At 49.2% G+C, this 57,671-nt stretch carries 51 protein-coding genes (2 of these 51 only partly in view); 17 read left to right on the top strand and 34 right to left on the bottom strand.

Going from position 1 to position 57,671, the window contains the following annotated elements:
• The 10 genes from F608_RS0127790 to F608_RS0127740 form a co-directional block, all read right to left on the bottom strand.
• Positions 1 to 1,253: the 5' portion of an FAD-dependent oxidoreductase gene (locus tag F608_RS0127790; protein ID WP_022669026.1), read on the bottom strand. It extends 163 nt beyond the left edge of the window; 1,253 of the gene's 1,416 nt are visible here — the first part of the coding sequence; it begins with the start codon at positions 1,251 to 1,253; its stop codon lies off the left edge, out of view.
• A gap of 12 nt (positions 1,254 to 1,265) precedes the next feature.
• A complete protein-coding gene (gltB, locus tag F608_RS33665) occupies positions 1,266 to 5,726 on the bottom strand; it encodes a glutamate synthase large subunit (protein WP_022669025.1) in 4,461 nt (1,486 codons plus the stop codon).
• Positions 5,727 to 5,849: 123 nt separating this feature from the next.
• Positions 5,850 to 6,866: a hypothetical protein gene (locus tag F608_RS0127780; protein WP_153307626.1), complete on the bottom strand. Its 1,017-nt coding sequence runs from the start codon at positions 6,864 to 6,866 to the stop codon at positions 5,850 to 5,852.
• Between the two features lie 315 nt (positions 6,867 to 7,181).
• The gene (locus F608_RS0127775; RefSeq protein ID WP_022669023.1) at positions 7,182 to 8,054 is read right to left on the bottom strand and encodes a DMT family transporter; all 873 of its coding nucleotides are present in this window, start codon (positions 8,052 to 8,054) and stop codon (positions 7,182 to 7,184) included.
• Complete coding sequence (gene ettA / locus F608_RS0127770) at positions 8,054 to 9,736, bottom strand: energy-dependent translational throttle protein EttA (RefSeq protein ID WP_022669022.1); 1,683 nt, start codon at positions 9,734 to 9,736, stop codon at positions 8,054 to 8,056. The genes F608_RS0127775 and ettA overlap by 1 nt, the downstream gene beginning before the upstream one ends.
• A gap of 8 nt (positions 9,737 to 9,744) precedes the next feature.
• Positions 9,745 to 10,122 (bottom strand): Rid family detoxifying hydrolase, encoded by a 378-nt coding sequence (locus F608_RS0127765; RefSeq protein WP_022669021.1) that lies wholly within the window; start codon positions 10,120 to 10,122, stop codon positions 9,745 to 9,747.
• A gap of 25 nt (positions 10,123 to 10,147) precedes the next feature.
• On the bottom strand, positions 10,148 to 12,280 hold the full coding sequence (locus F608_RS0127760; RefSeq protein WP_022669020.1) for a DEAD/DEAH box helicase: 2,133 nt from the start codon (positions 12,278 to 12,280) through the stop codon (positions 10,148 to 10,150).
• Between the two features lie 139 nt (positions 12,281 to 12,419).
• On the bottom strand, positions 12,420 to 12,959 hold the full coding sequence (locus tag F608_RS0127750; protein ID WP_022669018.1) for an NUDIX hydrolase: 540 nt from the start codon (positions 12,957 to 12,959) through the stop codon (positions 12,420 to 12,422).
• Positions 12,960 to 13,002: 43 nt separating this feature from the next.
• Positions 13,003 to 13,350, bottom strand: coding sequence for an Mth938-like domain-containing protein (locus F608_RS0127745; RefSeq protein ID WP_027363192.1), 348 nt, complete (start codon positions 13,348 to 13,350; stop codon positions 13,003 to 13,005).
• A 63-nt stretch (positions 13,351 to 13,413) separates the two neighbouring features.
• On the bottom strand, positions 13,414 to 14,124 hold the full coding sequence (locus F608_RS0127740; RefSeq protein WP_022669016.1) for a type 1 glutamine amidotransferase: 711 nt from the start codon (positions 14,122 to 14,124) through the stop codon (positions 13,414 to 13,416).
• Positions 14,125 to 14,516: 392 nt separating this feature from the next.
• Between F608_RS0127740 and F608_RS0127735 the strand changes: the two genes are divergently transcribed.
• Positions 14,517 to 16,829: a type II/IV secretion system protein gene (locus F608_RS0127735; RefSeq protein WP_022669015.1), complete on the top strand. Its 2,313-nt coding sequence runs from the start codon at positions 14,517 to 14,519 to the stop codon at positions 16,827 to 16,829.
• A 9-nt stretch (positions 16,830 to 16,838) separates the two neighbouring features.
• Here the strand turns inward: F608_RS0127735 and F608_RS0127730 are convergent, their stop codons facing one another.
• The 7 genes from F608_RS0127730 to F608_RS0127700 form a co-directional block, all read right to left on the bottom strand.
• Positions 16,839 to 18,215 carry an aldehyde dehydrogenase gene (locus F608_RS0127730; RefSeq protein WP_022669014.1) on the bottom strand — a complete coding sequence of 459 codons (1,377 nt, stop codon included), beginning with the start codon at positions 18,213 to 18,215 and terminating at the stop codon, positions 16,839 to 16,841.
• A gap of 40 nt (positions 18,216 to 18,255) precedes the next feature.
• Entirely contained in the window at positions 18,256 to 18,807 is a 552-nt protein-coding gene (locus F608_RS0127725) for a CD3072 family TudS-related putative desulfidase (RefSeq protein WP_022669013.1), read from the bottom strand.
• A 47-nt stretch (positions 18,808 to 18,854) separates the two neighbouring features.
• On the bottom strand, positions 18,855 to 19,220 hold the full coding sequence (locus F608_RS0127720) for a cupin domain-containing protein (RefSeq protein ID WP_027363191.1): 366 nt from the start codon (positions 19,218 to 19,220) through the stop codon (positions 18,855 to 18,857).
• Between the two features lie 5 nt (positions 19,221 to 19,225).
• A complete protein-coding gene (locus F608_RS37430) occupies positions 19,226 to 19,570 on the bottom strand; it encodes a DUF7670 domain-containing protein (protein ID WP_022669011.1) in 345 nt (114 codons plus the stop codon).
• An 11-nt stretch (positions 19,571 to 19,581) separates the two neighbouring features.
• Positions 19,582 to 20,061: a GNAT family N-acetyltransferase gene (locus tag F608_RS33660; RefSeq protein WP_051148668.1), complete on the bottom strand. Its 480-nt coding sequence runs from the start codon at positions 20,059 to 20,061 to the stop codon at positions 19,582 to 19,584.
• Positions 20,062 to 20,314: 253 nt separating this feature from the next.
• Positions 20,315 to 22,018, bottom strand: coding sequence for an acyl-CoA dehydrogenase family protein (locus F608_RS0127705; RefSeq protein ID WP_022669009.1), 1,704 nt, complete (start codon positions 22,016 to 22,018; stop codon positions 20,315 to 20,317).
• Positions 22,019 to 22,080: 62 nt separating this feature from the next.
• The gene (locus F608_RS0127700; protein ID WP_022669008.1) at positions 22,081 to 22,512 is read right to left on the bottom strand and encodes a MarR family winged helix-turn-helix transcriptional regulator; all 432 of its coding nucleotides are present in this window, start codon (positions 22,510 to 22,512) and stop codon (positions 22,081 to 22,083) included.
• A gap of 250 nt (positions 22,513 to 22,762) precedes the next feature.
• On the opposite strand from F608_RS0127700, the gene F608_RS35420 reads away from it, so the two are divergent.
• Both F608_RS35420 and F608_RS0127690 read left to right on the top strand, forming a co-directional pair.
• Positions 22,763 to 23,818, top strand: coding sequence for an alpha/beta hydrolase (locus F608_RS35420; RefSeq protein ID WP_022669007.1), 1,056 nt, complete (start codon positions 22,763 to 22,765; stop codon positions 23,816 to 23,818).
• A gap of 171 nt (positions 23,819 to 23,989) precedes the next feature.
• On the top strand, positions 23,990 to 24,340 hold the full coding sequence (locus tag F608_RS0127690; protein ID WP_022669006.1) for a zinc ribbon domain-containing protein YjdM: 351 nt from the start codon (positions 23,990 to 23,992) through the stop codon (positions 24,338 to 24,340).
• Positions 24,341 to 24,495: 155 nt separating this feature from the next.
• Here the strand turns inward: F608_RS0127690 and F608_RS33650 are convergent, their stop codons facing one another.
• The 3 genes from F608_RS33650 to F608_RS0127675 form a co-directional block, all read right to left on the bottom strand.
• Complete coding sequence (locus F608_RS33650) at positions 24,496 to 25,062, bottom strand: hypothetical protein (protein WP_022669005.1); 567 nt, start codon at positions 25,060 to 25,062, stop codon at positions 24,496 to 24,498.
• Between the two features lie 66 nt (positions 25,063 to 25,128).
• Positions 25,129 to 25,920 carry an MBL fold metallo-hydrolase gene (locus F608_RS0127680; protein ID WP_161626902.1) on the bottom strand — a complete coding sequence of 264 codons (792 nt, stop codon included), beginning with the start codon at positions 25,918 to 25,920 and terminating at the stop codon, positions 25,129 to 25,131.
• Between the two features lie 100 nt (positions 25,921 to 26,020).
• Positions 26,021 to 26,494 (bottom strand): cache domain-containing protein, encoded by a 474-nt coding sequence (locus F608_RS0127675; protein WP_022669003.1) that lies wholly within the window; start codon positions 26,492 to 26,494, stop codon positions 26,021 to 26,023.
• Between the two features lie 206 nt (positions 26,495 to 26,700).
• On the opposite strand from F608_RS0127675, the gene F608_RS0127670 reads away from it, so the two are divergent.
• Positions 26,701 to 27,276: a TetR/AcrR family transcriptional regulator gene (locus F608_RS0127670; RefSeq protein ID WP_153307624.1), complete on the top strand. Its 576-nt coding sequence runs from the start codon at positions 26,701 to 26,703 to the stop codon at positions 27,274 to 27,276.
• 150 nt (positions 27,277 to 27,426) lie between these two features.
• On the opposite strand, the gene F608_RS0127665 is transcribed toward F608_RS0127670, so the two are convergent.
• Positions 27,427 to 28,032 (bottom strand): LysE family translocator, encoded by a 606-nt coding sequence (locus F608_RS0127665; protein ID WP_022669001.1) that lies wholly within the window; start codon positions 28,030 to 28,032, stop codon positions 27,427 to 27,429.
• Positions 28,033 to 28,132: 100 nt separating this feature from the next.
• Between F608_RS0127665 and F608_RS0127660 the strand changes: the two genes are divergently transcribed.
• Complete coding sequence (locus F608_RS0127660) at positions 28,133 to 28,687, top strand: helix-turn-helix domain-containing protein (protein ID WP_022669000.1); 555 nt, start codon at positions 28,133 to 28,135, stop codon at positions 28,685 to 28,687.
• Positions 28,688 to 29,424: 737 nt separating this feature from the next.
• Here F608_RS0127660 and F608_RS0127655 read toward each other — a convergent pair.
• Positions 29,425 to 30,924 carry a hypothetical protein gene (locus F608_RS0127655; protein WP_022663626.1) on the bottom strand — a complete coding sequence of 500 codons (1,500 nt, stop codon included), beginning with the start codon at positions 30,922 to 30,924 and terminating at the stop codon, positions 29,425 to 29,427.
• A 206-nt stretch (positions 30,925 to 31,130) separates the two neighbouring features.
• Between F608_RS0127655 and F608_RS0127650 the strand changes: the two genes are divergently transcribed.
• Genes F608_RS0127650 through F608_RS33645 form a run of 4 tightly spaced genes read left to right on the top strand, consistent with a single transcriptional unit; the run spans position 31,131 to position 35,569 of the window.
• Positions 31,131 to 32,219, top strand: coding sequence for a CBASS cGAMP-activated phospholipase (locus F608_RS0127650; RefSeq protein WP_022668999.1), 1,089 nt, complete (start codon positions 31,131 to 31,133; stop codon positions 32,217 to 32,219).
• 14 nt (positions 32,220 to 32,233) lie between these two features.
• Positions 32,234 to 33,256 carry a cyclic GMP-AMP synthase DncV-like nucleotidyltransferase gene (locus F608_RS0127645; RefSeq protein ID WP_022668998.1) on the top strand — a complete coding sequence of 341 codons (1,023 nt, stop codon included), beginning with the start codon at positions 32,234 to 32,236 and terminating at the stop codon, positions 33,254 to 33,256.
• Position 33,257: 1 nt separating this feature from the next.
• Complete coding sequence (locus tag F608_RS0127640) at positions 33,258 to 35,072, top strand: ThiF family adenylyltransferase (RefSeq protein ID WP_033399053.1); 1,815 nt, start codon at positions 33,258 to 33,260, stop codon at positions 35,070 to 35,072.
• Positions 35,073 to 35,083: 11 nt separating this feature from the next.
• Positions 35,084 to 35,569: a Mov34/MPN/PAD-1 family protein gene (locus F608_RS33645; protein ID WP_022668996.1), complete on the top strand. Its 486-nt coding sequence runs from the start codon at positions 35,084 to 35,086 to the stop codon at positions 35,567 to 35,569.
• Positions 35,570 to 35,925: 356 nt separating this feature from the next.
• On the opposite strand, the gene F608_RS0127630 is transcribed toward F608_RS33645, so the two are convergent.
• The 3 genes from F608_RS0127630 to F608_RS0127620 form a co-directional block, all read right to left on the bottom strand.
• Complete coding sequence (locus tag F608_RS0127630) at positions 35,926 to 36,957, bottom strand: IS481 family transposase (RefSeq protein WP_022663638.1); 1,032 nt, start codon at positions 36,955 to 36,957, stop codon at positions 35,926 to 35,928.
• Between the two features lie 320 nt (positions 36,958 to 37,277).
• Entirely contained in the window at positions 37,278 to 38,543 is a 1,266-nt protein-coding gene (locus tag F608_RS0127625; RefSeq protein ID WP_022668995.1) for an MFS transporter, read from the bottom strand.
• A 532-nt stretch (positions 38,544 to 39,075) separates the two neighbouring features.
• Positions 39,076 to 39,729 (bottom strand): nitrite/sulfite reductase domain-containing protein, encoded by a 654-nt coding sequence (locus F608_RS0127620; RefSeq protein WP_022668994.1) that lies wholly within the window; start codon positions 39,727 to 39,729, stop codon positions 39,076 to 39,078.
• Between the two features lie 487 nt (positions 39,730 to 40,216).
• Here F608_RS0127620 and F608_RS0127610 point away from each other — a divergent pair, with 487 nt between their 5' ends.
• Positions 40,217 to 40,570, top strand: coding sequence for a DUF3088 family protein (locus F608_RS0127610; RefSeq protein ID WP_022668992.1), 354 nt, complete (start codon positions 40,217 to 40,219; stop codon positions 40,568 to 40,570).
• A 189-nt stretch (positions 40,571 to 40,759) separates the two neighbouring features.
• Here the strand turns inward: F608_RS0127610 and F608_RS0127605 are convergent, their stop codons facing one another.
• Positions 40,760 to 41,512, bottom strand: a complete 753-nt coding sequence (locus F608_RS0127605; RefSeq protein WP_022668991.1) for a DUF2284 domain-containing protein — start codon at positions 41,510 to 41,512, stop codon at positions 40,760 to 40,762.
• A gap of 489 nt (positions 41,513 to 42,001) precedes the next feature.
• On the opposite strand from F608_RS0127605, the gene F608_RS0127600 reads away from it, so the two are divergent.
• From F608_RS0127600 to F608_RS0127590, 3 genes are read left to right on the top strand one after another with little or no spacing between them, the layout of a single operon-like run.
• Positions 42,002 to 43,276: a multiheme c-type cytochrome gene (locus tag F608_RS0127600; protein ID WP_022668990.1), complete on the top strand. Its 1,275-nt coding sequence runs from the start codon at positions 42,002 to 42,004 to the stop codon at positions 43,274 to 43,276.
• 17 nt (positions 43,277 to 43,293) lie between these two features.
• Positions 43,294 to 43,965: a hypothetical protein gene (locus F608_RS0127595; RefSeq protein ID WP_033399143.1), complete on the top strand. Its 672-nt coding sequence runs from the start codon at positions 43,294 to 43,296 to the stop codon at positions 43,963 to 43,965.
• Positions 43,966 to 43,983: 18 nt separating this feature from the next.
• On the top strand, positions 43,984 to 44,811 hold the full coding sequence (locus F608_RS0127590; protein WP_022668988.1) for a formate dehydrogenase subunit gamma: 828 nt from the start codon (positions 43,984 to 43,986) through the stop codon (positions 44,809 to 44,811).
• A gap of 191 nt (positions 44,812 to 45,002) precedes the next feature.
• Here the strand turns inward: F608_RS0127590 and draG are convergent, their stop codons facing one another.
• The 3 genes from draG to F608_RS0127575 form a co-directional block, all read right to left on the bottom strand.
• The gene (gene draG, locus F608_RS0127585) at positions 45,003 to 45,917 is read right to left on the bottom strand and encodes an ADP-ribosyl-[dinitrogen reductase] hydrolase (protein WP_022668987.1); all 915 of its coding nucleotides are present in this window, start codon (positions 45,915 to 45,917) and stop codon (positions 45,003 to 45,005) included.
• A 10-nt stretch (positions 45,918 to 45,927) separates the two neighbouring features.
• The gene (locus tag F608_RS0127580) at positions 45,928 to 46,728 is read right to left on the bottom strand and encodes an NAD(+)--dinitrogen-reductase ADP-D-ribosyltransferase (RefSeq protein WP_022668986.1); all 801 of its coding nucleotides are present in this window, start codon (positions 46,726 to 46,728) and stop codon (positions 45,928 to 45,930) included.
• Between the two features lie 185 nt (positions 46,729 to 46,913).
• Positions 46,914 to 47,780 (bottom strand): DMT family transporter, encoded by an 867-nt coding sequence (locus F608_RS0127575; RefSeq protein ID WP_022668985.1) that lies wholly within the window; start codon positions 47,778 to 47,780, stop codon positions 46,914 to 46,916.
• 211 nt (positions 47,781 to 47,991) lie between these two features.
• Between F608_RS0127575 and F608_RS35415 the strand changes: the two genes are divergently transcribed.
• Positions 47,992 to 49,938: a hybrid sensor histidine kinase/response regulator gene (locus F608_RS35415; protein WP_022668984.1), complete on the top strand. Its 1,947-nt coding sequence runs from the start codon at positions 47,992 to 47,994 to the stop codon at positions 49,936 to 49,938.
• Between the two features lie 24 nt (positions 49,939 to 49,962).
• On the opposite strand, the gene F608_RS0127565 is transcribed toward F608_RS35415, so the two are convergent.
• From F608_RS0127565 to F608_RS0127540, 5 genes are all read right to left on the bottom strand, one after another.
• Positions 49,963 to 51,396, bottom strand: coding sequence for an RtcB family protein (locus F608_RS0127565; RefSeq protein ID WP_022668983.1), 1,434 nt, complete (start codon positions 51,394 to 51,396; stop codon positions 49,963 to 49,965).
• A gap of 5 nt (positions 51,397 to 51,401) precedes the next feature.
• On the bottom strand, positions 51,402 to 51,869 hold the full coding sequence (locus F608_RS0127560) for an HAD family hydrolase (RefSeq protein ID WP_022668982.1): 468 nt from the start codon (positions 51,867 to 51,869) through the stop codon (positions 51,402 to 51,404).
• Positions 51,870 to 51,896: 27 nt separating this feature from the next.
• The gene (locus tag F608_RS0127555; RefSeq protein ID WP_022668981.1) at positions 51,897 to 53,528 is read right to left on the bottom strand and encodes an FAD-binding protein; all 1,632 of its coding nucleotides are present in this window, start codon (positions 53,526 to 53,528) and stop codon (positions 51,897 to 51,899) included.
• 237 nt (positions 53,529 to 53,765) lie between these two features.
• Complete coding sequence (locus tag F608_RS0127545; protein ID WP_022668979.1) at positions 53,766 to 54,395, bottom strand: nitroreductase family protein; 630 nt, start codon at positions 54,393 to 54,395, stop codon at positions 53,766 to 53,768.
• A gap of 34 nt (positions 54,396 to 54,429) precedes the next feature.
• Positions 54,430 to 54,876: a MarR family winged helix-turn-helix transcriptional regulator gene (locus F608_RS0127540; protein ID WP_022668978.1), complete on the bottom strand. Its 447-nt coding sequence runs from the start codon at positions 54,874 to 54,876 to the stop codon at positions 54,430 to 54,432.
• Between the two features lie 552 nt (positions 54,877 to 55,428).
• Between F608_RS0127540 and F608_RS0127530 the strand changes: the two genes are divergently transcribed.
• The 3 genes in view from F608_RS0127530 to F608_RS0127520 are tightly spaced (at most 36 nt apart) and all read left to right on the top strand, a layout consistent with a single transcriptional unit that may run on beyond the window.
• Positions 55,429 to 57,126, top strand: coding sequence for a hypothetical protein (locus tag F608_RS0127530; protein ID WP_022668976.1), 1,698 nt, complete (start codon positions 55,429 to 55,431; stop codon positions 57,124 to 57,126).
• Positions 57,127 to 57,162: 36 nt separating this feature from the next.
• On the top strand, positions 57,163 to 57,555 hold the full coding sequence (locus F608_RS0127525) for a hypothetical protein (protein WP_022668975.1): 393 nt from the start codon (positions 57,163 to 57,165) through the stop codon (positions 57,553 to 57,555).
• Between the two features lie 5 nt (positions 57,556 to 57,560).
• On the top strand, positions 57,561 to 57,671 hold the 5' portion of the coding sequence (locus F608_RS0127520) for a hypothetical protein (RefSeq protein WP_022668974.1). It continues 531 nt past the right edge of the window; the window shows 111 of its 642 coding nt (coding positions 1–111); it begins with the start codon at positions 57,561 to 57,563; its stop codon lies beyond the right edge, outside the window.

The following is a 57,671-nucleotide window of genomic DNA, read 5'->3' as shown; positions in this document are numbered from 1 at the left end:
TTTTCGGTTAATTTAATCCGGTTCTGCTTAAGCCAGGCAGGGGGGTCCGGCCTGAATCCAAAGGCCATGATCACGGCATCCGCATCCAGAAGGGTTTCAGATCCCTCCACAGGCTCGGGCCGCCGGCGGCCCCTGTCATCGGGCCGGCCCAGCCGGGTAGAGATCAATTTAACGCCGGTGACCCGGCCCGTGGAGCCTGTGACCAACCCCAGGGGCTGGGCATTGAATTGAAACCTCACCCCCTCGTCCAGGGCATTGGCCACCTCCCTGGGAGAGCCGGGCATATTGGCCTCGTCCCTGCGGTATGCGCAGACCACCTCGGATGCACCCTGGCGCACGGCAGTCCTCAGGCAGTCCATGGCCGTGTCTCCCCCTCCCAGGACCACCACCTTCTGCCCTTCAAGGTTGATATAAGGATAGTCTGCTCTCCGGATATTCATCAGATGATCCATGTTTGCCGTGAGAAAGGGGAGGGCGTCATAGACCCCGGGGGCATCCCGGTTCTCCAGATCGCCCCGGATATACCCATAGGTTCCGATACCGATAAAGACGGCATCGTACTCCGGGACCAGGGACTGGAAGTCAAGGTCTTTTCCGATGTCCGTGCCCAGCCTGAACTCGATTCCCATATCCTGAAAGACCCTGCGCCGCCGCTCCATAACCCTTTTGTCCAGCTTAAAAGGGGGGATGCCGAAGGTCAGAAGCCCCCCGATCTCCGGGTGGCGGTCAAAGACAACAGGGGAAATTCCGTTCCGGACCAGGACATCGGCGCAGGAAAGCCCGGCGGGTCCGGCCCCGACCACGGCCACTGTAAGACCGGTTTTGACCACTTTGGACAGATCCGGCCGCCACCCCATGTCAAAGGCCGTGTCCACGATATACTTTTCAATGGAACCGATGGTCACGGCCCCGAATCCGGTGGCCAGGGTGCAGGCCCCTTCGCAGAGCCGGTCCTGGGGGCAGACCCGGCCGCAGATTTCAGGCAGGCTGTTGGTCTGGTGGCAGAGTTCAGCCGCTTGAAGGATCTTGCCCTGGTTGGCAAGGTCAAGCCAGTCCGGGATATAGTTGTGTACCGGACATTTCCACTCGCAATAGGGATTGCCGCAGGAAATACACCGGTCAGCCTGCATGGAGACCTGGGATTTTTCAAAAGAATCGTAGATCTCCACAAATTCATGCTTGCGTCTGTGGATCTGTTTCTTTTTGGGATCCACACGCTTGACTTCGATGAACTGGTACAGGTTTCGGTTCATGGCAGGGGTGTCCTAGTAAACCACGGCCAGGGTTTCCTCGGGCTTGTTGCCCCGGTGGCCCAGCAGGGTTGAAATATCGGTTGTCTTTGGTTTCACCAGTTTGAACAGGGTGCCGTAATGCTCAAACCCGGACAGGATCCGTTCGGCCCAGAGGCTGCCGGTTTCTTCAAAATGGGCATGGATGATTCCCCGCAGATGTTCCCGGAGCACGGGCAGGTCATCCATGGAGACCACCTCCACAAGCTCTGTGTTGGTTCTTGGGGCCACCTTTCCCTTTTCATCCATGACATAGGCAAATCCCCCGGTCATGCCCGCCCCGAAGTTGATCCCGATGGGACCCAGGATGGTCACCATGCCCCCGGTCATGTACTCGCAGCCGTTGTCCCCGATCCCCTCCACCACTGCGTTGGCCCCTGAGTTTCTCACGGCAAAGCGTTCCCCGGCCATGCCCGCAGCGTATAGGAATCCGCCTGTGGCACCGTAAAGGCAGGTATTTCCCATGATCACGGCCTGGTGGGACTTATAGGAGACCCCCAGGGGCGGGCGGATGACCAGCTTTCCGCCTGCCATACCCTTGCCCACATAATCGTTGGCATCCCCGGCCAGGGTCATGTGCAGTCCTCCGGCATTCCAGGCCCCGAAGCTCTGGCCGGCGCTGCCCGCAAGATCGACCCGTATGGGAGACTTTTCCATGCCGATGTTTCCGTGTTTTTGGGCGATCATGCCCGAGAGCATGGCTCCCACGGACCGGTCCGGATTTCTGACGGGCAGATGAATCCTGCCGCCGGCCCCGGTCTCAACAGCATCTTTGCATTTCTCACTGAGTTCAAGGTTGAGCCGGCCCGGATCTTTGGGATGGTTTCTTTCCTTAAAATAGAGGGCATTGTCATCCACGGGAACCGGGGATCCTAAGATTCCGGACAGATCGAGTTTCTGCTGCCGGGAGGTGATGCCCTCCAGGGGTTCCAGCAAATCGGTCCGGCCGATGAGGTCGGTGAGGTTTTCAATGCCCAGTTCGGCCATGATCATCCGGGTTTCCTTGACCATGAAGGTAAAATAGCGGATCACCCTTTCGGGCAGTCCCGTGAAATGGTTTCTCCGTAAGGTTTCATCCTGGGTGGCCACGCCTGTGGCGCAGTTATTGAGATGACAGATCCTCAGGAACTTGCAGCCCAGGGAGATCAACGGCCCGGTGCCGAAGCCAAAGCTTTCCGCGCCCAGGATGGCGGCCTTGACAATGTCCAGCCCGGTTTTCAGTCCTCCGTCCACCTGGAGGCGGATCTTGTGGCGGAGTCCGTTTTCCACCAGGGCCTGCTGGGTCTCAGCCAGGCCCAGTTCCCAGGGACTTCCTGCATACTTCACACTGGTCAGGGGGCTGGCCCCGGTGCCCCCGTCGTATCCTGAGATGGTGATGAGATCGGCATAGGCCTTGACCACGCCCGTGGCAATGGTGCCCACCCCGGGTTCGGACACCAGTTTGACACTGATCAGGGCCTTGGGGTTGACCTGCTTGAGATCAAAGATGAGCTGGGCCAGATCTTCAATGGAGTAGATATCATGGTGGGGGGGAGGGGAGATCAGAGTCACCCCGGGGGTGGCATACCGCAGGGCCGCGATCTGGGAGGTAACCTTGTGGCCGGGCAGCTGTCCCCCTTCGCCGGGTTTGGCTCCCTGGGCCATTTTGATCTGGATCACGTCGGCGCTCATGAGATAGGCCGGGGTCACCCCGAAACGGCCCGAGGCCACCTGTTTGATCCTAGATACCTTATCCGTCTGATACCGGGCCGGATCCTCACCCCCTTCCCCGGAATTGGAAAATCCACCCAGCCGGTTCATGGCAATGGCCAGGGCCTCATGGGCCTCCTGGCTCAGGGCGCCGATGGACATGGCTGCCGAATCAAACCGCTTGAAAAAATCAGATTCCGGGGCCACCTGTTCCGGGGGAATGGGGCTGTCGGTTTTTTTCAGCCTGAACAGGTCCCGCAGATGGGCCGGGGGCCGGTTGTTAACAAGGGCGGAATACTCCTGGTAGGCCTTGAAATCGTTGGAGATGACTGCTCTCTGGAGGGTCTGAACCACATCCGGGTTGTAGGCGTGGTACTCCTGGCCGTGGATGTACTTGATCAGGCCTCCTCGGGCCAGGGGCTGATGGGGCTTTTTCCAGGCAGGATCGGAAAGACGGGTCTGGTCTTCCTGAAAATCGGAAAACCCGGCTCCCTGGATCCGGGAGGCAATACCTTTAAAGCAAAGCTCTGTGACATTATCCGAAATCCCCACGGTTTCAAAGAGCTGGGAGCACCGGTAGGAGGCAATGGTGGAAATGCCCATCTTGGACAGGATTTTCAGCAGGCCTTTCTTGATTCCCTCCCTGTAATTGAAAATCGCTTTTTCAAGGGGAAGATCCAGGAAATCATCATCTGACAACCGGGCCAGGGTCTCATAGGCCAGGTATGGAAAAACAGCCGTGGCTCCCACGCCGAAGAGTACGGCAAAATGATGGGGGTCCCGGACGGCAGCCGTTTCCACGATGATATTGGCATCACAGCGAAAATTGTTTTCCACCAGGGCATGGTGGACCGCACCCACGGCCATGGCCGCCGGAATCGGCAGGGTGGTTTCGGAAACAGCCCTGTCGGACAGGATCAAAAGCACGGCCCGGTTCCGGACTTCCTCCAGGGCCTGATTGCAGATGTTTTTTACGGCCTGTTCCAGGCCGGTTTCAGGATCATAGTTGATATCGATGACGGCATGTCTATAATATCGGGGATCCAGCTTCAGGATCTGGTCAAGGTCCGAGTGGGCCAGGACCGGGGACTCGATCACCACCCGCCAGGCATGGCCCAGGGTCTCGTTGAACACATTTCTCTCCCGGCCGATGCAGGTGGCAAGGGACATGACGTGACGTTCCCGCAGGGGATCAATGGGCGGGTTGGTCACCTGGGCGAACATCTGCCTGAAATAATCGAACAGGCTTCTGGGCCGGGAGGACAGAGCCGCCATGGGAGCATCGTCTCCCATGGAGATCACGGGCTCCTTGCCCAGGTTTCCCAGGACTCTCAGAACCATTTCGATCTCTTCATTGGACCAGCCGAATATTTTCTGGTATCGCACCAGGGTATCATCGTCAAACTCTCTTTTGACCACGGGACAGGCGTCGGGTCCGGCATGGGAAAGAAAGCGGCAGCATTCTTCCATCCACTCCCGGTAGGGATGGCGGGACTTGAGTTCCCGGTCGATTTCCCAGGAGGTCCATCTCCTGCCCCCCAGGGTATCGATGACCAGAAGTTCCCCGGGACTGACCCGTCCTTTTTCCACTACTTCATCGGGCTCATAGTCCCAGATCCCTACTTCAGAGGCCAGGGTGATCCAGTTGTTCCGGGTCACCACATACCGGGCCGGTCTGAGCCCGTTCCGGTCCAGGCCGCAGGCGGCGAAGCGTCCGTCGCTCATGACTATGCCGGCAGGTCCGTCCCAGGGCTCCATGTGCATGGAGTTGAAATCGTAAAACGCCCTTAAATCTTCATCCATATCCGGGTGGTTCTGCCAGGCCGGCGGAATCAGGAGCCGGAACGCCCGGAAGAGATCCATGCCCCCGGCCAGGAAAAGCTCCAGCATATTGTCCAGGGCAGACGAGTCTGAGCCGGTTTCATTGACAAAGGGTGCGGCCTCTTCCATGTCCGGAAGAAGGGGGGAGTTGAGTTTATAGCCCCTGGCCCGGGCCCAGTGGCGGTTCCCGGTGATGGTATTGAGTTCCCCGTTGTGAGCCAGGTACCGGAAGGGCTGGGCCAGGCTCCATTTGGGAAGGGTATTGGTTGAAAATCTCTGATGGAAGAGGCAGATGGCCGATTCCATCCTCAGATCTCCCAGGTCCGGGAAAAATTGGGGCAGATCTTTTGGCCGGCACAACCCCTTGTAGACCACAACCAGGTTGGAAAAGCTGGCGATGTAGAAATCCGGATCCCCGGCCATTTTTTTTTCAATCCTGCGCCGGACCATGTAGAGGCGCCGCTCCAGATCCCGGGATCCCCAGCCGAATGGGGCATTGATCACCACCTGACGGATTTGGGGAAGGCTTTTGCGGGCAATCTCTCCCAGGATGTCCGGGTTAACGGGAACCTTTCGCCAGCCGGCTATGGTCAGGGCCTCCCGAATGACTTCCTGTTCAACGATATCTTTTGCCCGGCGGTTTTTTTCAGAATCAGTCCCGAAAAAGAGCATGCCCACCCCGTACCGGCTGCCCATGCGCCAGCCCTTTTCCTTTGCCAGGGCCTTGAAAAAAGAGTCGGGCTTCTGCAGGAGAAGACCGCATCCGTCCCCGGTTTTTCCGTCCGCCCCCACGGCCCCCCGGTGGCTCATCCGGGCCAGGGAGGAAATGGCGGTTCTTACCAGCTTATGGCTTGCCTTTCCCTGGATATGGGCGATGAGTCCGAATCCGCAGCTGTCTTTTTCCTTATGAATATCGTACAGGGCCATGGCATCTCCTTGCCGCTCGAGTCTTGGGGCATCGCATACTATTTAAATATTGCACCTCAAGAAGGCATAGTCAAGGAACAGACCCCTGACGGGTTCGCTTTACATATCAGATGGGGGCAATGGCTATACTCTGCGGCTGAACCGGTTGGGTCTGAACATGGAGAGCCGGTCAATGTTCAGGGTGCCCAGGGTGATCTTCAGGCCCTGTCTCGATTCCGAAGCCAGTTGAAACCAGTTCATCAGTTCGGATTCCAGGTCTTCCTCCCCGACTTTTTTGCTGCCGTTTTCCCCGGAAAGGTTGTGGTCCATATCCCCGGAATTGATAAAGGTCCATTGGTCCGGGGTTTTGGAGATCACTCCGGTATGTCCCTTGTTTTTCATGGAAAAGGAGAGGATCTGTCCTTCGGCCAGAAGATCTTTCATTTCGTCCATGAGGGTGGCGGCCTGGGTTTTGGGATCATTTACCCTGAAAATGGTTTTTTTGAACACCGAAGTGCCGGATTCAGAAACCAGGCCCTCTCCGTTGAGAAAATAATTCTTGGGAAGCCCTTTTTCCAGGGCCTGGTTGATCAGGTGGCGGCCCAGACCGTCTTTACCCCGGTATTGAACGCCCAGTTCCCTGAGTCCGCCCACCAGGAGTTCGTAGCAGTCCATATTGTCATAGTCCTGACCGATGAAATTTTTGACCGCCGTGGAGAGTTCCGCGGTTTTATTTTCTGATTCAAATTCCGGCAGATTTTTGGAGGATTCCCGGTTCCAGACCGTGGTTTCCGGTTTGGGATCGTTTTGGGCCAGGAATTCTTTGAGATCCTTTCCCCAGAGAAGCTCTTTGGAGTCGGGATCATAGACCACCTCAGTGCCGGGCCTGATCCTATGGAAGGGTTTTTTCCCGTTGACCGGATTGTAGATGATATTCCAGCACTCCTCTTTGAGCGGGCTCTTAAAGAGGAGCTGGGAAATGGTCGGGGTGTCCCGGGTAATGGTTCCGAGGACCATGGGCCCGGATTTTTCCCGACTCTCTTTATTGTCTGAGATTTCTCCAAGAAGCATGTGGCTGAATTGGGCGTTCCCGGGCCGGCTGGAAGCCAGGGACTGCAGATTTGCCTGGGGTTTGTTAATGCCTGTTTCCTGAATTTTCACCTTTCCCTCCGGAAAATAAGTCAAAAGTCAAAGGCGGGAACCTCAGAGGTTTCCATGCCGTATCGGTTTGAGTTCATTCGGTTTTTTTCATCAAAGATATTTTGCAGGCTTCGTGCCAGCGGAGTCTTATGGATTTAACTATCTATAAACAAAGAAAAACACCTGATTTATAAAGGAAAGAGAGTTTTCTCGGTATGGGATTGCGTCAAGGCAATGACGGTTTGAGACGGTCCATTGACTGAATTTAGGACTGAAAAGTCCTGACCGGTTTAAACATTCTTCATGACCCGGGAATGGGCAAGAAGAAGAAAGTCTTCAGCCTTTAGACGTTTGGCCTCTATTGCTGAAAAATCCGGCCACCAGGGTGGCGCCGATAATGACCACACCCCCCAGAACGGTTCTGACGGCTGGAATTTCCCGGAGAAGAAAAAAGGCCAGGACAATGCCGTAAACCGGTTCCAGTCCGGCAATGACAGAGGCGGTCTGGGTCCGGATGGTCTGCAGGGAGCCGATGAACAGGGTATGGGCCAGGGCTGTGCAGAAAACCCCCAAAAAGATCAGGCCGGGAAGATCTTGCCAGACCGGAGGGGTCAGGGGCAGGACCGCTGCCGGGAAAATCAGGCAGGCAGAGGCAAAGAGATTCTGGAAAAAGGCCACGGCAATGGGATCGGCCAGGGCTGCGTTTTTCCGGTTGACCAGGCCCAGGACGGCAAAGGTGAATCCGGAAAAGATCCCGAAAAATGCCCCCAGGGTGATCTCATTGGATAGATCCAGGCCGGGCACCACCAGCAGGATTCCTGCAAAAACCGCAAGGGCCGTTGCCACGTCCCTTTTTTCCAGAGGCTCGTTGAACCAGAACGGTTCCATAAAGGTGACGAAAAGGGGAAAGCTGGAAAAGGTGACCAGGCCGACGGCCACGGAGGAGATCTGGATGGAGAGAAAAAAGGTCACCCAGTGAACAGCCAGGAGGACGCCCTGGAGCGCCAGGAAAAACATCCGTTTCCTTCCGGTCCTGCCAAACCGGGAATGGGAGATGATACGACTGTAAATAAAAAGAGAAATGCTCGCAAACAGGGTCCGTCCTAGGACGATAAAGACAGGGCTGCAGGAAAGAAATTTTCCGAACAGCCCTGCCAGTCCGAAGAGGAACACGGCAAAATGAACCTGTAACAGCCCGCTTTTACGCATTACCGGGTCAGCTGCCGGTATTTGATCCGGGTGGGCTGGTCCGCTTTGATGCCCAGCCGTTTTTTGCGGTCCTTTTCATAGTCTGAGTAGGAGCCTTCAAAGAGAAGGGTCTGGCTGTCCCCTTCAAAGGCCAGAATATGGGTGGCGATCCTGTCCAGGAACCAACGGTCATGGCTGATGATTACGGCGCATCCGGCAAAGTTTTCAATGGCCTCTTCCAAAGCCCGCATGGTGTTGACATCCAGGTCATTGGTGGGCTCATCCAGGAGCAGAACATTGGCCTCTTCCTGGAGCAGGGTGGCCATGTGGACCCGGTTTCTCTCCCCCCCTGAAATATCCCTTACCTTTTTCTGCTGGTCCGAACCGGAGAAGTTGAACTTGCCCACATAGGCCCGGGCATTGATCTCCCGTCCGCCGATGAGCAGTTTGTCCTGGCCCCCGGAAATAATCTCGTAAATGGTCTTTTCCGGATCCAGGGAGTCCCGTTCCTGGTCCACATAGGCGAGGTGTACGGACTGGCCCTTTTCAAAGGTTCCCGAATCCGGGGATTCCTTTCCCGTGATCATGTTGAACAGGGTGGTCTTGCCGGCGCCGTTGGGCCCGATGACCCCCACGATGGCGCCGGGGGGAAGGATGAAATTCATGTCTTCCACCAGAAGCTTGTCTCCAAAGCTTTTGGAAACCTTCTCGGCCACGATCACCTTGTCCCCCAGCCGGGGTCCGGGCGGGATAAAGATCTCCATCTCCTGTTCCTGCTCCTGGGCATCCTTTTTGAGCAGGTCTTCATAGGCTTTGATCCGGGCCTTGGACTTGGAACGCCTGCCCTTGGGGGACATTTTGATCCATTCCAGCTCCCTTTCCAGGGTTTTCTGGCGCTTGGATTCGCCCTTGGCCTCATTGGCCAGGCGCCGCTGTTTCTGATCCAGCCAGGAGGAGTAATTTCCCTTCCAGGGAATGCCTTCCCCCCGGTCCAGTTCCAGGATCCATCCGGCCACATTGTCCAGGAAGTACCGGTCATGGGTCACGGCAATGACCGTGCCCTCATACCGGCTCAGGTGTTCCTCCAGCCAGGCCACGGACTCGGCATCCAGATGGTTGGTGGGCTCGTCCAGGAGCAGGATGTCCGGCTTGGTCAGCAGGAGACGGCACAGGGCCACCCGTCTTTTTTCCCCGCCGGAGATCAGGGCTACCTTTGTCTCTTCCGGTGGGCAGCGAAGGGCGTCCATGGCCATCTTGAGACGGGCATCCAGGTCCCAGGCGTCGAGGTGATCCAGTTTTTCCTGGACCTTTCCCTGGCGCTCAATGAGCTTGTCCATTTCATCGTCGGACATGGGGTTGGCAAAATCTTCGGAGATTTTTTCATACTCCTTGAGCAGGTCCACGACCTCCTGGACCCCTTCCTCCACCACTTCCCGCACCGTCTTGTCGGAGTCCACCAGGGGTTCCTGCTCAAGGTATCCAATGGTAAACCCCTTGGTCAGGATGGTCTCGCCGGTGAATTCCCTGTCCACGCCGGCCATGATCTTGAGCAGGGAGCTTTTCCCGGACCCGTTGAGGCCCAGGACCCCGATCTTGGCCCCGTAAAAATAGGACAGGGAGATATCCTTGAGCACCTGGCGCTTGCCGTGGAATTTGCTCACATTGATCATGGAGTAGATGATTTTTTTTGTATCTTCACTCATGGGACCTCCTAGTCAACAGCGGCAATGCATTCGATTTCGACCAGGGCGCCCTTGGGCAGCCTTCCCACTTCAAAGGCGGAGCGGGCCGGCTTGTGACCCTTGAGCGCTTCTTCGTAGACCTGGTTCATCCCTGAAAAATCATCCATGGTATCCAGGAAAATGGTTGCTTTTAGGATCTTGTCCAGAGATGTCCCTGCGGCCTCCAGAACGGCTTTGACATTTTTCATGGCCTGGCCGGTCTGCTCTTGAACCGTGGTTCCGACCATTTCCATGGTTTCGGGGTCCAGGGCGATCTGGCCGGAACAATAGACCGTGTGGTTATGGACAATGGCGTGGCTGTATGGGCCGATAGCTGCAGGAGCTGCCGGGGCTTTGATAATTTCCATGATATGTTCTCCTCTTGGGGTTTAATTAATCAAATACGGTAATTATAGGTTCTTTCAGGATAAGGTCAACCGCCTGCCGGGCCGTATCGGCCAGCCGGGGAAAAGTGTCATCCAGTCTGGCCAGCTGGCGAAGGTTCTCAGCCGTCCGGAGCATGAGCCTGGCAAAATCGCCTTCCGGATAATCGGATTCCTTCATGAGTTCATCCCAGGCTCTGTCATGGGCCCAGGCAAAGGTGAGCAGGGCCGGCTGGATATAGAGGTTGGGCGCGGGAAATCCTTTTTTCAGCATTTTAACGGCAAAGGGTTTGAGTCCTTTTCTCACATCCAGGAACTGTTCCTTGAGCCTCTTGGACAGGGCAGAATGGTAAAGGGGATCATCCCTGAACTCCTTTTCATTGACAAAGGAGGCCATGATGGCGGCCAGCAGGGCCGGGTCCTTGTCCGGCAGAAAATTCTCCCGGATGGATTCGGCCACCAGAAGGGGGGTGTCGATCCTGAGTTTGGATGCCCAGAGTCCGTCATCGGTCAGTTTCCCCTGGTCCGTGACAAAGCCCTCCTGGGCCAGGAAATCCATGTGGGCCAGAAAATCCACCCAGAGGTGTTCCAGGCCGTGGCCGAACTTTTCCCGGGCGGTTCTGGAGGCTTTTTTCCGCCCCGAAGAGATGAGAAAAGAGGCAAAGGATTTTTCCAGCAGGGTCTTGATCTGGTCCGGGGTATGGGAGAGAAGAAGATTGAGAACCATGGAAAAGTTGATCTTGATCTGGGAGTCCACATCCAGGGAAGGGGCATGGACCAGGCGGGCCAGATACTTGATGTCCATGAACTTGCCGGGCAGGGCAATGGCAAACCCGATATTGTCCTTTCCCCGGCGTCCCGCCCGTCCGGCCATCTGCTGGAATTCACTGGGGGAAAGGGGCATGAACTCCACCCCGTTGAACCGGTCGGAATTTAAAATCACCACAGACCTTGCCGGAAAATTCACCCCGGCCGCCACGGTGGATGTGGCAAACATGGCGTTGAGCAGTCCTCTGGCCATGAGGGTCTCCACCACCACCTTCCAGGCGGGCAGATGACCGCTGTGATGGGCCGCGGTTCCGGTCTCTTCCAGATATTGACGCTGAACATGGGTTTTTAAATGGGAACTTTCAGATACCAGGTCTTCCAGGGTCTCCTTCAGGGCCTGTTTTTTTTCCGGGGTCTTGTTGAGCAGTTCCCCGTTGCACATCTTTACGGCCTGGTCGCACTCGGCCCTGGATTTGAGAAAGAAAATGGCAGGCAGAAGATCAAACCGTTCCATGACCTTGAGGATCTCTCCAAAGGGGGGTAGTCTTCCCGGCGGCGCCAGGACCGGGGCCTTTTTTGAGTTTACATATTTAAAAACCTTTTTATGAAGTCCGGGCACGGCCTTGGATTTCTGGGAGGCAGGGCCTGCCAGAAGAGGAAACAAAGTGCCCGAAGGATGGAGAAAAATCGGATGGAGGGGCACGGGCCTTTTCCTGTTTTCCACCACATGGCAGGTCTTTGCCCGGATGGAGGTGAGCCATCCGGCGATCTGGTCCGGATTGCCGATGGTGGCGGAGAGCAGAAGCAAAGGGATCCGAACCGGAAGGTAGATCATGATCTCTTCCCAGACCACACCCCTTTCCTCATCCCCCAGAAAATGGGCCTCGTCCAGAATAATAAGATCGCATTTGAGGTCTTCTCCCTTGTGCATGGCGTCGTAGAGCTGGTTTCTCAAGATCTCGGTGGTGCCGATGATGATGGAGGCATCGGTGTTTTCCTTGACGTCACCGGTAAGAATGCCCACATTTTCCGGTCCGAACAGTTCGGAGAACCGGGCATGGATGGAGTTGGTCAACGCTTTCAAGGGAGTGGCGTACCAGGTCTTGCCCCTGGCCGAAAAATTCTTCCGGGTCACCTCTTCGGCGATCCAGGTCTTGCCCGCTCCGGTGGGGGCGGCGACCAGGCAGTCTGCGGACTCTATGGCCTCAATGGCCTGGATCTGGAAGGGATCGGGTGTAAACGGCCTCTCGGCGGGCACGCCGATCTGTTCAAAGATCCGTTTCAGCCCCTTGTCCGCCTCGGGTCTCAGGCTGGGTGTCTTGTGGTGTCTTCTGCCGGGTTTGGGAGTCCGGGGTCTGTAATATCGTTTTTTCATGGGCTATGATAAACCATAATTCAGGGGATATGGCAACAAAAGTAAAAAAACTTCACCTTCACCGGGCGGCAGGGAAGGCTGATTTTTTGGTTACCAGGCTGCTTCAGGGGGTGCCCTGGTTATTTTTATCTGTCCCGGATCATCCGGATTTGTACAGATGAATCCGGCGCCAGGTCTCCACCACCCGCCTGGGAGATTCCATGCCAAAGGAAGTGGTGTCTAAGGCTGCAGGATCGACAAATTGAAAATCCAGGACATCGTCCCGGGCCCGGATATTCTCCAACCCTGAGGTTTCACAGATAAAGGCCATATCCGTGATGGGATAGATCACCCCTTTAAAGGGATAGGTATTGGAAAAAGAGCACAGATATCTAAGGGAGGTGATCTCAAGGTTGAGCTCTTCCTTAACCTCCCGGATCAGGCTTTGTTCAATGCCTTCCCCGGGTTCTGCAAATCCGCCGGGAAGATCGAGCTGTCCTTTGGCCGGATCGTTTTTCCTCAGAGTGACCAGGAGTTCCTTTTTTTCGTTGAAGATCAGGGCCATGACCGCCGCGGCATTGTTGATGTAGAAAATAAATCCGCAACTCCGGCAGCCAAAGGATTTATGGGATTCAGGTACAAGGCTTTTTTCACCGCAGCAAGGGCAAAAGACAAAAACAGGGCAGTTGGGATTTTTCACCGGGTGAATTCCTTATAATCTCATGAGTGGACCGGCCCCCTGCCTAACAGGTCAGATGAAAACAGGCCCCTGTCTTTGGGTCCCGATGAAAGGTCCGGTTGAACAGGTCCGCGGCTTCCTCCGTGGGCAGGGCCTTGATTTGAATTCCCAAACCTGAGAGGGCCCGGGGCAGTCCGGGGTCAATGTTCATGCGGCCGTAAGCTCCGGTTCCGGCAATGATCAGGTCGGGATTGGCATGGATCAGGGTTTCAATGTCGGATTCCAACAGCAGATGACCGGATTCTCTTCTCCAGTTCTCCCGGATATCCCCGTCGGGCATGATGATCAGGTCGGAACCATAGGTCCTCTTGTTAATGGTCATGCTCCCGAATGTATATGATTCGATTTTCATCATACAACACTGATACCATTGAACTTTGTCTTTATCAAAGTTTTTTTGGGAACCGGCAGGCCGTTAACACAATCCTAACTTATCCCGGGCTCCTGTCAGGAAAATGAGAACCTGTTCCATGATCTGGTTGATGGAATTGTATTGTTCCGCCCCGGCCGACAATATCTTTTCCTCGGCCTGGACAAACTCCGAAGGCAACAGTTCGTCCCGGCAATTGGCCACAAGCCCCTGCAGGGATGTGGGTGTGGTTTCCAGGTGGAACTGGAGCCCGACCACGCTTCTGCCCAGTTGAAAAGCCTGGTTTTTACAGGCTTTGCTTTGGGCCAGGCGAATCGCTCCTTCGGGCAGGTCAAAGGTATCTCCGTGCCAGTGGAATACCTCTGCCCGTGCCGGAAAACCCAAAAGATCCGGATCAGCGGATACTGACCCGTTGATGGGGAACCATCCGATCTCCTTTTGGGGATTCGGATAAACTTTTGCTCCCAGGGCAGAGGCAATGAGCTGGGCTCCCAGGCAGATTCCCAGGACCGGCTTTCCGGTTTTTATATATTCGGCGATGAAATCCTTTTCCCGGTCCAGCCAGGGAAATTCTTCTTCGTCCATTACCCCCATGGGGCCGCCCATGACGATTAACAGGTCGATGGGGCCGGGATCCGGGAGAGCGGCAGACTTGAAAAACCGGGTGGAGGTGATCTCATACCGGTTTGCCGCAAGCCAGGGCTCTATACTGCCCAGGCCTTCAAAGGGGACGTGCTGAAAGTAATGTGCATGCATATGTTTTCCCACGGAAATCCTTACATCTTGATATCGGCACAGTCAATTGGGAAGGATTGGGCCATATTTTTGGCAATATTGCAAATATATTTTTATTTTAATTGACAATTAAGGGAGTTTCAGTCTACCGTTTTTCATATTTGCAAAGAATGCGAGAAATCTCCGAAACAGCGATTGCGAAAGTTTTCCCACGATCGGTACCATACCGCAAAACGTGCCGTCTGCAGGGGATACACCAGGGGTTCCAGTATTGAAGCGGCGATGAACCAAAATCGCACTCCCAGGGGAAAAGAGAATCAGAGTTCAGGCTCCAGGACACTATAAAAAAAATAAGGGTCTCTTTATCCGGGAAAAATAGTCTTTGTTTTTTTGTAACAGGAAAGGGGTGGGTTGTGAATGACTCGAATAACCTGAGCAAACAAAAAGATCTTCCAATCGGGGAACTATTGGTCAGAGAAGGGTTTATCAATGAGGACCAATTGGAAAACGCCCTGGAAATTCAAAAAAGGGAAAGAGAGGCAAAAATTCCCTTTGAAGCTCTATTGGTGAGAAAGGGGCTGTTGACCCAGCCTCAGATGGAGATTTTAAAAGGCCACCCCGATATCCGGAAAAAAATAGGTCAGGTGATTGTAGAGCATGAAATTGTAGAGGCCGGTGTTGTAAAAGAAACCCTAAAAGATAAAGAGGAGCATATCTCCCTGGGTCAATCCCTTCTGGAAAAGGGATTGATCACCAAAGATCTCCTCGACGAGATGCTGGAAATACAGGAAGATTCCCTGGATATCGGCGAACTGGCCGTGAGGCTGCAGATGATCCGAGAGATTGATCTGGTTCGCGCCCTGAGTTACATGAATATCAGGCGAACCATTGGAGAGATCCTGTGCAGCAAAGGGATCATCCGGCCCGAAGACCTTTCCCTGGCTTTAAAAAAACATAATAAAAGAAAAAAAATCGGGGAGATTCTGATCAAGCAGGGGATGATCACCCCGGAACAATTCCGGACCGCTGTAAAAGAACAGACCAATTCCAGGGAAAAAATAGGCGCGTTTCTGGTCAACAGGGGATTTATCACGAATCATCAGCTCTATAACGCTCTTTCCCACCAGTACAACACCCCCTATAAAACATTGGACGGTTTTTATTATGACGAATTGAACAAAATCAAGCTGATTAAATTTGTTTCAGAGAAGTATGCCCGGCGCAATATGATTATTCCCATCTCCCTGGAGGGAAAACAATTGTTTTTGGGAATTACATATCCGGAAGGGTTTGAGGCAATTGAGGAGCTGCTGCTCATCTATCGAAATCTGGCCATGACCGCGGTTTTTATCAGCGAAACGAAATTCGCCTCCCTTTTTACCTCCCTTTACAACACGGATCTGTCTTACGTTGACGATCCGGCAACCGGAATGGAGGGGATGGATGACGAAAGATCCTATACCTTTAAAAAATTAAGTGCAGCCAGAAGCGAACAGCAGCACAGCGTTTATTCCGGGACGGAGACAGAGGTCAAAAAGGTGGTCGATCACATCATCAACTACGGGATCACAAACGGTGCCAGCGATATCCACTTTGAGCAGGACAGGAAGGGCGCCAAGTTGAGGTACCGGGTTGACGGCCTCTGCCGGGAGCCGGATATCCCATGGTTGAAACAACAGATCCAGAGCAAGCCCGAGGCGATCATTTCCAGGATCAAAGTGATGTCCAATCTGGATATCTCCGAACGGAGGATTCCCCAGGACGGGGTGTTCCGGGCCAGTTACAAGGAAAACAATACCACCTTTGATCTGGATTTCCGTGTGGCCATCTGCCCGGCAATCGTCGGTGAAAACATCACCATCAGAATTCTGGACTCCCGCAAAACGGGGCTGGGTATTGATAATCTGAATCACTCCAGGCATGTTCTGGAGCCTTTAAAACAACTATTTAAAAATCCTGCGGGAATGGTCCTGGTATCCGGGCCCACCGGCAGCGGCAAATCCTCCACCCTCTATGCGGCGCTCCAGTACATCAACGGGCCGGAAATTAAGATTATTACGGCGGAAGATCCTATTGAATACAGTTTCCCGGGCATCATGCAGACCCAGATCAACAACAAGATCGATCTGACCTTTGCCCGGCTCCTGCGCTCCTTTTTGCGGCTGGACCCCGATGTGATCCTGGTGGGAGAAATTCGGGACAACGAAACAGCGGTCATCAGTTTTGACGCCGCCCAGACCGGCCATCTTCTCTTGAGCACCATTCATACCAATGATTCGATCAATGCCGTGTCCAGGCTGCTTGACCTGGGCATCGATCATAACCAGATCGCTTCAAGCCTGATCGGGGTTCTGTCCCAGAGACTGGTCCGCAGGAACTGCGCCAAGTGCTCCCGGCCGGTCAAACCGCCCAAAGAGGAGTGGCAGCTCTTTTTCAATGAGTATCCCGGTCACATCAAATTTTACAGGGGTGTCGGCTGTAAAGCATGCGATTTTACCGGATACAACGGCAGAAGCCTGATTTCCGAATTGTTTGAAGTCAAAAGGAAGATCACCCTTGCCATCAGCTGCAAGACCGGTGAAGCCGAACTCAAGAGACTTGCCCTGCGGTCGGGCATGAAAACCATGGCCGATGACGGACTCATGAAAATGAATCAGATCTCCCTGGCTGAACTGATCCGGGTCCTTCCCCTGGAAATGATCACCGAATTCAAGAGCAGGCATTAGGGGAATCCCCTATTTCAGAAGCCGGCGGACAAGATTGAGTTTTCCCCTGTAGGGAGGATAGGCAAGGGGCAGGTCGATCCAGGTTGCGGCCTTCAGGATGCTTTTCTTATGGGAAAAGGTTTCAAACCCGTTAAACCCGTGATAACTCCCGATTCCGCTTTCTCCCACCCCGCCGAAGGGAAGGTTGGGATTGACCAGATGCTGGATACAATGATTCACACACCCCCCGCCGAACCGGATCTTTGAAATCACTTCTTCCTGAACCGCCCTGGTCCGGCTGAAGATATAGCAGGCCAGGGGGTGCTGGGGAAGCTGACCAATGATCTCATAGATTTCATCAAAACCCGAATACTCCAACACCGGCAGGACAGGTCCGAAGATCTCTTCGGTCATGATCTTGTCTTCCAGAGTCACATCCGTCATCACTGTGGGGGCGATATATTTTTTTGATTGGTCGAAGGTCCCGCCCACAACAACCTTATCCGGGTCGATGAGATTGACGATCCGGGCATGATGGTCTTTGTTTATAATCCGCCCGTAATCCGGGGACAAGGAGGCATCCCGGCCGTATAAATCCAATATCCGTTTTTTTATGGCGGTAAGAAAGTCCTGTTTGATCTTTTTATGGACCAGGACATAGTCCGGGGCAATGCAGGACTGGCCGGCATTCATAAATTTTCCGTAGACAATCCGGTTCACGGCAATCTTGAGGTCGGCGTCCGAATGAACGATACAGGGGCTTTTCCCTCCCAGTTCCAGTGTGACAGGGGTCAAATGCCTGGCCGCGGCCTGCATGACAATGGAACCGACCCTGGGGCTGCCGGTAAAGAAGATATGATCAAATTTCTGCTCCAATAATAGGGTGGTCTCGGGCACCTTGCCCGGGATATAGGCGATATATTCAGGATCAAAGGTCTCCTGGATCAGCTCTTCCATCTCGGCACTGCTTTTCGGCGTCAGTTCCGATGTCTTTACAACGGCGGTATTCCCGGCTGCCATGGCAGATGCCAATGGGACAAAGGTCAGGGCCACGGGATAGTTAAAAGGGGCAATGATCAGATTGACCCCCAGGGGGGTGAACCGGATATGGCTGGATGCCGGCTGGCAGAGCAGGGGAGTGCTTATCCGCCTGGGTTTCATCCATTTTTTCAGGCGCTTGATGGTCCGGGTCAGATCATGCAGGATAAATCCGACTTCAGTGGCGTATGCCTCAAACTCGGATTTTCCCAGATCCTCCTTAAGTGCCAGGTTCAATCGGGATTCCGCCTTTTTAATCTTGGTTTTCAGCTTTCTTAGTTGTTCGATCCTGAAATCATAGGAATGGGTAATGGACGAGCGAAAGAAGCGATGCTGTCTGCCGACGATATCAACTATTTCATCCTTCATGTGTCTACTCCATTTGGGGTTAGAGGGGGGCATCTCAAATTCATGGATTGTTCAGCAGAGAATTTACGGCCCGGACCGCCTCCGGGATTTCAGAGAATTTGATCCCCATGACCCGGATGGCAATCTGATTATTTTTCAGGGCAGCGGTCAGGGCCTCCATGAAAACACCCTTTCCCTTAATTTCCATGTTATTCTCCGATGTGGTGTCCACGCCGCAGGACGGGGACCGGTTAACGCCGATAATCCCCATGGGCTGGAACCCGTATTTTTTATACTCTAGTATCTGGTAGACCAGATCCTGAACCATCTGTTGGATCCTCAATTTCACAGCATCCCTGCCCAGGCAGGCCCGGATTCTTGTATTTTCTTCAACAACCGGAAAAGAACCGCCCCGGGGATTTCCCCGGTCCAGTCCCAGACACATGAGTTCAGGGCAGGGCATCTGGACGACTCCCACACGGGAAGCCGTCAATACGTCCATCACTTCCCTGCAGGCTCCCGGGAAAACCGCAGTTCCATCGGAAATTGAATTCTGATTTAAAATACAATGTGCTGCAAATAGAATCTGTTTGCTTCTGCCATCATCAAACATGGTTATGCCATCCTGATTCCTTTCTGGTGAAAGCCCCGGTGGGGATATCAGATCCAGACATCGTTCCGAGCGGTCAATTCACTCTCCACATCCCCGGTGTTGACGACTCCTTTGGGTTCAATCACCAGGATTCTGCATTCTTTTTCTGCATGGGGTTTATGCTCTTTTCCCCTGGGTACAATGAACATCTCATTGGCGGAAAGATCGACCCTGCCGTCCCGGAAATCAATGGACATCTCTCCTTCAAGAACGATGAAGACCTCGTCGGTGTCCCTGTGGTCATGCCATGTGAAATGGCCCTGGATTTTCACGAGTTTAAGCTGGTAATCGTTCATCTCCCCGATGATTTTGGGAGACCAGTGTTCCTCGAATTTTGAGAGTTTTTCGAAAAAATTAATGGGCTTAAATTTCATTTTTTTCATTTTTCCGTTTGTCTTAAATATTTCCAATTCAGCAGGAAAAGTACACCAATTAGTAATAGGGGGCCTGAAATGAACCATGCTTCGCCTCTGCTGGTCAGTAAAAGAAACAGGGCAAGAAAGATGAAGATACAGGCTCCGATGAATTCCCAGCGCCATGCCACACACAATGCCACGACCAAACAAAGGGTGGGGATCAAATGCATCATCAGTGCAAAAAAAATTTCTGAAATCCCAACCCCCTCATTAAACACATCCAGGGCAAACATGCTTAAAAACAGGATCAATAAGACGGACAATCCCCTGGGGCTCCAGTAAAGAATTTTTTCTGCCCGGGTCTTCATCGGTTTCTCCTTTATCCTGCGTTTCTTGCGGAACCAAAGTTCCGGCCAAGGGCTTTTTCCATACAGATACTGTTTTCAAGGTCTTTATAGGGACCATAATTATCAATGACCCGGTATCCGTTTTTTTGATAAAGGCCCAATGCCTCGGGCTGGCCTTTGCCGGTTTCAAGAACCGCCCGGGTATGCCCGAGATCCCGGCTCCAAGCCTCCAGGGCTTTTAAAATTGAGGTGGAGAGTCCTTTTCTTCTTAAATTCCGGGTCACGTACATTCGCTTGATTTCCACGGTGCAGGGATCAAGAACTTTAAAACACCCGCATGCTGCCGGGATTCCCTCGACATACCCGATGACCGCCGTATCAATGGGATCGATTCTGTTGTGCTCGTCATACTCTGACTGCCCGTCCCCGTACCGGGCCGTCAGTTCGGCATCCAGACGCCGGATCAATCCGGTAAAATCTTCATGGGTGTTGGGGGTTTTTACTATTTTCATGTTCAATCCTTTAGATGTCTTGTCCGAAATCTTTGGATCTTTTCCCTGAAAAGTTCATGGATACAAGTATTAAAATGGGGAAAAAGGGTCAATGAAAATTTATATTTTTACGGAGCGGCAGGGTCTGTTCAAGCCGGATTGAAGTGGGTTGGCAAATGGATCTTCCCTATTGTGGCGGCAACCCGGGATACGCTCTCTCAACATCAAAAAAAGGATGTCCCCGCCCCGGAATCTGCAGGAACATCCTTTGGGTCTAGGGATTCATCTCATAGCTGTCTTTCAGGGAAATCACCTGTTTTTCCCAGATCCTGTCGAACCGGTCCTTATCCATCACCGGTTTTTTGATCATGTCCATGCAGAAACCCATCTGGACCTCTGAGGTATCAGGCTTGGAATAGAGAGTCAGGGCGAATTTGGAGAAATCCCGGATCATGAAGTCAAAGATCTGCTCCAGGAGATCGGCCTCCAATTTTTCCATGTTGAATTTTTCAATGATGAGCTGGCCATAGGCCACCAGGGTGAAAAGCTCCCCGAGGTTGAGCAGGAAATCCATGTTTTTGGCCTGTTCCTTGTCCGGGGTGGCTGAAATCAGCATCTCCTTGAGGACCTTGATCTGTTCCTTGAAGATATTTATATTGGGCAGGTCAACGCTGTCATAGGCCAGGGCCGGATCATGGAATTGTATCTTGCCGAGGCCCCTGGTCTCTCCCTGGTCAAAGAGGAACTCGTCACAGGCGGCATCGTCCCTTTTCCCGATTTCCGGGAATTGGCCCGGGTTGAAGAAGTAATTGGCCATGAACTTGATGATCAGGGCCATGTTGACATGGACCGTTCCCTCCAGCTTGGGCAGAGCTCGAATATCCACGGCGGCCATTTCAAAATAGACGTCCTTTTCAAATCCCCGGGCCGCGATCACGTCCCAGATCAGGTTGATCACCTCTTCGCCCTGGGTGGGCACCTTCATCTTGACCATGGGGTTGTAAAGCAGGTAGCGGCGGTCCTCCCGGGAGGCGCTCCTGAAGTAGTCGGCGGCCCGCTGGGAAAAGAGCTTCATGGCGGTGAGGCGGGTATAGGCATCCACAAACATCTGCCGGATATGGGGAAAATCCGTGACCCATTTTCCGTAAAGGTTCCGGCCGGCAGCATGGTTGAGCCCCTCGTAAAAGGCATGGGTACAGATGCCGATGGCGGCCCAGCCCAGGTTGAACTTGCCCACATTGATGGTGTTCAGGGCAGAATCCCAGGCAGCCCGGCCCGTGGACATGATATCCTCATCGGTAATGGGATAGCCGGAAAGACCGTACTCGGCCACATATCCCTCCCAGTCCACCACGTTCTGGACCAGGTCGTAATTTTCATGTTCCGGATCTGCCGCGAAAAATACATATTCATCGGTTTCCGTGTTCTTCCCAAAGGTGGAGACAATCCCGGCCTTGTTGGCATTGCCGATATAGTACTTGCCCCCGTCGGCCACGTATTTCCCGTCCCCCAGGGGGGTCAGGGACATGTCAGAGGAATAGAGGTCGGCTCCATGGGTTTTTTCCGACAGGCCGAAAGCAAAGATATGACCTTCTTCAAGAAGCCGGGCGGTCTTTTCCTTGATTTTTTCGTTGGATCCCATCCAGATGGGCCCCAGGCCCAGGATGGAGACCTGCCAGGTATACCAGTGGGCCAGGTTGTAAAAGCCCAGGATTTCATTGAAATCGCAGATCCGCCGGGTATCCCACCGGGCCTCTTTATTCCCCCGTCTGTATTTTGCCGGGGTGAGCAGGGTGGAGAAGATCTGGTTCTCCCGGATAAAGTCAAGAAAATCATCGTACCAGACCCGTTCGTGGTAGTCGGATTTCAACTGTTTTTTTCCCCGGGTTTCAAAGTAATCAATGGTCTTTTTCATGATGGCTCTGGATGCCGGGTCCAGATGGTCAAAGTCCGCGGTTTTGGGATTGAATAAAATCATGGCTTCCCTCGGGTGGTTAAGGTTTCCGGTTACAGCAGATTATGTTTGTATTCAAACATAATTTACTCTGAGTTTATCACGTCGGTGAGCAGCCGCTTGAACAAGAGCTTTTCCTCCAGGGAAAAGGCTTTGAGGATCTGCTCATTGGCCTGTATCCTCTCCTGAATGAGTTTCTCCTTGAGGCCGTCCGCCTTTGGGGAGGTAAAAAGGGAAAGGGTTCTCCGGTCTTCGGGGTGGGGCTTCTTTAGGATCCAGTCATTGGAGGCCATCCGGTCCAGAACCCCTGAAAGAGTTGCCTTGTCCAGGATCAGGAACTTGCCCAGCTGGGCTGCAGTCATGCCCTGTTTGTACCAGAGCCCTTCCAGGACCAGGTGCTGGAGATTGGTCAGCCCGTAGGGGATCAACTGGCTCTTAAATCTGGCATGGGCCTTCTGGTAGGCTTTTCCCAGTAAAAAGACCATGCAGTCGGGTACATCGTCGGGTAAATAGCTCATAAAACTCCTTTGTATACGAACCATATAGACAAAGCCAAGGGCTTTGTCAATTGAGAATTAAAAATGGATAATGGAGAATTCAGGAGGCTTCGCGCCAATTATACCCTTCTGATTCCAAAAAAGGCCGGCTGAAGCTTCAAATCCTTTACAGGATCAATGATGCTTGATAAAAGCCTTTACCCAGGCCATGTGCAAATATTAAATCCAGCAATAATGGTGTGGCAGCCATGGAGAAAAGGAGAGCGTTACAATGGGGAAAAGAGTATCTCTTATTATTATTTTGATCCTGTCTTGTTCATTTTTTTTATGTCCAGCCCTTGTTTTTGCAAAATTTTCTCTGTTTGAAGACGTGATTTATGCCCGTCACGGGGATGTCCCGGACTCGGATCTTTTTCTTAAGGGGGATATATATCTTCCCTCCACCGAGGGGCCCCATCCCGCCATTATGCTGATGCACGGAGGGGCCTGGCAGCTGGGCGATGAAAATTTTTACGCCGACGACTGGGGGCCGTACCTGGCCGAGCGCGGGTATGTCGTGTTTTCCATCCAATATCGTCTCTCCAAACCCGGTGGTGCTTATCCTGCCTGGCCCGGATGCCTGTTTGACTGTAAAGCGGCACTCCAATTCCTGCGGGGCAAAGCAGCAGAATACAAGGTCGATCCGGACCGGATTGCCGTTGGCGGCGATTCCGCCGGAGGGCAATTGGCAGCCCTGCTCGCACTTACCCAGGACTGGCCGGCCTTTGCAAATAAATATCCAGACGATCCCTTTGCGGATGTGAGTACCCGGGTCAAAGCCGTGGTTTCCGCTTACGGGGCCTTTAGTATGGAAAACTGGTGGAAATGGACCAAGAACCCTGAATTCGATTGGGCGCCCTTTGAAATGACGACCTTTGCAGAAGACCTCTTTGGCGGCACACCCAGGGACCTGCCAGCAGCCTATTTTGAGGCATCCCCCATAAATTATGTGCGGTGCAGCGCGAAAGCCTTGGGAATAGTGGCCCTGCCCAACGAGGGGATAAAGATACCCTGGTTTATCACCTGGGGAACCGAAGATCCCGACGTACCGGCCGGGGGGCAAAGCGTTCCATTTGTGAAGGCCTTAAAGGAAGCGGGAGCCGAGGTCACTGCGGTACCTGTTCCCGGTGCCGGTCATTATTGGTTCAACCTGGGAAAAATCACCGGCCGGAGCGGTCTTCCAGACTGCGAGTTTGATTATAAAAAACTGGAACTCGTTTGTAAGGGGGCAACGCCCAACGACTTTATTGCCCCGGAACTCATCAGATTTCTCAAAGAAAACCTGTAAAAAGCCCGGTTCAATTATAAAAAGATCTATGCATACCGGTGGCTTTAAACCCTTGACTCTTATTGGAGATACAAGTAATGAAGTCTTCATTTGTTTTGAATCGTGATAATCGGTTCATTGCATGATAAAAATATTGTAAACCAATTTATATAATCACCCAGGAATTTTGCCATGTCTATTGAAGAAAATATCTGTCCCAAATGTAATTCACCCTATGCCTATCCCGATGGTCTCCTGTGGACCTGCCCTGAATGTGCCCATGAGTGGGCACCTGATCAGAGTTCCGACACACCCCCGGAAGATGCGCCGCGATTCCTCGATGCCAACGGCACTCCTTTGCAGGACGGAAATACAGTCACCACCATCAAAGATCTTAAGGCCGGGAAGGACACAATCAAATTGGGTACAAAGGTCAAGAATATCAAACTTCTGGATGATCCTGTAAACGGCCACGATATTTCCTGTAAGATTGCAGGTTTCGGCGCCATGTACCTTAAATGTTCTGTTGTTAAAAAGGCCTGAAGGAAAAGCGAAAACATCAAAAACGGAATCTGTTCTTTGGTTCTGATTCTTTGTGGCAGAAGAGGCAGGGAGATTGCCTGGGCTTTTTCATGAGAATTATAAAGGCAAAGGGCAGGTTTCCAGGGTCAACCCAGGTAACCTGCCCAATTGATCCTTTAATATTGATATGTACCCATTTCCAGCCTTCCTTTTCCCAGCAGCAGATTTTCTGATTTGTCAGGTGCTTCGTACACGGCCTTTACGATCAAATAATATTGATTCCCTATTCCAGGACATGGGCCTATATAAGCCCCTCTCTTCATATTGAGATTTTTCCCGCAGTGCTCTTTTATCATTTCAAAACCACTCGGTATATCAAAAGTCTGGCCTGGAATAGAGGGAACAACAATTTCCTTGGAACCTTGTTTCAGTTGATAACTTACTATGCCATGGCCTCCATTATCACATGGAGCATAGGTTCCATCACTGAATTCAATTATCAGTTTGTTTGCCTGCACAGGAATATCTTTTACTTTGATTGGAGGGGATGATCCATTGCCTCCAAACTCCTGACATTGTTGATCTTTTGGAATAACTTTACCATTCCAGGCCGGATCTGCAAATGACAGGTCCAACTCCAGTACTACAGTTTGAGAAGCCTTTTGACCGGCAGAACCTGTGCAGGCGGTCAGCATGGAAAAAAATAACGAGAGAAAAATATACTTTATCATTTTGAACTTCATTTAAAATTCTCCTAGTGAAAACACCAGTTGACGCCGGATCTGCAAAAATCCCGGCGCGCTGCCCGACTATAGGGTCAGAACCGCCCCGACTCCGGTTGGGATATAGTGTCTGCCATATGCCTTTTTAAACAATTCAATGGCCCTGTCCCCGGTGCAGTGGGTGGCAGAGACATTCAACACCCCGAGATTTTTAAATTCTCTGATAATCATTTTAACAGCATCATCTGACGCATCCAGCAGGTGAAATCCGCCGATGACAAGATAGACCTCTTTATGGACAATTTCTTTTGCCCGTCTGATAATATTCAGGATTCCCGGATGGGAGCATCCTGTAATAATGACCAGGCCCCTGTCCGTATTTATTACCAGGGATTGTTCTGCAATGACGTCACTCTCCATCTCGCCTGTCAGGAAAACATCCCGGGATATTTCAATTGGTTTATCCACAGGAACGGCCACGGCATCTGTTTTTTTAATCTTGTCCATGAAGGGCTTTGGAAATGAGGCCGGCACATAAACGGCAACCTTGCTGTGAGTCTCCAGAAAATTAAAAAGATTGCCTGTATGATCCGAATGGTTGTGGGAAATGACCACCTGGCTGACAGCCTCCAGGTCCGGTCTTATTTGATCGATATTATAGTAGAATATTTCCTTTGACCGGCCGGTATCAAACAGGATCGTTTTTTCGGTTCCCGTGATCAGGCAGGAAAATCCCCACTCAGCCTTCAGGCCTTCTGTAAAAATATAATTGTCGTAAAGAAGGGTCAGTGAGATCGCCTTTTTTTCCGTTTCAGGGATAGTGCAGGCCGCAGATAAAACCATGCACAAACAGATCAACCCAGTAAAAAAAGATTTCATGCTCACCTTCCTTTCAGGCATTTTTGCTCCTTTTTCATTTATCCGGCAGGGTCATACCCTCTGGCCTGGCACCTTGAATCTGCAGGATCCGGTCCGGGCTTTATTCATAGATACCCGCGCCGACGATCACCATTGTATCCGGAACCTTGGATACAAAGGAGATTTTTTTCCGGGGTTTCTCTCCCGGTTTCCTCACATGCATATAATCCACCCAGCCCTCGCCTTTTTCATTGACGACCTTGATGAATTCCTGGAAAACATGTTTGCCGTTTGCATCCATGTAATCTTTCTGGCTGAAATTCCGCATTCTCTCCGGCAAATAGGGATTGCCTACCATTTTGACGGTATCCTCCATAAAACAAAAAACATAGGTACCCTTCCGGACAAAAGGCCCTTCTTTATCATTGATTTTCTCAAGTGTGGCTTCAAGTCCTTTTTCCAGGATCATTTTTTGGGCTTCTTTGGTGACGGCCACACAATCTTCTCTCGTGGCTTTTTTTTCTGCGGCCAACCCGGGACATACCATTAAAAAGATAACCAGCATTGCCACCATCATTCTTGAAAGTTTCTGCATAACAAACTGCCTCCTTTGGGGATATGGTTGTTGGGTGAAGGATTTATATGGAGCGTTCTTTTAATAAAAGCTCCTAATATAAAGCCTTTATATAAAGGTCTTATATAGTGAGGCCCGTCTCCTTGTCAAACGATTTATCAATTTTCTTTGCTTGCCTATTGAGAAAACCATGGGTATTATAACGCTTTTATATTATAAGAAAGGCAGTGAGTTCATTCATGGTGCGCAAAATAAAATATTCAGCCGGAGATATCGTTTCCAAGGCCTTTGAACTGGTCAGGGAAAGCGGCTGGTCAGGTTTGTCAACAAAAGCGGTGGCAAAAGAGATCGGCTGTTCCACCATGCCCATATATTCACAGTTCAAAAACCTGAAAGACCTTGAACATGCGGTCATGGAAAAAAGCTGGGATCTGCTGATGCAGTATGAAGCCCGGGAACATACCGGCGACGTATGGATTGACCAGGCCATAGGCTATGTATTTTTCGCCCGTGATGAACATCAGCTTTTCCGCAGCATGTACGATGGCCGCCACCCGGAAAAACAACGGGAACTGCTGTCTATCAACTGGGAGTATTTATGCCGGAATTTACATGACTACTCTCCCTTTAAAGGCGTGGAAGAAGAAAAGTTGAGCCAGATCCGTTTTTCCCGGGTGATGATGACCCACGGACTGGCCTCAATGGTCAACATCGGATGGAGTCCCCAGATACAAGAAGATAAAATCATAATCGAAAAGATTACTTCAGGCAGCAGGGCCCTTCTGAAAGGGTTGGACCTCTAACTTAAATCCTTATGGGCATTTCATTTTTGATATAGTCTTCAGTGGGAAAATTGAAATGATCCCCCCACAATGCTTCTGTTATTCAATGCTGCTTTTTAAAGAGCCGGGCGACCGATGATAGACAAAAGGATCGCTTTCAAATACCAAATTTTATAGAGGTGATATTATCCCCGAGAGATCCACAGCAGTATATATAAGTAACAAGGATAGCAATTGGTTGATTCTCTTTCTGAATGATTCATTTTTCAGTTTGCTTTTTATTACGGAACCGCACAAAGCCCATGTTGATGTAGCAGCAAAAGCAGTTAAGGCAAGAATAATTGCAAAAACCGTAAGGGTATTTATTTGATTCGAAATTGAAGCCAGAAAAGTTGAGAAGATTGTCAATCCATACACAGCGACCTTTGGATTGAACAGTTGCAGAATAAATCCCTTTATAAATGCTTTTGGAGCTTCTTTAGTGTCAGTAAAAGAATTGCTGGAACGAAGGATACCAATAGCAAGCCACACAATATATAGGGCACCAACCCATCGCAAATATTTTTCTGATGCCGGTATGATTTCCAGAATCGTACTGGAAAGATAAGCACAACAAATCATAACAACAAAGAATCCAGATGCTATTCCTAAAAGGAAGGTCACGGTTTTTCTGTAGCCATATGTGACACCCATTGATGCACTTGAAATATTGTTAGGTCCTGGCGTAAAAGTGGTGATAACCACAAAGGAAATTAAAGGAAAGAGTTCAATATTCATTTCGCGCCTCTTGAGAAAAAGAACAATTTATAGTACGCTATAACAAGCTTATGGCCGCTATGATAATTAATGTACAATATATTGTCAAGGAGTTTGTTATATGGAACAACCAGTTGATGCGATTGCAAATAATTTGCAATCGGTAAGGGAGGCTCGAAAACTTAGCTTGGATAAGCTATCAGAACTCACTGGAGTTAGTAAAAGTATGCTCAGGCAGATTGAAACTGGTAAATCAAGCCCTACGATCGCTACGATCTGGAAAATTGCCAATGGATTGAAGGTTTCATTCACAAGTTTGCTTCAAAAACCCACAGTGGAAGCAATAGTTAAGTCTTTTAGGGCTGAAAAGCCTTTAACAGCAAAGTCCGAACATTATCGACTTTTTCCCTTAATTCCATTCGAACCAGAACAATCTTTTGAGACCTATTACATTGAAATTGACCCTGATACTTTATTCTTTGGAGAACCGCATGAAGGCAATGTTTATGAATATGTTTTTGTTTTGAAAGGGCAACTTGAAATAAGTGTTGATGGTAGAATTTTTAAAATTAATGAAAATGAATTCCTCCAGTTTCAAGCAAACTGTCCTCACGAATATAAATGCATCGGGAATAAAATGGCATCAGCGATGATGCAAATCAGTTATCTTTCCTGAAATGAAGATATAGTTCAGATAGGATTAGAAAACTAAGCAATAATGGTATTTAAGCACTCCCAAGCCTTTCTTGAAGAGTCGTTGGCTAATTTTGCTATTGGTGACCTGGATCGAAAATCTTGTAGATCACATCAAGGGTCTGGGCTGAGGACTACCCTTCGACCGGGCTCCATTTTTTTGGTCGGACGGCACCCATAAACTTTCCCTGTAACTCCGGTGCTTTTTAATCCATTTAGCCAATACCAAGATTGGTATTGGCTCTGTTTCCAATGATGGTGATGTAAAATATTGGTCATAATCCGAATATTTTTAACTTTAATTCGCATTTTTATCGCCAAGACCTATTCCAAACACCACTTTGTAGCACATATAGTGCTATATTTGTAATAAAACCCCACATTTTGTGTTTCATCGCTTGACAATTATCAATAGGTAGTTATTTTTACGCAAATTGATCCAAATTCTTAATAGGAGAAACTATTGATCAAAAATATTTCTGATATATTTCCACTAAAAAAGGGTGTTGAAACCGTTCAAATTTCTGTTTCGTTATAGGTGCCCCACGCGTTTGTAATTCTTTTTTCCAATGTCAGATTGTCCGGCTTTTACCGTAGCAATATCTGGTTTTGTTTTTTACCGCATAAAATCTATTTCAGACGGCGGCCTTTGTTGTATTCAGATATACCAATAGCGACCGATCAATCGGCTCAGAAAAAATCCCGCATTGAACGTTCAATTCATCCTGTGGCAGCAAACAACTCCTTTTGCCCATCTTCTTTTTTCATTGGTTTATGCCTTGTTCCGGCCATTTCAATCAACAATGTTACGATAGTCGTCAGAGTTGATCGGACAATCACACCATGCTGGCTTCTTACCCGTGTTTGTTCGAGGCCTTCTCTTTTTTTCATCAGATTAAAGGGCCTTTCACAGTTTTTCCGGATCTCGATTGCGTCTTGAGATCCGCTATGAAAAATCGGCATTGGTTGAAAATAGCCGCTGTCAAAATCAACGATCCTTGATTTTGAACAATTTGATTCAAACGCACACTCACCCGGAACGGCATCACATCCAAATTCGTGGCCTTCCGGTGTCGATCCCAAAAACTGCATTGGAATCTCACAAGAATCATTACAGGCAACCCTTAATGGCGATTCCAAAACGTTGTCAGGAAGTTTGGCTTTCTCCGATGCAGGGGTGACGACATAGACACCGGTTTCGTTGAGAACCGAACCATCACTATCGTGATAAGCCTGGTCGGCGGTTATCAATTTGATATCAATACCCAATGTTTGAGCAAGCTTGATCAACGGTTTTAAAAACAGGCTGTCATGATGATTTGCCGCCCCGATTAGGGATACCAATGGAAAACTATGGCCTGTCGATGGGTTGATGGCTGTTAGGGTGTGAAGCCGGTAGCCAATGACGTAATACGATTTATCCCTTTTATTCCGGCGTTTTCCACAATCACAGTCCGGATCGGAATACATTCGTATTTTTTTGCCTTTGACCTGAATTGTGCAAAGGGGGTAATTGATTTCAGACGGCAGTTCACTGGAATCAACACCATGGATAACGGCACTCTCCAGACAGCCTGATTTATAAAAATGATGGAGGAAATATACCAGGACATTCATCAATTGTTTGAAATTCAGGCCACGCCGGAAGTGACACAATTCAGTATGATCTGCCTGGTGTTTGGTATTTAAAGGCAGTCTCACAAAACGCCTGTTTTGCTTTCGTTCCCTGCCAAAATATTCATCGCTGCAAAATTTCCTGTAACTGATTTCAGGGTATTTGATTATTTTTAAAAGCTCCATCCGAAATAACTGGTAGGGTTGAATATCCCTGTGCACAGCGGAATATCCGTCAGGCGCAATCAAGCTGTTGATAATCTGGTTGTCTATAAGTTGGTCAACAAACTGCAATTCCGGGTCTACAATTTCAGGGTATGGCTTTTTCAGGGTGTCAAAATGAAACAGGTTGTCGGAATGAAAATTTTCAATGTAGGACGCCATCTCAGGAAGGCTACGAATCTCTGCTGAGGGGGCCTGATCTTCAACTCCTATGAGTTCTTCGATGGGGATGTCCAAGGTTTGAGAATAATCATAATTATCCAAAACTTCCATCATGATTTGCTTTGTCAGCTCTTTTTTGGACTTCCTTGTCATCTTTTTCCAGTTCGGAAAACTCTTTTTCAATTGCTTTGTGATGATTCGCCTGATATTTTTTGTATGCATAAAGCCTCTGTGGTGTTGTTTCCTTTTTGTTTAGGCGCTTGAAAGATACAACTAAACAGAGGCTTTTTCAATTACTAACATACTGAAAATTTGTCGGATAACGTTAAAATTGCGTCATCGATTTCAACACCCTTTAAAATGCAAATTCGAATTTATTTCAACAAGTCTCATTTCTAAAATTTTCAATAAGGTCGGAGCTATAAGCAATGGGGGATAGCCCATTAAAAGTCCTAACGATTGATGGTGGTGGAATGCGTGGGCTTTATAGCGCTAAATTATTAGAAACAATTTGCAAACGATTTTCACAGAAATTTCATACAAAAGAACCTGATATTGGAAAATCTTTTGATATTATTTGCGGTACCAGTACTGGGGCTATATTGGCTTGCGGGTTAGCATTCGGAGTACCTATTTCAAAAATTCAAAATTTATACATGGAATGTGGGTCAGAAATTTTTCCTAATCCAATGCCACACAATAAATTCAAACTGTTAAAGTGGGCATTTAAGAATCGTAAAAGACCAGCAGCTAATGTTGATATTTTAAAAGAAAAATTAGAAGAGAATTTTGCTACTTCAACCTTAGGAGAATTATACGAGGATAGAAGTATTGCTTTATGTATTCCAACTATAGACGCAAATACCAACCAACCCCGAGTTTTAAAAACGCCTCATAATAACGGTAAGCATAGAGATAACAATTATACCTTAGTTGATGCTTGTCTTGCCAGCGCGTCTGCTCCCATTTTTTTCCCTCTTTCCACACGAAAAATAAAAAATACATCTAAAAGTAAACGGTATTTTGTTGATGGGGGGTTATGGGCAAACAATCCGATATTAGTTGGATTGATTGAGGCGTTAAGCATAGCAGAAAAAAATCAAAGTATCAGTATTCTTTCAGTGGGAACATGCGATCAATCGAATAGTGATCCGAGTAAATTAAAAAATCCCAAATGGGGGGTTCTGGATTGGGGAGTAGGTGTTGGGATTGTGGATATGTCTATAAATGTACAATCCTCAAGTTATACATACATGGCTAAATTCTTATCTGCAAGTCTAAACAATACTGGATCAGATATTCGAATTGCACGATTAAAAGAACAAAAAAAGTCTCCGCAACAATATGGTTTTTTAGGCTTAGATCGTGCGGATGAAGTGGCAATCGAGACTATGGTGACATTGGCTGAATCTGATGCGGATTGGAATTATAGCAAAGCCATTTCCCCCACCCCTGGTAATCTAAAATTATTAACTGAAATTTTTTCTGATATCAAGGAATTGAAAAAGAGATCCTAAAGAGGAGAAAGATCATGTTTAATTGTTCTAGTGAAATAACAGAATTTTACAACAAACATGCCAGACTTGCCAAAGCCCAGGTTGATGATTTAGCCGGTTATAGAGCTAAAAATATAACAAGGCTTGAAAAGGGGTTAGAAAAAAATGAAGACCCAATCCCGACAAGGCATATCAACCAAGGATCTTATGCAATGAGAACAATTAATCAGCACCCTGATAATGACTATGATATTGATATCGGGGTCATTTTTAACAAGGATGATCTTGTAGGTAGGCAAGGTGCGGACAAAACTGCTCTTTCCACAAGAAAGATGGTTTTAGAAGCTGTTAAAGATGAAAGGTTTAACAAAGAACCTGAATTGAAAAAGAACTGTGTAAGGGTATTTTATAATGAAGGTTATCATATAGACATGCCAGCTTACAGGGAATCGATAAATCAATTCGGTGAAAAAAAGATAGAATTAGCAAGTAGTGACTGGATAGAGTCTGACCCTGAAGCTGTAACAAAATGGTTTAATCAAAAAGTTATCGATGTTAGCCCAGATAAAACTAATGGTCGACAAATGAGGCGTGTAGTAAGGTTATTGAAATTCTGGGCTAAAAGTCGGAAATCTTGGAATATGCCATCAGGATTTATAATTTCTAAATTAGTTTCAGAAAAATACTGTCCGATAGATGGGAGAGATGATGAATCCCTGTACTACACTATGGACGGTATTAAAAATCGGCTTTTGCTTGATAAAGATGTTTATCATCCTATCTTGACAAGTTCAAAATTAAGCGATGGGAACGAAACTGCCATAGACGAATTTTTAGAAAGGTTAAAAACAGCATTGGATGATCTTTCAATCTTATTTGAAGATGAGTGCACGAATCAAGGTGCGTTGAAAGCCTGGAAAAAAATTTTCAATCATTCATATTTTTCAGACAAACTAAAGTCTTTATCAACATTAAAAGCAGCTGCTGGGGCTACTGTAATCTCAAAAGGGGAGCCATCAAAACCGGTTAAAAGAAAAGGGGAAGCTCGATTTGCCTGAAATGGATTGGGTTTTTCCAGAACTCGCGGGGCCTGTCTATGACTTAAACAAAGAATATTTTTCAAAAATGTCACCGCAAGGTCATAGACTCACAAAAAAGGAATTATGTTTTTACGGGGACAATCACTTTTTAGCAGGCTGGGTCTTTAAAAAAACTATTGCTGGTATCGAATTTACGTTGGTTTTTTTGTTAGATAAATTTATCCCATTCTCTTCACCTAAAATTGCAATCAAATCCGAAGATTATTATTTCAAATGGCCGCATGTCGAAGAAAAGGGTTTTTTATGCCTGAAGGATGAAAATGATACAATCTCACATTTCTCAGGAGAGGCCATCACCACTTACTTTATTGAACAAGCTGGCAGTTTAATAAAAGAATGTTTAAGTGGATCAAATAAGAATGATTTCATTACTGAATTTATGAGTTATTGGAATAGATGGTGCGATAGAAAGAGACGTCATTCACAAAAAATTCTTATGCTGGCTGACCCAATCCCTCATAGTAGGCATATCCATACACTCACTTTTCAAAATTTTATTCTAATTTGTGATGCAATCAAAGATGGGATTCAGTGGTGCGAATTATTTTTAAAAAATCGTAAAGTAAAAGAGAAGGATTTTAGCCTCGGTTCGTATATATGGCTGTCGAATCCCATAGTCCCAGAGCAGTATCCGTCCTCCAATTTTAGCGCAGCGAATCTGGTAAAAAATAATAACAATGAAGATTGGGAAATATTAAAAACCGCTGTACCAGATGATGATGGTTCTTCTATCATTGTCTTCGGTTTTGAGTCTGGCAACGGACCAGCATTTGGAGGTATCCGTCTGAATGAACCTGCGCTTTATATAAGACCTGGTAAAAAAAGATTAACAAGAGAAAAAGGGTTTAGAAAAAAAGGAAAATTTAGTTCTCTTGCTGCTGAAAAATATTTCTCAGCTGAGGGAAAAGCTAACTCTTTACCTGTTCAACGGATTGATAGAGAATGGATTTTTGACCGAGGTTCCTCAGGTTTAAACACTGATTTTAATAGAAGCTACATAGGGATAATTGGTTGTGGCTCTGTCGGTGCTCAGGTAGCCCGCTTATTAATCGAGTCTGGCGTTAAAAGATTGTTTTTTATCGATCCGGATAAACTATCGTGGGACAATATTGCCAGACATCTATTAGGGGCTCAATACACTTCAAGAAATAAGGCTAAAGCGATGGAAGAATATTTCCATGAAAATTATCCTGGTCTTTTAAATATCTCTTCCATGTCGATAAGTTGGCAAACTGCTTTATCAAAACATAAAGAGGCTCTATTAGAATGCGATTTGATAATTTCAACTTGTGGAGATTGGGATGCTGAGGCTTCTTTAAATTTCGCTTTCAATACGATAGATAATTTTCCATCGGTGATATATGGCTGGACGGAACCTTTTGGAATTGTGGGGCATGCTCTGTTTACGTCGAATGTTGGAGGATGCCTATCATGTGGTATGGATGAATATGGAGTTTTTAGTCATAGAGTAACAGAGTGGACCCCGGATATAATTAATAAAAGAGCCCCTGCTTGTGGGCAAACTTACCAGCCTTATGGCGCATTAGAAATAGCAAATACTCAATCCATGATTGCCCGCTTAGCCTTGGATGTAATTTCTAAGAAAGTCACTCGTTCCCAGCATAGAATTTGGTTAGGGGGGTCTTCTGAAATATCAACTATGGATGGGAATTTTTCTGATTGGGCTAAAGAAGAAGGGGTTAGTTCTGCTGCTGATAATCAGGTAATAATTCATGATTGGAAAATTAACTCATCTTGCCATTTTAATCACTAAGGCCAAATATTTTGAAATTTGAATTATCAGGCAAAGCTCAGGAATTGATTATAAATGAAAATGTGATATCCCATTTTTACAGACATCGTCAGATTAAATTCTGGCATAAGGAGGCGGGGGGACAATTATTTGCGAAAATTGAAAAGAAGCGTGTTATAGTTGATTTAGCAACCGGCCCTCATAGAAAAGATTTACGAAGTGTATTTGGTTTTATTCCAAACAAAAAGCGTCTTATTTCAGAGATAAATCAACTTTTTAACAAAGGTTTCCATTACGTCGGAGATTGGCATACCCATCCCCAGGATATTCCAAAACCATCCCAATTAGATATAAACTCTATGAGGTCTTGTTTCCAAGAATCAACTCATGAATTGGAATATTTCATTATGATTATTGTTGGTCGAAATTTAACGAATGATGGCCTTTGGATTTCTCTATTAAATGATAGTGAACTTATTGATTTGTCTCAACATAATCAGATGAATAGAAAGAGTTAAAAAATGTGCTCGTACACCATCTCATAAATCTTATTTTTTCAGGGTTCAGTCCCTGTCAAAAGAGTTCAAGAAAAGATAAGTCTGTTTAATTGTCTTCTTCTTTTGTTTGGACGAGCCATAATTTATTCAATTTCATAACAAGTGATCATGCAGTTTTTTTGTAAAAAACTGCATCTGTATTGTAAACCCGTTGGGAAAAATGAAACCAAGATAATATTCCAATATCAACCAAGTACTTGCAAGTAAAGATGAAACCCATCGCACATTGAGAAAAATGAGAGCGAGGACTTATGGTATTTAAGGTGTAAAAGTCAAATACCTCCCGTACACTCAGCCTTCTCGGCGCCTATTTTTTATTAGGCGGATTCCTTTTCCATTCTTCCTTTAATTTCTATACCCATTTGAAACGTTTCAAATGGGCGTCGTCCCTGGTTGCGGTATCCCCGGTGAGGCCGTTCATAGTTGTAATAGTGCAGCCACTTGTCGAGATCTTCCTGTAAAGCGGAAACGGACTCATATAGCTTTTTCCGGAAAGCCGTACGGAAAAATTCGTCCAAAATTGTCCTGTTGAATCTTTCCACAAATCCGTTCGTCCTTGGACTGGCCACCTTTGTTTTCCGGTGATTGATATCATTGAGTTCAAGGAAGATCTCGTACAAATGGATCGTTGGCCGCCCTTTGAATTCCGTACCGTTGTCTGTAAGGATATTCTCAATACAGATATCGTTCTCTTCGTAAAAAGGAAGAACCCTGTCATACAGGACATCCGCCGCTGTTTCCGGGCGCTTACTGGTGTATAACTTACCAAAAGCAAAGCTGCCATATGTATCAACAACGGCTTGTAGGTATACCCTGCCAACGCCTTTGAGTCGCCCGACATAAAACGTATCCTGGCATAGCAGGTAACCAGAGTAATGGCTTTCCACATTCCGTTCTTTGAACTCAGGATTGGCCTTTTCCAGCAAGCGGATCTGGGTCTCTGTTAATTCAAAATCTTCAGACAACGACTCTTCAAGCTTTAAGAGGCGTTTGTATTTTGTCTCCATTCCAGCCTTTTTCCAGATATTGCGGATCGTGGTTGCACAGACAGCAAGGCCTTCAAGAGCGAGCTGATCAGCAATCCGTTGCTGGCCGAAAGCAGGGTTTTCCAATGAAAGTGCAATGATGCGATTTTTGGTGTCTTCAGAAATTTCGTTAGGATGTGGTCCTGGGATTGGTGGTCTGTCAATCAAGCCTTCAAATCCATACTCCTGGAAAGATCTTTTGTACTCGTAGAACTGGCTTCGAGATACCTTGTGCATCTGGCAGGCTTTGGATACGTTCCCCAATTTTTCAGCAAGCTGTAGCAAAGTCAGTCTTTTCTGTGCTAATTTCTTTTTGGCGGTCATAATGCTCTTCTCCTTTTGGACATATTTTTGATTGGCGTTAAAAATATATCCGAGAAGGCTTATCACCGCCACCTCTCACTGGGGATTATTGGAAGGTCCCCAGTGAGAGGTGGCTATGCCTATGGCAATTTCAAACTGTCCGGTAGGATCTTAACTTTTCCATTTAAGGACTCCCAAGCGATTATGGATGAGGTGTTGGCTACTTTTGTTATTGGTGACCTGGATCGAAAATCTGGCAGATCAAATCAAGGTTAGAGGTGAAGACTACCCATCGGCCAGGCTCTGTTTTTCGGTAGGACGGCTCCTACAGACGATCCCTGTTAGGTAACCCAATCATCTTTATTTTTCTGATGATTACCGGCGGGGTTATCCAGTGTCAGTCTTTTGCTCAGATATGCGGATATCAGCAGTCCTGCGGCGGCTGTTATAAAAGCCCAGGTATAGGCGCCTGTTCGGTCAAAGATCCATCCGGCGAGATAAGGGCCGGAAGCCGAGCCAAGCCCCCAGCTGATCATAAGGATGCCCATCATGGTGCCGACTTTGGAGGTTCCGAAAACATCGGTGACAATGGCGATGATTGATGTGTCCGTGCCACCGTAGGTGATGCCGAAAACAATGGCAAAAGGATAGAGCATCCATGGTAACCGAGCCTGGGACAGTCCGATCATGGCCAGGGCCATGACAGAGAAAAGTAAAAACAACAACCTGCGTTTGTCCATCCGATCCGCAATCATGCCGCCTGCCAAGCGGGAGACGACACTGACGGCCGTCATGATGCTCATGATACCGGCTGCCTGCACTGGGGTGAGGCCAAAATCCTGCGCCCTTGGCACAATGTGGGTCATGACCATATAAAGACAAAAGGAAAACCAGAACCATAACAGGAATAAGTACCAGAAATTACTTGTTCCAGTAGCGCGGGAGATGGAAAAGCCGGCGGATGGTTCGGTGTTGCCGGCTGAAGTGTCCGCTGCTTCGGGATCCCCGTCAGGCCCGGTGCCGATTTCCGAAGGACTGCCTTTGAGAATCAAGGTAGCAGGAATCATCATACACCAGGCGAGAAGTCCTGTAATAATAAAAGCGGTACGCCACTGGAAGATTTGTATTAGCCAGGCACTAACAGGGGCCATGATCACAGAGCCCAAAGATCCGCCGGCTCCAAGGATTCCCATTGCCGTGGCCCTTTTTCGTCGAAACCAGCGTGAGGCCAGAGACATGCAGATGATATATATGGCACCGGTACCGGCAGCCAGCAATACACTATATGCCACATAAAATTGCCAGATGACCTTGACCTGTGAGGTTAAAACAAGGCTTGCGCCGGTGATGACGGTCATGGGAATCAGAACCCGTCTGGGGCCGAACCGGTCCACAGCCTTTCCGCCGGCAATGGAAAAGAATCCCACCAGAAGCAAGTACAGTGAAAAGGCACCGGATGTGGCAGACCGATCCCATGAAAATTCGGACTGTAACGGAACAAAGTAGACACTGAACGAATAGATTATCCCAAAACAAGTGGCCATAAGTATGGTGGCTGCTGCAATGACAGACCAACCATAAAAAATAGTAAAAACCTTTTTTATCATCGCAGATGTCCTGAACGAGAAATGAATTAATCTGTGTTTACTGTTTCTCTTACTTGCGACTCTTTTCAAGTGTCCTGACGTGTACCCTTTTCAGGGAAGGCGCGGAAACCAATTGATGTCGTTTACACTGCTGTCCCAATTTTTTCAATATTTTTATGGTGATACACCTTTTTACCTGCCATGAGGGGAACACGAGGTCAGACCTTGATTATTGCACTATACATTCACCCCTTATCTGATTGCGTGGACTACCTCCGGAATGAAGTCAACTTTATAGGTGTATGAAAAACCCCAGACTATCCTGTAACACCTCGTTAGAACAATTATCAGGACATTGAAATTTGGACCTGGTTTGATTTTTCGGTGGGCAACAAAAAAATGGCAATTTTTCTTCAGTTAAACACAGAGGGAATTACAGGATGCTGTGTCCGACAACACTTCCGAAAAAGGAAATATCCATAGACTTTTGAACAGGTGGCAACCTGATTCCGTGCATCAATACTTTCTATTTTGCGATAAGGGCATTTTCGGGCTAAAGATTAAGACCTAATCTCTCTTTGAGACTTTGGATCCCCATCTTCTTAACAAAACGGGAGGTTCTTTGCTTGGCCGGAGCCATTTCACAGTATAAATCGAGAAATTTTTGACAAAGCCCAAGGGCTTTTTGCGTGGACAGCTCTTTTGCCAGTTCCTCACCGATTCTGGGTTTCATCCCGGAATTACCGCCCACAAACATGCGCCAGCCTTTTGGTGTGCCGATGAATCCGATATCCCGGACACGAGATTCTGCGCAACAAAAAGTGCAGCCGGAAATACCCAGTTTTATTTTAGCCGATGTTGGAAGGGATCCAAATTTTTCCTCAAGGGTTTGGGCAAGTCCCATGGCATCCTGGGTGGCAAATTTACACCAGTCCGTTCCCGGACATGCCTGGACATAATGTCCGCCTGTTCTGAATGGCATGGCCTCGCATAGGGCGTTTACATTTTCCCTGCTGAGCCCGTAAAACCCAATGCGCTGTCCCGAGGTCAGCTTTACCGCCGGCACCTCATAGGTCCGGACAAGTTCAGCCATTTTTTCTAGATCCTGGGCGCTGATTCTTCCGGAAGGCGGTGTGATACGGGCAGCAAAAGTTTTACCGTCCCGTTGCAGGATTACACCGGGGGGAAGTTGTTTTTCATGTGTCATATAGGGTCTCCGGGGGCATTTACAGGTTAAGGGTTGTTGTCTTCTGCAAAATATCGATAGATTATAATTCAGAATATATCAAATTCAAGGGATTCGATCTTCTTCGCCTTTGTTCATAGGGTTGAACTGAATCGTCAAAGAAATTAAAATCTATTATATTCAACCAAGAAAACCCCGGCAAAATGCCTAGATCAAAAGCTATCATCGAAAAATTCGCTAGGAGTGCCGGATCTGGATCGCAGGGGAGAGTTCAACCCACTGGTTTTACATGACTTTAATTGGACTGCTCCGGGCTGATGTATAAAATATAGCAGAGCAAACTGAGGCGGCTGAGGCCAAGACTAGTTGCAGCAAAAGCTCAGTTTCCCAAATGAGACGACTGCCTCAGACTATCCATGTTCTCAGGGGCTTCGTCCACCCACCCTTTACAAGATGTCATATTCCTGATACCTGTTTTCATCAATTTTGAAAAAAAGGAGGAAATCATATGAGCAAATTTGTCCTTTATATGATCAATACCTGGTATGATGCACCGGATCAAGGACCCTTTTACTGCCCGGACTGCGGTATTGTAGAAGGATTTTTTATTTACAACCCGGAAATTAAGGAACAGGTGGATATCATCCATGTGGATTTCCAACGGCCCCGGCCTGAAATCATTGAACAGCTGGGAGAAGAGAACCAGGGTTCTCCTGTGCTTGTGCTGCCGGATGATTCCGTTTCCTTTGACGGTATTAAAAAAAGCATGACCACCGGCAGGGCATTTATTGACGATCCCCTATCCATCTGCAACTTTCTGGCCCGGACATATAATGGGATACTACCTCATCCCCAGGATTGAATATCAGGGAAAGGGGAGGGATTTGTTTTTACGGAATACTAGCCAAGAATAGCTATCGGCCAGGCTCTATTTTTCGGTGGAATGACTTCCCCAGACTCTCTGCGATACGGCCAGACGGGCATAAAGCATAACACAACGGCTACTCGAAAGCTCACGGTTAAGGAAGTCATGGCTCACGAAACGTAAATATCAGCCTATCAAAATCATTCCGCAGGCGGGTTTCATTTCAGCCGTTTCAGAATCCTCATCCCAGTTTGCCGTTTCCATTAGTTTTTTTACATTAATTCCGAAACCTGACATGGATTGCCTTGCAAGATCCGGATTTCGACATTCTCCATCTCCTGAAAGCACATTACAATTCAGGTGTTGACCACAAAAAAGTTTTTTGCATGACCCGGCTGCATATGCCTTGGAATTTGTATATCCCATTTGTTTTGCTTTTTTTTCAACGGATGATCCAATTTCATGTAATAGTTTAAATATTTCAATTCGATGATGGGAATACATAATGTCTGAGGGAAGTGTAATTTTAAACACAATGGCATTTGTATGGCTTTTAATCTGTTTGCGAAATCCCGTTGGACCGCTTATATTCGGAGGGCATCTAAATGATCTGCCAAAGTGTTCACACTTTGGTTCTTTACATAATGCTGCCAGGGCATCGCTTATTTCAATTTCACTGGTGAGTATGCAGGCAGCATTTGTCGCTCCCAGGCTTTGAGCCGTTTGCAGCAGCACTTCAAAATTTTTTCTGTCTCTTGGTTTCAGAATATTCTTCTCATCTTCTGATGCCGATCTTGTTGATAGATATTCTTCCCAGGGATTGCAAACAGGTCTTGCAGCCCAAAGGCTGTCAATATAACAGTCTTCACATATAATCTGTGAACGCCACTCATATTGCCGGGCAGTGTCAAACTCTTTTTTACATTGATTGCATATCATCTCTTTATCCTCTATCCTGCATTGGAATCTCTTGACAATTTTAATGCCATTCCTGTCTTTTTGATATCAGACATGGAAAATCACAACATCCCCCATATGGGTGATTTTCCCGGGTTGGGCAATTGTGGTGGGAAATGGTTTGTCTCCTTCAATCGAAACGCCAGGCCCCAGCGGATTTTACGGGACAATAGAGCTTTTCATGGAAAAATGGCTTGCTTTCATAAAGACAGGGATATTCGAATTTTTTTATTGTTGCAATTTCAATTGCCACGATGTAGTATGAAGCCGTTAATGATCAATAGTCATAGGCTCAAGACTTCTTGACCTGACCAGATCCTACTCCTGTTTTTCTCTCCTATAACGATGCTGCACACTTCGATTTAAAAAGCGTTGCAAATCATCAAATTGCTTTTCGCATCCGCATGGTGTGATGCTATGTCTTGATACGAAAGAATTAAGGCGTTTTTCACAATTGAAAGGGAGGTGAATATGGAGAAAAAAATCTTAGCGGGTCTCTTAATGCTGGGGCTTGCCACCTTGCTCATCTGGGGGTGTTCATCCCAACCGGTGGTGGATATTGCTGCGGTCACGTCGCAGCCGAAGGATTTTGTGGGCTCGGACACCTGTAAGATGTGTCATCTGGAGCATTTTGATTCCTGGAAGATGACCATGCATTCGCGCATGCTCCAGGATGCCAAGGCAAACGAAGATGCCATCGTGGTTGCCATTGATGAAAAACGAATTCGCGAAGACCTTGCAAAATTGAGCGGTAAACTCAAAGTCCCTGCTGATCAGATTTACGTTCCCAGAAAGGACGAGATTCTTTATACCATTGGCAGCCAGTGGAAACAGCGTTTTCTGGTTAAAAAGAACGATACCCTTTATATCTCCCCCATTCAGTATAATACTGAAACCGACAGATGGGTCAATTACCATGAAAAAGACTGGGACAAGAGGCCCTGGCTTTTAAAATGCGGGGGCTGCCATGCTACCGGTGCAGATCTTAAAAACAATACGTTTAACGAAGCCGGCGTCGGATGCGAAGCCTGTCATGGAAAGGGATCCTGGCATGCGGCACTGCCGAAAACAGAAGTATTTGAAAAGCGCAATACGATTATCAATCCGGCCAAGCTGACCATGGGTGTTGCTGCACAGATCTGCGGTTCCTGTCACAACCGGGGCCATTCCACCATGGAAAAAGGCGGGGGCTGGCCGGTTGGGTTTGCACCGGGAAAGGCTCTTTCATCATATTATAAATCCACCTCTTTTGAAGCCGGTGATGTAAAGCATGTCTATGCCAATGAATTTTCCAAAGGTCACCACCAGCAGTTTATCGACTGGCAGCAGTCAAAGCATGCAAAAGAGGGAGTCACCTGTACCTCGTGTCACTATGTTCATCAACTCGGCATGCCGCCGACACGGTCTCAGACCAATTTTGCCGGTTCAAAACAATGCCTGAGCTGTCATGAAATGGTCAACAACAACTTTGCCCATTCGATTCACTCCTTTGCCAATTGTGTGGGCTGCCATATGCCAAGGATTGCCAAAAGCGCTGAATCCGGAGATATCCACAGCCATGTATTTGTGACGCTGCTGCCCGGAGACACCTTGAAAAATCCAAAAGTGCCGAATTCCTGCCAGACCTGTCACCAGCATAAAAAACAGGATCTCAATGAACTTCAGGCTGACTGGCAAGCACTCTCCGTACTGCCGAAACCTGTGGGACAGGCGATTCAATCCATTAAATTTAAAAAGGCTTATTAACACTGCAGGAGGGGGGTATGCGAAAATCAACGAATATCAGCAGTATGATTATCCGGATCGTGCCCCTGATAATGATTGCCTTCCTGACTCTCCCTGCCCTCTGTTCGGGGCAGGGAGAGGAGGTGACATCTTTTATCAATCGGTACAGGCAGTATGAAGTCAGCACTGGTTATTATGAACAATATGAGATGAAACCGGGTCACGACAGCCCGTTGGTCAGGAGATTCCAGAAAGAAGGCAGGAGAGCGTTTGCCTACAGCTCAACGGGAGCACAGGTCAGAAACAGGAGCCGGCTTGCTGATTCACACCGGGGCATCAAGTTTTATGCGAACCGGCGGTGTGAAGAATGCCATGCCGAACAGGCTCGGGATATCCATACCGTCCGGGCCAATCTGACCTGCAGGCAATGTCACGGCCAGGAGCCCATTGCCAGTATCAATCACTATTTTTCGTCCATGAACCCGATCCGGCGACACGCCTACATCTGCTCAAAATGCCACCAGGGTGCTTCCGCATCTTTTGCCCGGTATGTGATTCATGAACCCGCTGCAGGGGCGCCCGATACAAGAACCGGATTTCCGGCACTGTATTATTCATACTGGTTTATGCTGATTCTCCTGGCGGGAACTCTGGCGTTTTTCATCCCTCATTCCATTTTAATGGGGATAAGGGAACTCTTCAAAAAGTGAAAGGAAGGGTGATTTAACATGCGGACAGAACGTGTTAAAAGATTCAGTCTTTTAGACAGGGGGTTTCATCTTTTTTTGATCATCACTTTTCTCATCCAGGCGGCAACAGGGTTCAGCCGGTTGTTTTTTTCCACGCCATTGGGGAGAGATCTAAATGCCCTATTCGGTGGATATGATACCTCAATTCTTATCCACAAATGGATCGGTGTCCTGATGATTTTAGGATTTGTCTTTCATACGCTTTACCTTTTGACCCGGCTGGATTGGAAAAATCTGGGAACCAGCCTTTTTGGCCCGGATTCCCTGGTACCCAACCTGAACGATATCAAGCATTTTTGGCAGAGGACCCTTTGGCTGTTCGGAATGGGAGAGAGGCCAAGGCTGCAGCGCTGGACATACTGGGAGAAATTCGATTACTGGGCAGTTTACTGGGGGATGCCCCTTTTGGCCATTACCGGGATCGTGCTCATGTATCCCATCCTGGCCAGCCGGTATATTCCCGGCTGGACTCTGAATGTTGCTGTGCTGCTTCATCGGGCAGAGGCGATTCTTGCCGTATCCTATATTTTTATAGTTCATTTTTTCGTGGGCCACCTGCGGCCGGCCAGTTTTCCCATGAACGAGGCCATGTTCAGCGGCAGCGTTCCCATGGAGGAACTGGAAGAGGAAAAATCAGGATGGCTCGAACAGCTCAAAAAAGAGGGGCGCTTTGAGAGTGCAAAAGTAAAATCACCCCCGGTTTTTTTCAGGGTTATCTATTATATTTTTGGATATTCAGCATTGGGATTCGGGGTTTATCTTTTAATCAACGGGATTATTTACAGCCGGTATATCACACTTCATTGAGCTTTTTATCCGCTAGGTTGTAGGCACCTTTGATAATTGCCTTTTGGCCTGATTTCCGTGTTGCAGGAAAATTGTAATCCTTGAAATATTCAATATATTCCTCCGGTTAACATTTTTCTGCGCCTTGAACCCGAACCCAAATTCTGATTATTAGAGATACCCTGTATTGTGACCGAAGGAAGAATCAATCCTCAGGTTTTGATTACAAGTGCCGGAGAATGGGTTACTAAATATTCGGAAAGCGCTTCAACCTCTGAATAAACACGGGAATCCAATCGTTTCAGCCAGCGTTTGGGTATCCCTTCGATCCCATGGACGGCACCGGCAAGCATCCCGGCCAATGCGCCGGTGGTATCCGCATCCCCCCCCTGGTTTACCGTGCCGATGAGACACTCCTCAAAGGTGGCCGTTGAAAACAGAAAGTGGAAAACGGTCTGCACCGTGTCCACAACATAGGCAGAGCTTTTACCCGGATAGGGATGATAATTGAAATCCGAATGTTCCTCCACAAAATCGTCGGTATGGATCTGAAGTTGATTCAAGCCGGCTCCTGTCAGGGCTTCATGAAGCAGACGGCCAAAAAAGATACATGCCGCATCAGACAGAGGATTATTGTGGGTCAGATGGGCCTGTTCCACGACATATTGAGTCAATAATTCATCATTTCCCAGGGTATAAAGGGCAACGGGAAGCATGCGCATCAAAGCCCCGTTTCCGGCGCTCCAGCGGCTCGGCGGCATTTCAAGGGTTTGGTGGATAAGGTAGTTTCTGATTCCCCTGGAACATGTGGAGCCGACATCAACCGGCCGGCCTCTTACCCAATCGGCAAATTCCTCTGCAACGGCCCTGAGATTCCATCCGCGGGAATCTCGAATGGCCCGTCCGATACAAATCGACATTTCCGTGTCATCTGTCACCTGACCGGCTTTGAGAAAGAGCCATCCTTTTCCAATGATCTGTTTATGCACACCATACCGTAATTTGATTTCCCCGGGTGTCATGAATTCGCAAGTCGCCCCCAGGGCATCTCCAATGGCAAGGCCGACAAAGGCCGCCTTTGCCTTGTCCACAATCTGTTTTTGGTCGGGTATCTGAATGGAATGCATGGTTTCCCTGTTATATGATTCGCCTGGAAAAATCGTACTCACCGCCAATGACCAACACCTCCTCCTCTCCCTTGAGTATCCCGGCATGGAGAAAAGCGCCGTCAAAAAAAATTTTTGAAACAGGAACCCTGGCTTCAATAATAAATGTTCCAAATTCCCAGGCCCGCTCAAAATCATGGGTAAAGGAATTTAAATTATTGAGCCGGACCACTCCTTTCCCCTTGCCGTCCCATTCAAGTATGTCATGATCGTAAAATCCATGAACACCTCTGAAAAGGGTGATGTGAGTGGTGTCAGGGGCGCGGCGTTTCATTTCGTACTGAACAAATTCATAGAGAAGATCGAGTTGGGAGAAAATACCATTGGTCTGACTTGAACCCTTCATGCGGTCTGCCAGATATGATAAATACTCTTTGCTCTCTTTCCCTTTGATCCGGCCGCCATGATAGGTCGGGGACAAGCCCATCCGGCTTTCCACCCATCCCTTCAGGACAGCCCCTTCAACGGAATCCGAATCAAAAAGCCAGCCCCGAAGAAATCTTAAGTAACTGTGTTTCAGACTGAGATGCTCACCGGCATTGCTATTTTTCCGCCATTGATGAAGATGGAACGCAACTTCGATGTAATCTTGAAATCTTCTAGCCCTCTCTTCCCAACTGGAGAGGCTGTCCAATAGTTTAAAAAAATGGGCGTGGGAAGACCGCACCCCATGGACACTTAAGGGCGCAGGATCGGCGTTGAACGCGCGGGAGCCAATGACCCAGGACGGCACACTGCACAAGCTGTATTGATAATATTGATCATCGGGCATAAATAATTCTATAATGACCTTTCAAACTTGTTTATTTCGTACCCTCACTTATCTACCGGAATCCTACTCAAATTGAAATGCCGGGAATAAATTTAATTGGAGAATTCCCTGTTCCTTGCCTGGGTGACAAGGGAGGATGGGAACTCCCGGATTTTGATTTATACAAGATTGGATTGACTCAGTTCTCAATCGCTCTTCAGCTTGCTTAAGAACAGTCCGGAACCGACGATGAGCAAAGCCCCGGTAAAGAACCGCCAGGAAACAGGATCGTTCAGGCACAGGATGCCGATACCGGCGGTGAAAACGGTTTCCGAGGACATGTATACCGCCCCTTCCCATCCCCGGCAGTAAAAGAATCCCTGGTTCATGAGCAGCTGGGCAGAGGTGGACGTGACCACGATCCCGATCACCATGGCCCACTCCAGGAGGGAACCCGGAATAATCGGGGTTACCAGGAACACGGGCAGGGTGAAAAGGGCGCCCATGGTGCAGAAATAAAGGTAGATGACGGCAGGCCCGTTCTTTTCCCTCAGGGAGCGGATCAGGGTGACGGTGAGCCCGGCCAGTACGGCTCCCACAACAGCCATGATCTGGCCATAGGTGCTGCCCGATAAACTGAAGTCAAAGAGCACGGCAATGCCCGTCACAAGAAAACCGATGCAGACGATCTGCCATTGGTTGAGTTTTTCCCGGTAAATAACAAAACCGAAGAGAGCGGCAAAAACAGGGTAAGAGTAGAAGAGAACCGATGCCGTTGATATGGGCAGAATCCGGATGGATGTAACCACGGCAAAAAAGGCCAGAGAGCCCGAGCATCCCCTGAAGATCAGCAGGGGACGATTATGGCCTTTGAAGGGATTGGCATTGATCCGGGTGATCCACGGAATCCCGGCCAGGACCAGAAGACCTCCGAAACAGCGGACAAACAAAAGGTGCAATACCGTGTAGTTTCCCGGCATGAGCTTGACCAGAACGCTCAGGAAGGTAAACATCAGGGCGGCCAGCAGCATGAGCAGGGGACCGGCTGTTCTGGGATTTGCTCGAATCTTCATTATGGGTATATCCCCTTTGGGTAAAAGAAATTCTCTTTACCACCGGGTGTGGAAAAAAACAAGGTTTGGGATTTTATAGGGAGCGGTTTTTCCCAATTATACCGGCTTTTTGGCCATCCAGCTTGAAAATTTTTCCTGACCGTCCTATTATGGCGATTCGACAGGCCAAGGGAATATGGGCCATGACCACCAGAATCAGGGCTGAAAAATCGTGCGGTATAACCCCTTTACATTGGTGTTTGCGAAAAACTGGGTTCATCTTGAACCAGAGTTCCAGCGCTTCTATTTTAAGGAGACCCTTATCAAAATCAGGGTGGCCCTTTTCGTGGCCATGGCTTTTTATGCGGTTTTCGGGATTCTGGATGCCCTGATCGCCCCGGAACAAAAGGTGATTTTCTGGACGATCCGGTACCTGTTTATCGTACCTGCCACCACCGGGGTTCTTCTGTTTTCCTTTTATCCGGCATTTGAGAGATATTCCCAGCCCGCGCTTTTCGGGCTCTGCCTGTCCGGGGGGCTGGGCATTGAGATGATGATCGCCCTGGCAGGGCCGCCGGCGGCTTATTCCTATTACGCCGGGATCATCCTGGTTTTCATCACCATTCATATCTTTCTGGGCATGCGTATGGTCTGGGCAAGTGCCTGTTCCTGGACCCTGGTTCTCTGCTACGAAATCATTGCCGTATGGGTGGTGGATACTCCCACAGCCATGCTGATCAACAATAATTTTTTTTTCATCTCCGCCAATGTCTTCTGCACCCTTGGCGGCTATTCCATTGAACTCAATGCCCGGCACCGCTTCTTCTCCTCCCACCTGCTGGAATTGGAAAAGGAAAAGGTCAGCCGGATCAATCAGGATCTGGACCGGCGTGTAAAGGAAAGAACCCGGGAACTTTCCCTTGCCAATGAACAGCTCAACCGGGAGATCAACGAGCGGATCCAGGCAGAGGCTGCCCGGATCCAGCTGGAAAAAGAGCTCAACAAGAAACAGAAGCTGGAGGCCATCGGAACCCTTGCCGGCGGCATCGCCCATGACTTTAACAATATCCTGGCCGCGGTCATCGGGTACACGGAACTGGCCATGGCTGGCAGGGATCTGTCTTCGGACGGGGTCCGGTACATGAGCGAGGTCATGAATGCGGCAGTCCGGGCCAGTGAACTGACCAAGCAGATACTGACCTTCAGCCGCCAGGCCGAGCAGGAGGAAAGGCCGGTTGAGGTCAAATCCGTGGTGGAAGAGGCTTTGAAACTCATGAGGGCGACCCTGCCCACCACGGTGAAGATCCTGCCGCACCTTCATTCCGAAGCCTGGATCATCTGCGATCCCACCCAGCTCCACAGGATCATGGTGAATCTGTGCACCAATTCCGTCCAGGCCATGGAGGATAAGACCGGCACCCTGGAGGTCAGCCTGACGGAAACCGTTCTGGAAAAGGATTCCCGGGAAAATATGGACCGGCTGGCGCCCGGCCCCTATGCGGTCCTGGAGGTCAGGGACACCGGCCGGGGCATCCAACCGGAAATCATGGAAAAGATCTTTGATCCCTTTTTCACCACCAAAGAGGCCGGCAGGGGGACCGGAATGGGGCTTTCCGTGGTTCACGGGGTCGTGAAGCAGTATAAAGGGGGAATCCGGGTGGAAAGCGAGCCCGGAGCCGGAACGGTTTTTACAATTTTTCTTCCCGTAACCCGGGAAAGAAGTAGAAGACAGGTTGAGACGAATCCGATTCTGACCGGCGGTACCGAGCATATCCTGGTTCTGGATGATGAACCGGCCCTGGCAGCCATGCAGGACAAACTTCTTTCCTCTCTGGGGTACCAGGTGGTTCATTTTACGGACAGCCTCAAGGCTGTAGAATATGCGGCAAACCACGGCCGGAGTCTTGACCTGGTCATCACGGACTTCACCATGCCCGGGCTTACCGGCCTGGAGGTGGCGGAGCAGATCCAGACCCTTATTCCCGATATTCCGGTGATCCTCTGCACCGGATTCAGCGAGGACATCACGGCCGGGAAAATGAAACAGGCCGGGATTGCCTCTCTTTTAATGAAGCCCGTGGTCCGGGGAGTCCTGGCCGGGACCGTGCGCAGGGTCCTGGACCAGCCAAAAGAGGGAACCCTGTCCCCTGAAGACCTGTCCGATTCAACCCGGAATTAAACCCCGGAATTGAATCCGGATCCATTACCCCTTGATCACCACCATGGGTTTTAACCGGGCCACCTTTGTGGAGATCCCGGCCCTGTGGACCACGTCCACTACCCGGGATACATCCTTGTAGGCCTCGGGCATCTCCTCGGCCATGGTGGACCGCCCCGTCCATCTTACGATGATCCCCCTGCCTTGAAGTTCCTGGTGAATGGCCCGGCCTTTGGCGGCTTTTTTGGCGGCCCTGCGGCTCAGGACCCGGCCGGCGCCGTGGCAGGTGGATCCAAAGGTCAGGTCCATGGCTTTTTGGGTGCCGGCAAGAACATAGGAGGCCCTGCCCATGTCCCCGGGAATGATGATGGGCTGGCCCACACTCCGGTATTCGGCAGGAATGGATGGATGGCCCGGGCCAAAGGACCGGGTGGCGCCTTTGCGGTGAAGGCAGAGGCTCTTTTTGCTCCCCTCCACCCGATGGGTTTCTTTTTTGGCGATATTGTGGCAGACATCGTAGACCAGGCCCATGCCGAGGGTGGCAGGGCTGATGGACAGGGTTTTCTGGATCACCTGTTCGGCCCTGTGCATGAGGACCTGCCGGTTGGCCCAGGCATAATTGGCTGCGCAGGCCATGGCGCTCATATAAAGCTCTCCTGCTCCGGAGCTGAGGGGGGCATAGGCCAGCTGCCGGTCCGGGGGGCGGATGCCCAGGCGGTTCACCTCTTTGGCCATGAGTTTCAGGCTGTCGTCGCAGACCTGGTAGCCCAGTCCCCTGGATCCGGTATGGAGCATCACCGTGACCTGTCCCTGGAACAGGCCGAAAACCCGGGCGATCTTTTGATCAAAGATCTGGTCCACCTTCCCGATTTCCAGGAAATGGTTCCCGGATCCCAGACTGCCCAGCTGGTTTTTTCCCCTTTCCAGGGCCCGTGGGCTTAAGGTCCCGGGATCTGCCGGGGCAAGACAGCCTTTTTCTTCGGTGCGCTCAATGTCCGGGGATCGGCCGAACCCCTGTTCCACGGCCCAGCGGCTTCCTTTTCTCAGCACACGGTCCTGGTCGGTGTCCGACAATTTGACGATGCCTGGACAGCCCACCCCGCAGGGGATCTCCCTGAACAGGCGGTTGGCAAGATCAAAAAGAAAAGGGCGGATCTCCTTTTCTTCAAGGCGGGTCCGGGCCAGCCTCACCCCGCAGTTGATGTCATAGCCCACCCCGCCCGGGGAGACGATCCCGGTGGCCCAGTCAAAGGCGGCCACCCCGCCGATGGGGAATCCGTATCCCTGGTGGATGTCGGGCATGGCCATGGAAGCCTTGACAATGCCGGGGAGACAGGCCACGTTTACGGCCTGCTCCAAGGCATTGTCCCTGACCAGGGCGTTGCGTCCGGCTTCATCAACAAATATCATTGCCGGGACGTTCATGGCCCCGGTTTGGGGAACAATCCAGGTATATTTGTTGAGTTTCTCTAAATTCACAAGCTTCAGGTCCTCAAACAGGCTTTGAGGCGGTCCGGTTTTTCAAGATAGGAGAAAACATCCAGAATATCTTTAACCAGAATATCCGAAGCCGTGAGGGCGGAAACGGTCAGGCCCTCCTCCAGGAGGACGGCGATTCCCAGGACAGACTCCTTAAGCATAAGGCAATCATTGGCCCCGTTTCCGACGCAGACCGTCTTTTCCGGCCCAAGGTTTTTCAGATATTCCAGCTTGCCCAGGTCCTGGTTTTCCCTGGGAAGAACGAATACGGTGCAGTCCGTATCTTTCAATGTCTTTTCCACGCTGCCAAAGGTATCGGCCGTGATCACATGGATATTGACCCGGGAAGCCAGTTCATTGATCTTTTCTTTCACCCCGTCCATGATCCTGCCGTCAACGGCCAGGGTTCCGTTATAGTCCATGAGTAAATTTTCGATATTGAGTTCCCCTGTTCCGGGGATGTGGATTTTCATGGTATTTTCCTTATCAATTCTAATTTTTTATCCATCAATTTCAGGTACGGGGACCCGGTCAAGGGCCAGGCCGGCACCGGTTTTCTCCACCCGGAGGTTTATCCGCCAGTGGGAATCATTTTCTTCCGGAAAATCGGTCCTGAAATGGGAACCCCGGCTTTCGGTCCTTTCCAGGGCGGATCGGCATAGAGCTTTCCCTGTGGTTTTCAGATTCCTGAACTCCAGGAACCGGATCAGATCCTTGGGAGCTTCTATCCGGGCCTGGGTATCTTCCAGCTTTTTCAATGTGGCCAGGGCCTTTTCCAGGGATTGGCCGCTCCTGAGAATCCCGGCATGGATCCACATGGTCTCTTTGAGTTCCCGGATTAAGTCTGCCGGGCCTTCCCCCTGTCTGGAGAACAGCTTCCCGAGGCGGGTCTTTTCTTTGCGGGCAGCCTCCGAAATACCGGGAACCGGATCCAGGGCTCCGGCTCTTTTTCCGGCAGCTTGTCCGGCCAGGCTTCCCATGGCGATCACCTCTGCCAGGGCATTGCCGCCCAGGCGGTTGGCTCCGTGGGCCCCGGCACAGACCTCTCCCGCGGCAAAAAGCCCCTGGCAGGAGGTCTCGCAATGGGCATCCACAACCACACCGCCCATGCAGAAATGGGTGGTGGGAACCACGGGAAAGGTCCGGGTCCCTTTAAAATATGGGGCCGGGATCAGCATGGCCAGTTCCCGGGCGGTTTTCGGGGCCAGCCCTTCCAGGTCCATGAAAATGGCCTCCCCGGGATTTGCAAGGATCTCCTTCATCATGACCTGGGCCAGCTCATCCCGGGTGATCTCCTCTGCCGGGTATTTGTTTTTCTTTAATATATCCTGTCCCCGGCTGTTTTTCAGGACCACCCCGTCCTGGACCAGGATGCGTTCATACAATAGAATCCGGCTGCCCCGTCTGCCCATGGCCGTGGGGTAAAACTGGACAAATTCCATGTCCTGGAGGGCCACTCCGGCGTCCAGGGCCAGGGCGTGCCCGTCTCCGGTAATCCCCGGGGCATTGTTGGTATTTAAGAAGAGGTGACCGAATCCCCCGGTGGCCAGAACAATGGTTTTCGCCCCCAGGGTGAGGAACTCCCCCTGGGTCGTGAGGGCTGTGGCTCCGATAACCTTTTGGTCTGAAACCAGAAGGGAGGTGACAAAGGTTTTCTCCTGAAACCTCACGCCCATCTCAACGGCTTTTTGTCTGAGGGGAAACACCAGGTCGCTTCCTTTCCAGTTTTTTCCGGAAAGATGGCGGGCATGGGTATGGCCGGGAATTTTCATCACTGCCGGGCTTCCGTCCGGGGCTGAATTGAATTTCATTCCCCACTCCATGAGCCGGCGGGTTTCCCGGGGGATGGTTTCGGTGAACCGGGCCACCATTCCCGGATCGTTGATATACCGGCCTCCCTTGATGGTGTCTTGTCCGTGGACAGGGCCCCGATCCCCTGGATCTCCCCATCCCGAGGAGGCGATAATGGCCTTGGACAGGTAGGTGTTGCTGGCACGGCCCATTCGTGTTTTCGAGGCCATGAGGACATCGGCCCCTGTGGATGCGGCAGCAATGGCGGCCCTGAGTCCGGCACCTCCTCCCCCGATGATCAGAACATCACAATTTATCGATCTTTCAGTATCAAAGGACATGGTTTTCTCCTGAACGAGTTTGATCAACGCCTGGATTCATCTTGTCTCTGAATATGCCTGGATCAATATATCAGAAACAGAATTAATGTCCATATCACTTGGGGGGGAGAATGGGGGGATGAACAGCCGGGATCCGAAAGAAACCCTGGCAATTGTCATTGGGAAGGCCATGTCTTCAGAAGATCGGCCGTGCCCTGGCCGATTTTATAAAAACCGGGGCAGGGCACGGCCGGAGTATTAGAATGAGACCACTATCTCATCATAGGTCTTTCTCCATTTCGGAGGGGTCAGTTCAAGGTCTTTCTTTTTATAGCCCACGGCCAGCAAAAGGGGAATCCAGTAATTATCCGGGATCTTAAACTCCTTTTGCACGCCATTGTGATCAAAACCGTCCATGGGATGGGTTTCAAGGCCGAGGCTGGTTGCGGCGTACATCAGGCTCATGGCAAAGAACCCTGCATTCTTGGCGGCAAATGCAAGGTTGGCGTCCGGACTCCAATTGTACAGGGACTGGGTGGCATTGAGAAACCATTCCCTTTGGGCGGACTCCATGGAACCGGCTTCCAGCATTTTTTCCCAGTTTTTTTCAAATACGGGGTGGCCTTCCTGCCATCCTTTTTTGTCGGCCAGAACAATGAGAACCACGGGGGCCTCGGCCACCTTGGGCTGGTCCCAGGCCGCTTTTTTCAGTCTTTCTTTTTCTTCGGGATTCCGGAGAACCATGAGATTCCAGGGCTGGAGATTAAAACTGGACGGGGTATTGCCTGCCAGCTCTATCATCCGGGTTAAATCTTTCTGGGAAACATCTTTCTGGGGATCAAAAAAATTGATGGATCTTCTTTTTTCGATGATATCATTAAAATTCATAATGGCTCCTTAAATCTAAGTAATGGTCGGCAGATCATGCATTTGCCAGGCCGAGTTTTTTCAGCAGGACTTTCAGGGTCTGCTGTTCTTCAGGGGTGAGTACGGAAAAAATCTCTGAGGCTGTCCTGGAGTGATCCGGGAATATCCTTTTGATCAGGTCTTGGCCCGAATCGGTCAGTGTTACGGAGACCCGTCGCCGGTCGGACCGGTCTTTCATCCGTTTGACCAGATTTCTTTTCTCCAGATTGTCGATGACCAGGGTGATATTCCCGCTGGTTTTCAGGATCTTTGTGCCAAGATCCTTCTGGCACATGGAGCCCAGGTGATACAGGGCTTCCATTACACCGAACTGGCTGATGGAAAGCCGGTGATCCAAAAGGTGGCGGTGCAGCTTTTCCGTCAGGGTATTGGATGCCCGCATCAGAACAGTGTACAATTGTAAGGCCTTTGCCTCTATATCGGGAATATCTTTGGGTTTCACAATCACCTCGATGTCAAATAACTTAACATTAAGTTAATTAATATCGAACACAAATCAAGGGGCAGGGGAAAAAAAGTTACCCCCGGTGGCGGTTATGGATGTGTTCTCTGTTTTTAAAGGTTTGCAGCCAGCGCGATCGCCCCAGCAGCTTTTAGATTCCCTGTCATGATTTCGCCTCAGGAATGGGTCGGAGCCATCGCCGCCAGCCTGGGATACCCTTGGCAGGAATTTTTCCTTGTCCGAAGGATGGGAAATTTATCCGTCATGGAATGGGATGGCCTTATATGGTTTTACCTCCTTAGATTTGCACTTGGAATTCAAGTTTGGGGCCGACATCTCATTTAGAGATATCGCAGGGAAATAAATCTAACTCTTGACACAGAAGCCGTCGTATTTTATTTGAGGATAAATCAAGCGGTAAAGTTAGCAAATCATAAAACGGAGGCCTTTTAAATGCATCGCCGACTCTCTTTCAGATTACTGATCCTTTTATCCTTGCTTTTGTTATCGTCCTGCGTCCCTTCGCCTGAGTTAAAACTGGGTAAAGACGCCATGGCGAAAGGAGATCTTGTCACAGCTTACGAACATTATCTCAACGTACTTAAGGAAAGCCCTTCCAATAAAGAGGCTTTAACCGCCCTGGGCCGGATCAGAAGTCAATTGACCCAAACGGCAAGGCAGGATGCAGCCGCACGATTACAGTCATCAGAAGTGCAGACCGCACCCTTGCTTCGTTCCAGTCTTCAGATTTTAAAAAACGCATCCCGGTTTGATCCGGATGGCTCATTGCTTGGAAACGATATCCGGCAATACGAATCACGACTGGTACAGATGGATACGGACAATGGGCATCGTGCCGATCAGGTCAGGGAACTGATCCAAGCCCGGCGATTTCCCGAGGCCCGGAAAATTTTGAATACCATCGCCCAGACAGATCCTGATTTTGAAGACCTTTTCAGGCTTAACGGCGAATTCAGAACGGGCTATGGTGACCTTCTTGAGAAACAAATCATGCAGGCATACAAGGACGGACGCCTGAATGAAGCCCGGCTTGCCCTTGCGAAATGGAAGTCTCTTGGGTTTGACCCGGCAGAACAGAGCCGGCTGCAGACAGAAATCAAAACCCAGGAGATTTCAAGCCTTCAAATAAAAACCCGCAGACTGGTTCGGAGAAAACAATACTATACTGCCTACCGGGAACTGAACCAGAGTCCTTTTAAAGGGGAGATTCACGATATGATGGCAGAGGTTCGCCGGGACGGGGCACGCTTTTATCTAAATCAGGCCCTCCAACGGACTGCCGCCGGCAATATCAGCCGGGCCTACCTGGAATCAGTCAAGGGATTTGAACTGAATCCGGAGTATCCCGGAATGTTTGAAATGCATAGGGACAGCAGGGATAAAATCCTTAAGCAGGTTCAGCGGTACATTGCCATTCCCGCCTTTGATTCGCCGAAGGATAATCCCGATGTGGGTACCCAGTTTTCCGATGCCTTGATCAGTTATCTGTTCCGGATTCTTCCCTATGGCATTAATATCGTGGAACGGGGAAAAATCGATATTTTGATGGAAGAGCATAAAAGAGAATTTTCCCAGGTCGCCAATATCCTCAATGTGGATCTCATCGTGACCGGCAATGTTTCATTGCTCAAAATCGACCGCCAGGACAATCAGCGCCAGAGTACTGTAAGGGTACCCATGGGTGAAAAGCTGGCCGTGAATCCGGAATATGAGGCTTTTCTGCAGTCGGGCAGGACCCAGAAGGCGCCCCCCAAAACCGTCAAGGTCAAGGAATACGGTAATTTTACCATCAATAAGGGCAATAGCGTGGTCAAGGGCTTTGCCGGCGTTGCTGTCCGGATCTTCGATACCAGTAAGGGACGGATTACCTATGCCCAGGAGTTCAATGCAAACTATCAGGAAGAGGACGAATACCAGGACGCCCTTGAGATGGCCGGGATAGAGGGGGATCCCTTAACCTTGTCCACGGACACCGAGATCAGCGAAAAACTTCGAAAGAACATCGTCAAACAGCTTGCCACGGTCATCCAGAAGCAGTTCGAAAAACGGGAAAAGGATTTTCTGGAAACCGCCCGTTATCATTTAAGCCGGCGGGAAAAGGATCTGGCTGTCAAGGAACTGGCCCGCGGTTTTCTATACTGTGTAAAAGCAAAAATAGCCCCAAAAGATCCGGATTTTACCCATATCCGTGAAAATATTATCAAGCTGACCGAGACAGATTATTTATAAGGCTGTCCCCAACCGGTTTAAGAAAGGAACCTTGATATGGTCCGATATTTTTGTGTTTTAATCGTTCTTCTCTCTTTTGTGGGATGTGAACCCATAAATCACAAAGTCAGAAAATCAGCGCCGGACCAATTTCCGGTTGATTTTCTGGATGATGACATGGAAAAGAGACTGATTCTGGTGGATCATTTTTCGGAAAGGCTGCCCTCCGGCCATGTCGATGTCAGGCTCAAGTGTGAGAGCGCAGAAAAAAAGATTCCCATTTATGTGGATTGGAAAGTAAATTTTTACGATAACCGCAACATCAAAGTCGAGGAAAGTGAGTGGCATACGGAACATCTATCTCCCCGATCCCCGGCAGAGTTCCGGGCCAGCAGTATCCGGAGGGATATCTCAACATTCCGTTTTATCATTCGCACCCCTGTCAGGTGACCGCCATGTTAAAATGTGTAAATCAATTTTTGTTCTGCCTGGGTGTGATTTTCGTTCTCTCCGGCTGCACGCCGAAAGATGTCACACTCCAGGAAAAAAAGTCTCAGCCGGTGGGA

It is taken from the genome of Desulfospira joergensenii DSM 10085, from assembly GCF_000420085.1.
In the GTDB taxonomy this organism is placed as follows: Bacteria; Desulfobacterota; Desulfobacteria; order Desulfobacterales; family Desulfobacteraceae; genus Desulfospira; species Desulfospira joergensenii.
The sequence above is the reverse complement of the archived record's forward strand: the minus strand, read 5'-3'. Positions and strand labels throughout refer to the sequence as shown.

What these genes read in the sequence shown, in the direction of transcription:
- F608_RS0127645 (WP_022668998.1), top strand. Translation starts at nt 32,234, where the DNA reads ATGTTTAATTGTTCTAGTGAAATAACAGAATTTTACAACAAACATGCC.
- F608_RS0127575 (WP_022668985.1), bottom strand. Translation starts at nt 47,780, where the DNA reads ATGAAGATTCGAGCAAATCCCAGAACAGCCGGTCCCCTGCTCATGCTG.
- F608_RS0127760 (WP_022669020.1), bottom strand. Translation starts at nt 12,280, where the DNA reads ATGAAAAAACGATATTACAGACCCCGGACTCCCAAACCCGGCAGAAGA.
- F608_RS0127625 (WP_022668995.1), bottom strand. Translation starts at nt 38,543, where the DNA reads ATGATAAAAAAGGTTTTTACTATTTTTTATGGTTGGTCTGTCATTGCA.
- F608_RS0127665 (WP_022669001.1), bottom strand. Translation starts at nt 28,032, where the DNA reads ATGAATATTGAACTCTTTCCTTTAATTTCCTTTGTGGTTATCACCACT.
- F608_RS33650 (WP_022669005.1), bottom strand. Translation starts at nt 25,062, where the DNA reads ATGAAGTTCAAAATGATAAAGTATATTTTTCTCTCGTTATTTTTTTCC.
- F608_RS0127775 (WP_022669023.1), bottom strand. Translation starts at nt 8,054, where the DNA reads ATGCGTAAAAGCGGGCTGTTACAGGTTCATTTTGCCGTGTTCCTCTTC.
- F608_RS0127605 (WP_022668991.1), bottom strand. Translation starts at nt 41,512, where the DNA reads ATGATATGCAATCAATGTAAAAAAGAGTTTGACACTGCCCGGCAATAT.
- F608_RS33660 (WP_051148668.1), bottom strand. Translation starts at nt 20,061, where the DNA reads ATGAAAATAGTAAAAACCCCCAACACCCATGAAGATTTTACCGGATTG.
- F608_RS0127765 (WP_022669021.1), bottom strand. Translation starts at nt 10,122, where the DNA reads ATGGAAATTATCAAAGCCCCGGCAGCTCCTGCAGCTATCGGCCCATAC.
- F608_RS0127545 (WP_022668979.1), bottom strand. Translation starts at nt 54,395, where the DNA reads ATGAATTTTAATGATATCATCGAAAAAAGAAGATCCATCAATTTTTTT.
- F608_RS0127655 (WP_022663626.1), bottom strand. Translation starts at nt 30,924, where the DNA reads ATGCATACAAAAAATATCAGGCGAATCATCACAAAGCAATTGAAAAAG.
- F608_RS0127630 (WP_022663638.1), bottom strand. Translation starts at nt 36,957, where the DNA reads ATGACCGCCAAAAAGAAATTAGCACAGAAAAGACTGACTTTGCTACAG.
- F608_RS0127560 (WP_022668982.1), bottom strand. Translation starts at nt 51,869, where the DNA reads ATGAAAATCCACATCCCCGGAACAGGGGAACTCAATATCGAAAATTTA.
- F608_RS0127525 (WP_022668975.1), top strand. Translation starts at nt 57,163, where the DNA reads ATGGTCCGATATTTTTGTGTTTTAATCGTTCTTCTCTCTTTTGTGGGA.
- F608_RS0127610 (WP_022668992.1), top strand. Translation starts at nt 40,217, where the DNA reads ATGAGCAAATTTGTCCTTTATATGATCAATACCTGGTATGATGCACCG.
- ettA (WP_022669022.1), bottom strand. Translation starts at nt 9,736, where the DNA reads ATGAGTGAAGATACAAAAAAAATCATCTACTCCATGATCAATGTGAGC.
- F608_RS0127590 (WP_022668988.1), top strand. Translation starts at nt 43,984, where the DNA reads ATGCGGACAGAACGTGTTAAAAGATTCAGTCTTTTAGACAGGGGGTTT.
- F608_RS0127720 (WP_027363191.1), bottom strand. Translation starts at nt 19,220, where the DNA reads ATGAAATTTAAGCCCATTAATTTTTTCGAAAAACTCTCAAAATTCGAG.
- F608_RS0127640 (WP_033399053.1), top strand. Translation starts at nt 33,258, where the DNA reads ATGGATTGGGTTTTTCCAGAACTCGCGGGGCCTGTCTATGACTTAAAC.
- gltB (WP_022669025.1), bottom strand. Translation starts at nt 5,726, where the DNA reads ATGGCCCTGTACGATATTCATAAGGAAAAAGACAGCTGCGGATTCGGA.
- F608_RS0127600 (WP_022668990.1), top strand. Translation starts at nt 42,002, where the DNA reads ATGGAGAAAAAAATCTTAGCGGGTCTCTTAATGCTGGGGCTTGCCACC.
- F608_RS0127595 (WP_033399143.1), top strand. Translation starts at nt 43,294, where the DNA reads ATGCGAAAATCAACGAATATCAGCAGTATGATTATCCGGATCGTGCCC.
- F608_RS0127620 (WP_022668994.1), bottom strand. Translation starts at nt 39,729, where the DNA reads ATGACACATGAAAAACAACTTCCCCCCGGTGTAATCCTGCAACGGGAC.
- F608_RS0127705 (WP_022669009.1), bottom strand. Translation starts at nt 22,018, where the DNA reads ATGATTTTATTCAATCCCAAAACCGCGGACTTTGACCATCTGGACCCG.
- F608_RS0127675 (WP_022669003.1), bottom strand. Translation starts at nt 26,494, where the DNA reads ATGCAGAAACTTTCAAGAATGATGGTGGCAATGCTGGTTATCTTTTTA.
- draG (WP_022668987.1), bottom strand. Translation starts at nt 45,917, where the DNA reads ATGCATTCCATTCAGATACCCGACCAAAAACAGATTGTGGACAAGGCA.
- F608_RS0127680 (WP_161626902.1), bottom strand. Translation starts at nt 25,920, where the DNA reads ATGAAATCTTTTTTTACTGGGTTGATCTGTTTGTGCATGGTTTTATCT.
- F608_RS0127660 (WP_022669000.1), top strand. Translation starts at nt 28,133, where the DNA reads ATGGAACAACCAGTTGATGCGATTGCAAATAATTTGCAATCGGTAAGG.
- F608_RS0127650 (WP_022668999.1), top strand. Translation starts at nt 31,131, where the DNA reads ATGGGGGATAGCCCATTAAAAGTCCTAACGATTGATGGTGGTGGAATG.
- F608_RS0127530 (WP_022668976.1), top strand. Translation starts at nt 55,429, where the DNA reads ATGGCGAAAGGAGATCTTGTCACAGCTTACGAACATTATCTCAACGTA.
- F608_RS0127580 (WP_022668986.1), bottom strand. Translation starts at nt 46,728, where the DNA reads ATGCCCGATGATCAATATTATCAATACAGCTTGTGCAGTGTGCCGTCC.
- F608_RS0127725 (WP_022669013.1), bottom strand. Translation starts at nt 18,807, where the DNA reads ATGTTTGATGATGGCAGAAGCAAACAGATTCTATTTGCAGCACATTGT.
- F608_RS0127690 (WP_022669006.1), top strand. Translation starts at nt 23,990, where the DNA reads ATGTCTATTGAAGAAAATATCTGTCCCAAATGTAATTCACCCTATGCC.
- F608_RS0127740 (WP_022669016.1), bottom strand. Translation starts at nt 14,124, where the DNA reads ATGCATGCACATTACTTTCAGCACGTCCCCTTTGAAGGCCTGGGCAGT.
- F608_RS0127745 (WP_027363192.1), bottom strand. Translation starts at nt 13,350, where the DNA reads ATGAAAATCGAATCATATACATTCGGGAGCATGACCATTAACAAGAGG.
- F608_RS37430 (WP_022669011.1), bottom strand. Translation starts at nt 19,570, where the DNA reads ATGAAGACCCGGGCAGAAAAAATTCTTTACTGGAGCCCCAGGGGATTG.
- F608_RS0127730 (WP_022669014.1), bottom strand. Translation starts at nt 18,215, where the DNA reads ATGAAGGATGAAATAGTTGATATCGTCGGCAGACAGCATCGCTTCTTT.
- F608_RS0127555 (WP_022668981.1), bottom strand. Translation starts at nt 53,528, where the DNA reads ATGTCCTTTGATACTGAAAGATCGATAAATTGTGATGTTCTGATCATC.
- F608_RS0127700 (WP_022669008.1), bottom strand. Translation starts at nt 22,512, where the DNA reads ATGAGCTATTTACCCGACGATGTACCCGACTGCATGGTCTTTTTACTG.
- F608_RS35420 (WP_022669007.1), top strand. Translation starts at nt 22,763, where the DNA reads ATGGGGAAAAGAGTATCTCTTATTATTATTTTGATCCTGTCTTGTTCA.